General features: G+C 65.6%; 49 protein-coding genes and 1 tRNA gene (2 of these 50 cut by a window edge). 23 read left to right on the top strand and 27 right to left on the bottom strand.

The features are described 5' to 3' along the window. Window positions 1-101: the 3' end of a Gfo/Idh/MocA family protein gene (locus C8J44_RS07215; RefSeq protein WP_121903997.1), read on the top strand. It extends 991 nt beyond the left edge of the window; only the last 101 of its 1,092 coding nucleotides appear in the window; its start codon lies beyond the left edge, outside the window; the stop codon is at window positions 99-101. Between the two features lie 148 nt (window positions 102-249). Further along, window positions 250-2,649 (top strand): TonB-dependent receptor, encoded by a 2,400-nt coding sequence (locus tag C8J44_RS07210; RefSeq protein WP_259466761.1) that lies wholly within the window; start codon window positions 250-252, stop codon window positions 2,647-2,649. Between the two features lie 16 nt (window positions 2,650-2,665). On the opposite strand, the gene C8J44_RS07205 is transcribed toward C8J44_RS07210, so the two are convergent. The 4 genes from C8J44_RS07205 to C8J44_RS07190 form a co-directional block, all read right to left on the bottom strand. Continuing rightward, window positions 2,666-3,898, bottom strand: a complete 1,233-nt coding sequence (locus tag C8J44_RS07205; protein WP_121903995.1) for an MFS transporter — start codon at window positions 3,896-3,898, stop codon at window positions 2,666-2,668. 143 nt (window positions 3,899-4,041) lie between these two features. Then, window positions 4,042-5,031: a LacI family DNA-binding transcriptional regulator gene (locus C8J44_RS07200; RefSeq protein WP_259466760.1), complete on the bottom strand. Its 990-nt coding sequence runs from the start codon at window positions 5,029-5,031 to the stop codon at window positions 4,042-4,044. Between the two features lie 269 nt (window positions 5,032-5,300). After that, window positions 5,301-7,103, bottom strand: a complete 1,803-nt coding sequence (locus C8J44_RS07195; RefSeq protein WP_121903994.1) for an IlvD/Edd family dehydratase — start codon at window positions 7,101-7,103, stop codon at window positions 5,301-5,303. Window positions 7,104-7,127: 24 nt separating this feature from the next. Next, window positions 7,128-8,222 carry an aldose epimerase family protein gene (locus C8J44_RS07190; RefSeq protein WP_404969205.1) on the bottom strand — a complete coding sequence of 365 codons (1,095 nt, stop codon included), beginning with the start codon at window positions 8,220-8,222 and terminating at the stop codon, window positions 7,128-7,130. 194 nt (window positions 8,223-8,416) lie between these two features. On the opposite strand from C8J44_RS07190, the gene C8J44_RS07185 reads away from it, so the two are divergent. The 3 genes from C8J44_RS07185 (at window position 8,417) to C8J44_RS07175 (ending at window position 12,431) form a co-directional block, all read left to right on the top strand. Continuing rightward, entirely contained in the window at window positions 8,417-9,754 is a 1,338-nt protein-coding gene (locus C8J44_RS07185; protein WP_404969204.1) for a sugar MFS transporter, read from the top strand. Between the two features lie 194 nt (window positions 9,755-9,948). Further along, entirely contained in the window at window positions 9,949-10,941 is a 993-nt protein-coding gene (araD1, locus tag C8J44_RS07180; RefSeq protein ID WP_121904627.1) for an AraD1 family protein, read from the top strand. Window positions 10,942-11,522: 581 nt separating this feature from the next. Beyond that, the gene (locus C8J44_RS07175; protein WP_220683099.1) at window positions 11,523-12,431 is read left to right on the top strand and encodes a class I SAM-dependent methyltransferase; all 909 of its coding nucleotides are present in this window, start codon (window positions 11,523-11,525) and stop codon (window positions 12,429-12,431) included. A 542-nt stretch (window positions 12,432-12,973) separates the two neighbouring features. Here the strand turns inward: C8J44_RS07175 and C8J44_RS07170 are convergent. From C8J44_RS07170 to C8J44_RS07160, 3 genes are all read right to left on the bottom strand, one after another. Continuing rightward, window positions 12,974-13,049, bottom strand: a tRNA-Ile gene (locus C8J44_RS07170). 135 nt (window positions 13,050-13,184) lie between these two features. After that, window positions 13,185-13,451 carry a hypothetical protein gene (locus C8J44_RS07165; RefSeq protein WP_056050797.1) on the bottom strand — a complete coding sequence of 89 codons (267 nt, stop codon included), beginning with the start codon at window positions 13,449-13,451 and terminating at the stop codon, window positions 13,185-13,187. 154 nt (window positions 13,452-13,605) lie between these two features. Then, entirely contained in the window at window positions 13,606-15,009 is a 1,404-nt protein-coding gene (locus tag C8J44_RS07160; protein ID WP_121903991.1) for a M20/M25/M40 family metallo-hydrolase, read from the bottom strand. A 121-nt stretch (window positions 15,010-15,130) separates the two neighbouring features. Between C8J44_RS07160 and ettA the strand changes: the two genes are divergently transcribed. Then, on the top strand, window positions 15,131-16,810 hold the full coding sequence (ettA, locus tag C8J44_RS07155) for an energy-dependent translational throttle protein EttA (protein WP_121903990.1): 1,680 nt from the start codon (window positions 15,131-15,133) through the stop codon (window positions 16,808-16,810). A gap of 171 nt (window positions 16,811-16,981) precedes the next feature. Next, window positions 16,982-17,368 carry a hypothetical protein gene (locus C8J44_RS07150; protein ID WP_259466759.1) on the top strand — a complete coding sequence of 129 codons (387 nt, stop codon included), beginning with the start codon at window positions 16,982-16,984 and terminating at the stop codon, window positions 17,366-17,368. Here C8J44_RS07150 and C8J44_RS07145 read toward each other — a convergent pair whose 3' ends face one another. Continuing rightward, complete coding sequence (locus C8J44_RS07145) at window positions 17,369-18,082, bottom strand: Uma2 family endonuclease (RefSeq protein WP_121903988.1); 714 nt, start codon at window positions 18,080-18,082, stop codon at window positions 17,369-17,371. A 115-nt stretch (window positions 18,083-18,197) separates the two neighbouring features. Between C8J44_RS07145 and C8J44_RS07140 the strand changes: the two genes are divergently transcribed. Beyond that, the gene (locus tag C8J44_RS07140) at window positions 18,198-19,397 is read left to right on the top strand and encodes a sensor histidine kinase (RefSeq protein ID WP_259466758.1); all 1,200 of its coding nucleotides are present in this window, start codon (window positions 18,198-18,200) and stop codon (window positions 19,395-19,397) included. A gap of 182 nt (window positions 19,398-19,579) precedes the next feature. Here C8J44_RS07140 and C8J44_RS07135 read toward each other — a convergent pair whose 3' ends face one another. The 4 genes from C8J44_RS07135 to C8J44_RS07120 are packed head-to-tail and all read right to left on the bottom strand — an operon-like array spanning window position 19,580 to window position 24,380. Beyond that, window positions 19,580-20,311: an NTP transferase domain-containing protein gene (locus C8J44_RS07135; protein ID WP_121903987.1), complete on the bottom strand. Its 732-nt coding sequence runs from the start codon at window positions 20,309-20,311 to the stop codon at window positions 19,580-19,582. Window position 20,312: 1 nt separating this feature from the next. Beyond that, window positions 20,313-21,404 (bottom strand): inositol-3-phosphate synthase, encoded by a 1,092-nt coding sequence (locus tag C8J44_RS07130; RefSeq protein ID WP_056050788.1) that lies wholly within the window; start codon window positions 21,402-21,404, stop codon window positions 20,313-20,315. A 15-nt stretch (window positions 21,405-21,419) separates the two neighbouring features. After that, a complete protein-coding gene (locus C8J44_RS07125; protein ID WP_121903986.1) occupies window positions 21,420-22,280 on the bottom strand; it encodes a CDP-alcohol phosphatidyltransferase family protein in 861 nt (286 codons plus the stop codon). Between the two features lie 54 nt (window positions 22,281-22,334). Continuing rightward, entirely contained in the window at window positions 22,335-24,380 is a 2,046-nt protein-coding gene (locus C8J44_RS07120) for an NAD(+) synthase (protein WP_121904625.1), read from the bottom strand. A gap of 74 nt (window positions 24,381-24,454) precedes the next feature. On the opposite strand from C8J44_RS07120, the gene C8J44_RS07115 reads away from it, so the two are divergent. The 5 genes from C8J44_RS07115 (at window position 24,455) to C8J44_RS07095 (ending at window position 29,618) form a co-directional block, all read left to right on the top strand. Continuing rightward, window positions 24,455-25,477 (top strand): alpha/beta hydrolase, encoded by a 1,023-nt coding sequence (locus C8J44_RS07115; RefSeq protein WP_235529846.1) that lies wholly within the window; start codon window positions 24,455-24,457, stop codon window positions 25,475-25,477. A 139-nt stretch (window positions 25,478-25,616) separates the two neighbouring features. Continuing rightward, complete coding sequence (locus C8J44_RS07110; RefSeq protein WP_404969203.1) at window positions 25,617-27,437, top strand: DUF885 domain-containing protein; 1,821 nt, start codon at window positions 25,617-25,619, stop codon at window positions 27,435-27,437. Next, window positions 27,434-28,939 (top strand): S10 family peptidase, encoded by a 1,506-nt coding sequence (locus C8J44_RS07105; RefSeq protein WP_259466757.1) that lies wholly within the window; start codon window positions 27,434-27,436, stop codon window positions 28,937-28,939. The genes C8J44_RS07110 and C8J44_RS07105 overlap by 4 nt, the downstream gene beginning before the upstream one ends. Before the next feature lie 29 nt (window positions 28,940-28,968). Then, a complete protein-coding gene (locus C8J44_RS07100) occupies window positions 28,969-29,325 on the top strand; it encodes an ArsC family reductase (RefSeq protein WP_121904623.1) in 357 nt (118 codons plus the stop codon). 11 nt (window positions 29,326-29,336) lie between these two features. Then, complete coding sequence (locus C8J44_RS07095) at window positions 29,337-29,618, top strand: DUF427 domain-containing protein (RefSeq protein ID WP_121903984.1); 282 nt, start codon at window positions 29,337-29,339, stop codon at window positions 29,616-29,618. Between the two features lie 128 nt (window positions 29,619-29,746). Here the strand turns inward: C8J44_RS07095 and C8J44_RS07090 are convergent, their stop codons facing one another. After that, on the bottom strand, window positions 29,747-30,661 hold the full coding sequence (locus C8J44_RS07090; RefSeq protein WP_121903983.1) for a neutral zinc metallopeptidase: 915 nt from the start codon (window positions 30,659-30,661) through the stop codon (window positions 29,747-29,749). Window positions 30,662-30,763: 102 nt separating this feature from the next. Between C8J44_RS07090 and C8J44_RS07085 the strand changes: the two genes are divergently transcribed. Next, complete coding sequence (locus C8J44_RS07085; RefSeq protein ID WP_121903982.1) at window positions 30,764-31,549, top strand: 3-hydroxybutyrate dehydrogenase; 786 nt, start codon at window positions 30,764-30,766, stop codon at window positions 31,547-31,549. An 86-nt stretch (window positions 31,550-31,635) separates the two neighbouring features. Then, window positions 31,636-32,286: a DUF4893 domain-containing protein gene (locus C8J44_RS07080; protein ID WP_121903981.1), complete on the top strand. Its 651-nt coding sequence runs from the start codon at window positions 31,636-31,638 to the stop codon at window positions 32,284-32,286. A gap of 56 nt (window positions 32,287-32,342) precedes the next feature. Here C8J44_RS07080 and C8J44_RS07075 read toward each other — a convergent pair whose 3' ends face one another. Together C8J44_RS07075 and C8J44_RS18415 are read right to left on the bottom strand one after the other, a co-directional pair. Then, complete coding sequence (locus C8J44_RS07075; RefSeq protein ID WP_121903980.1) at window positions 32,343-33,311, bottom strand: cation diffusion facilitator family transporter; 969 nt, start codon at window positions 33,309-33,311, stop codon at window positions 32,343-32,345. A 295-nt stretch (window positions 33,312-33,606) separates the two neighbouring features. Next, complete coding sequence (locus C8J44_RS18415) at window positions 33,607-33,771, bottom strand: hypothetical protein (protein WP_164913371.1); 165 nt, start codon at window positions 33,769-33,771, stop codon at window positions 33,607-33,609. A gap of 191 nt (window positions 33,772-33,962) precedes the next feature. On the opposite strand from C8J44_RS18415, the gene C8J44_RS07070 reads away from it, so the two are divergent. Beyond that, a complete protein-coding gene (locus tag C8J44_RS07070; RefSeq protein ID WP_121903979.1) occupies window positions 33,963-35,345 on the top strand; it encodes a short-chain fatty acyl-CoA regulator family protein in 1,383 nt (460 codons plus the stop codon). 134 nt (window positions 35,346-35,479) lie between these two features. Here C8J44_RS07070 and C8J44_RS07065 read toward each other — a convergent pair whose 3' ends face one another. From C8J44_RS07065 to C8J44_RS07055, 3 genes are all read right to left on the bottom strand, one after another. Then, a complete protein-coding gene (locus C8J44_RS07065; protein WP_121903978.1) occupies window positions 35,480-36,427 on the bottom strand; it encodes an aldo/keto reductase in 948 nt (315 codons plus the stop codon). Further along, window positions 36,424-36,624, bottom strand: coding sequence for a hypothetical protein (locus C8J44_RS07060; protein WP_259466756.1), 201 nt, complete (start codon window positions 36,622-36,624; stop codon window positions 36,424-36,426). Before C8J44_RS07060 ends, C8J44_RS07065 begins: the two co-directional genes overlap by 4 nt. A gap of 114 nt (window positions 36,625-36,738) precedes the next feature. Continuing rightward, a complete protein-coding gene (locus tag C8J44_RS07055; protein ID WP_121903976.1) occupies window positions 36,739-37,110 on the bottom strand; it encodes a hypothetical protein in 372 nt (123 codons plus the stop codon). A gap of 193 nt (window positions 37,111-37,303) precedes the next feature. Between C8J44_RS07055 and C8J44_RS07050 the strand changes: the two genes are divergently transcribed. From C8J44_RS07050 to metH, 4 genes are all read left to right on the top strand, one after another. Beyond that, window positions 37,304-38,257 carry a metalloregulator ArsR/SmtB family transcription factor gene (locus C8J44_RS07050; protein WP_121903975.1) on the top strand — a complete coding sequence of 318 codons (954 nt, stop codon included), beginning with the start codon at window positions 37,304-37,306 and terminating at the stop codon, window positions 38,255-38,257. After that, on the top strand, window positions 38,254-39,198 hold the full coding sequence (metF, locus tag C8J44_RS07045; protein WP_121903974.1) for a methylenetetrahydrofolate reductase: 945 nt from the start codon (window positions 38,254-38,256) through the stop codon (window positions 39,196-39,198). Before C8J44_RS07050 ends, metF begins: the two co-directional genes overlap by 4 nt. Before the next feature lie 115 nt (window positions 39,199-39,313). Then, entirely contained in the window at window positions 39,314-40,372 is a 1,059-nt protein-coding gene (locus tag C8J44_RS07040; RefSeq protein ID WP_121903973.1) for a homocysteine S-methyltransferase family protein, read from the top strand. Between the two features lie 116 nt (window positions 40,373-40,488). Then, on the top strand, window positions 40,489-43,200 hold the full coding sequence (gene metH, locus C8J44_RS07035; RefSeq protein WP_121903972.1) for a methionine synthase: 2,712 nt from the start codon (window positions 40,489-40,491) through the stop codon (window positions 43,198-43,200). 33 nt (window positions 43,201-43,233) lie between these two features. On the opposite strand, the gene C8J44_RS07030 is transcribed toward metH, so the two are convergent. After that, on the bottom strand, window positions 43,234-44,694 hold the full coding sequence (locus C8J44_RS07030) for an aldehyde dehydrogenase family protein (RefSeq protein WP_121903971.1): 1,461 nt from the start codon (window positions 44,692-44,694) through the stop codon (window positions 43,234-43,236). 106 nt (window positions 44,695-44,800) lie between these two features. Here C8J44_RS07030 and C8J44_RS07025 point away from each other — a divergent pair, with 106 nt between their 5' ends. From C8J44_RS07025 to C8J44_RS07015, 3 genes are all read left to right on the top strand, one after another. Then, the gene (locus tag C8J44_RS07025) at window positions 44,801-45,778 is read left to right on the top strand and encodes a quinone oxidoreductase (protein ID WP_121903970.1); all 978 of its coding nucleotides are present in this window, start codon (window positions 44,801-44,803) and stop codon (window positions 45,776-45,778) included. Window positions 45,779-45,841: 63 nt separating this feature from the next. Further along, window positions 45,842-46,522 (top strand): response regulator transcription factor, encoded by a 681-nt coding sequence (locus C8J44_RS07020; RefSeq protein ID WP_183128734.1) that lies wholly within the window; start codon window positions 45,842-45,844, stop codon window positions 46,520-46,522. After that, on the top strand, window positions 46,519-47,859 hold the full coding sequence (locus C8J44_RS07015; protein WP_310886159.1) for a HAMP domain-containing sensor histidine kinase: 1,341 nt from the start codon (window positions 46,519-46,521) through the stop codon (window positions 47,857-47,859). The genes C8J44_RS07020 and C8J44_RS07015 overlap by 4 nt, the downstream gene beginning before the upstream one ends. A gap of 63 nt (window positions 47,860-47,922) precedes the next feature. Here the strand turns inward: C8J44_RS07015 and C8J44_RS07010 are convergent, their stop codons facing one another. The 8 genes from C8J44_RS07010 to accC all read right to left on the bottom strand — a co-directional run. After that, entirely contained in the window at window positions 47,923-50,463 is a 2,541-nt protein-coding gene (locus tag C8J44_RS07010; RefSeq protein ID WP_121903969.1) for a TonB-dependent receptor, read from the bottom strand. A gap of 144 nt (window positions 50,464-50,607) precedes the next feature. After that, window positions 50,608-52,098: a tryptophan halogenase family protein gene (locus tag C8J44_RS07005; RefSeq protein ID WP_121903968.1), complete on the bottom strand. Its 1,491-nt coding sequence runs from the start codon at window positions 52,096-52,098 to the stop codon at window positions 50,608-50,610. 31 nt (window positions 52,099-52,129) lie between these two features. Continuing rightward, a complete protein-coding gene (locus C8J44_RS07000; protein WP_121903967.1) occupies window positions 52,130-53,467 on the bottom strand; it encodes an AarF/ABC1/UbiB kinase family protein in 1,338 nt (445 codons plus the stop codon). A gap of 515 nt (window positions 53,468-53,982) precedes the next feature. Continuing rightward, window positions 53,983-55,395 carry a type I glutamate--ammonia ligase gene (gene glnA / locus C8J44_RS06990; RefSeq protein WP_121903965.1) on the bottom strand — a complete coding sequence of 471 codons (1,413 nt, stop codon included), beginning with the start codon at window positions 55,393-55,395 and terminating at the stop codon, window positions 53,983-53,985. Window positions 55,396-55,538: 143 nt separating this feature from the next. After that, on the bottom strand, window positions 55,539-55,877 hold the full coding sequence (locus tag C8J44_RS06985) for a P-II family nitrogen regulator (RefSeq protein WP_055875939.1): 339 nt from the start codon (window positions 55,875-55,877) through the stop codon (window positions 55,539-55,541). Between the two features lie 181 nt (window positions 55,878-56,058). Continuing rightward, window positions 56,059-56,394 carry an arsenate reductase family protein gene (locus C8J44_RS06980; protein WP_056052772.1) on the bottom strand — a complete coding sequence of 112 codons (336 nt, stop codon included), beginning with the start codon at window positions 56,392-56,394 and terminating at the stop codon, window positions 56,059-56,061. Continuing rightward, window positions 56,391-56,894, bottom strand: a complete 504-nt coding sequence (locus C8J44_RS06975; protein WP_183128733.1) for a hypothetical protein — start codon at window positions 56,892-56,894, stop codon at window positions 56,391-56,393. Before C8J44_RS06975 ends, C8J44_RS06980 begins: the two co-directional genes overlap by 4 nt. Window positions 56,895-56,911: 17 nt before the next feature. After that, window positions 56,912-57,671, bottom strand: the 3' portion of a protein-coding gene (accC, locus tag C8J44_RS06970; RefSeq protein ID WP_121903963.1) for an acetyl-CoA carboxylase biotin carboxylase subunit. Its footprint extends 593 nt past the window's final position; the window shows 760 of its 1,353 coding nt (coding positions 594-1,353); its start codon lies off the right edge, out of view; its stop codon occupies window positions 56,912-56,914.

Genomic DNA, 57,671 nt, shown 5'->3' with positions numbered 1-57,671 from the left:
TGACTGCGCGCGACGGGCTGATGGCGGTCGCGATCGGCACCGCGGCCGAGATCAGCGCGCGCGAACACCGCGTCGTGGAGATGCGCGAACTGGGCTTCTGACGGCGGGTTCGACGCCTGGTTTAACGCCGGGTTCGACGATAGCAGGCCTTGCCCGGACCAAAGACGAACCGCCGACGACAAGGCGGCGTTAGAAATATAACCTACCGGTTAGGTAGGAAAAGGGAGAGCCGATTTGAACACGGGATTGTTGACGGGCGTCGCCCTGGCCGCGCTGGCGATTGCCGCCCCCGCATTCGCGCAACAGGCGCCGGTGGCCCCGCCGATCAATGCGGCTCAGCCCGCGCCGGTTGCAGCTGCCGAGGCGCCGGCTGCGGGCGCGCAGAATCAGCCGGGCGACATCGTCGTTACCGCGCAGAAGCGGTCGGAGCGTCTCCAGGACGTGCCGGTCGCGGTGTCGGTGATCTCGGGTGATGCGATCAGCGCCAAGGGCGGCACCAACCTCGAAAGCGCGCAATATCTCGTGCCGACGCTTAATTTCCGCAAATCGGGCACCGCGATCAACCAGTCGCTGTTCCTGCGCGGGGTCGGTACCTCGACCTTCTCGATCGCGGGCGAGCCGTCGATCTCCACGGTGGTTGACGGCGTCGTCTACAGCCGCGCCGGCGAAGCGTTCAGCGACCTGATCGACGTCGACCGGATCGAGGTGTTGCGCGGGCCGCAGGGCACGCTGTTCGGCAAGAACACCAGCGCCGGCGTCATCAACATCGTCACCAAGCGGCCCGGCAACGATTTCGGCGGCTATGTCGAGGGCGGGTATTACAGCAACGGCAGCGAGTACCGCGTGCGTGGCGCGGTCGATCTACCGATCTCGGGGATCATCAAGAGCCGGATCACGGGCTTTTACGGGCATTACGACGGCAACATCCGCAACCTCGCGCAGGGCAATGATCGCGTCAACGGCTACAAGCATTACGGCGTGCGCGGGATCGTCGTCGCCGATCCGACGCCCGATCTGACCATCACGCTGATCGCCGACTATCGCCGGAGCAAGGACAATTGCTGCGCCGAGGTGATCGGTACCGTGCCCAACAACCTGTCCGCCACCGTCCTGCCGACGCCGCGCGGCGACAAGTCGCGGGTCATCAACCAGGATCTGGTCACGCGCTCGAACGAGAAGAGTTGGGGGGCTTCGGGGCAGGTCGACTGGACGCTCGGCAACCAGACGCTGACCTATATCGGTTCGTACCGCGAGTACGACAACGAGGAGATCCGCGACGGCGACTGGCTGCCGCGGGCCTATGTCGGGCTGAACCAGCTGCATGATTTCGGGCCGCAGGTGAGCAACACGCTGACGCAGGAACTGCGGCTGACGTCGCCGTCGAACCAGGTCTTCAGCTATGTGCTGGGTGCTTATTATTCGCGCGCCGAGACCGACCGCACCTTCACCCGCAACGATATCGCGTGCACCGGGGCGACCTCGACGACCGTGCTGATCCCGTGTGGGACGACCGGCACGGTCACAACGCGACCGACCGGGACTGCGGAGTTCGGTTCGGTCTTCAAGAACTTCGCGCTGTTCGGGCAGGGGACACTGCGGCTCACCGATCGCCTGCGCCTGATCGGCGGGATCCGCTACACCACCGACCAGCTCGACGTGTCGCATATCCGGCGCACGACGCTGACCGGCCCCGGCATCAACCCCAATTTCGATCAGGGCGTCAACGACGCGTATGTCCGGCTGGTCGGGCAGGGCATCCGTCCGGACCTCGCCGCGACGCAGGCCGTCGCATCCTCTAACGGCGTGCCGTTCACCGCCAAGACGACCAACGACAATTGGTCGGGCAAGGGCGGCGTGCAGTTCGACATCGTCCGGCAGTCGACCGCCTACGCCACCTATTCGCGCGGTTATAAGGGGCCGGCGTTCAACATCTTCTACAACCTGACCGCGACCGGGACCAACGTGATCGCGCCGGAGACCGCCGACAGCTACGAACTCGGCCTGAAGAACACGCTGCTCGGCGGCAAGCTGGTCGTCAACCTCGCGGCGTTCTATGCGAAATATCATAATTTTCAGGCGAACAACCCCGACATCGTCGCGGGCGTGCTGGTGACCCGGTTCACCAACGCGGGCGAGATCTCGACGCGCGGCGGCGAACTGGATCTGGTGTTCCAGCCGGTCCGCGACCTGAGCTTTTCGGGTGGTCTCGCCTACACCGACGCGCATATCGATCAGTTCAAGGTGCCGACCAATGGCGTGACGACGGGCGTGGTGCCGTCGGGCACGCCGCTCGGCTATGCGCCGAAATGGAAGGGGTCGTTGGGCGCGGATTATCGCTATCGCACAGGCGGGGCGATCGACTTCGCGCTGGGGGCGCAGAGCAGCTACCAGTCGAAGCAGATCTCGCAGCTCGACGCGAGCGCCGTCATCCGCGAGGCGACGACGATCAAGGGGTATGGCCTGCTCGACCTGTCGGCCGGGCTCGTCGAGCGCGACGACCGGTTCCGCCTGACCTTCGCGGTGAAGAACGTGTTCGACACGAGCTTCTCCTCGGCGATCACGAGTGGCGGGCCGGGGGGCGCGTATCGCTACATCATCCCGCGCGAGGCGGATCGCTATTACGGCGTCACCGGCCGGATCAACTTCTGACCTCGAGGGTCGGACGTCAGTGCGCCACCGCCACGACGTCCGACCCGTCATCCGGCACCGCGACGATGGTCGGGATGATGAGCTGGACCAGCCCCAGCGCTAACAGATAGGACACCGAGCAGACGCCAAGCAGCGGGCCATAGCCATAGCCCGCTGCGAGCGACACCGCGGCCAGCTGAATCAGCACGATCGACCACATGTTGCCGCAGAACGCCGCGATCCCGATCGTCGAGCCGACCGCGCGCGCGGGGACGATGTCGGTAGCAAGCGCGAAGACGTTGGTCGAAAACCCCTGATGCGCGAACAGCCCGAGGCCGAGCAGCAGCGCCGCCGACCAGGCATCGTCGACCACCAGCACCAATGTCACCGGCAGGACGAGCAGCGCGTAGAGCAGCATCGTGCCCTTGCGCGCGCGATCGACGCTCCAGCCGCGCGCCATCAACCGGGTCGGCAGCCAGCCGCCGGTCAACGCGCCCGCCGCCGCCATCGCATAGGCCAGCGCGACGGGGAGCCCGACGGTCCCCTGCGGCAGACCGAACATCCGGTGGAACAGGTCGGGTAGCCACGCGAGCATGAAGAACCAGACCTGGTCCGACAGCACCTTGGCGATCGCGATCGCGGCGGTTTCGCGGCGCTTGAACAGATCGGACCAGCGGATCGGCGCGGGGCGCACGCTGCTCTCGGCGACCGCGGGGATCCGCACCGAGAACCACACCACGACCCAGACGAGCCCGAGTGCACCGGCCGCGAGGAACGCTGCGCGCCAGCCATAGGCGACGGCCAGCGCTGGGACGACCAGCGGGGTGATGACCGCGCCGATATTGGGCGCGGTGTTGCCGATGCCGAGCGCGATCGAGCGTTCGCGTTGCGTGAAATAGGTTGCGGCCGACTTGACCGCGGCGGGCGTCCCGATCGACTCCGCGCCGCCCAGCACGACGCGCGCGGCGATGAAGCCGCCGACGCTGCTGACCACCGCATGCGCCATCCCCGCAAGGCTCCACACCGCGACGCCGAGCGCGAACCCGAGCTTCAGCCCGACGCGGTCGATGAACCATCCGGTGCCGAGAAACGCGACCGCCGCCGCGACCTGGAACGCCGACAGCATGTTGGCGTAATCCTGGTCCGACCAGTGGAATTCGGCCTCAAGCGTCGGTTTCAACAGCGAGAGGATCTGGCGGTCGACATAGTTCAGCATGATCGCCACGAAGACGAGCGCGACGATGATCCAGCGCCGGCGATCGGTGGACATAGGCTCTCCTGATTTCAACGGTCCGATAGCGGTGTCACAGCGCGTTCGATCGCGCTCGATCCCTGTCGCATGCGCCCTCATGCCGCCCCCGGCGTCAGTCCGCAACGTCGCCCGGCACGCGAAGCGCCCCCGCGGCTGATCGGTCAGGTCGAGGCGCGGACTATCAGCGCGTGCGCGACCTCGCGGAGTTCATCGGGGGTGGCCCGGTTCAGCAGCAGGTCCGCTGCCTGCCAGGCGAGGTCGCGCACCGGTTGGCGGACCGTCGTCAGCGGAGGCCAGACATAGCTCGCCAGGGCATCGTCGCCGAACCCGGCGATCGCGATGTCGGTCGGAATGCGCAGGCCTCGGCGATGCGCGACCATCAGCGCACCCGCCGCCATCTCGTCCGAGCCCGCGAAGATCGCGGTCGGCGGGGCGGGGCGTGCGAGCAATACTTCCGTGGCCTCCGCACCGCTGGCGAAGTCGTAGCGACCCTCGACGACCAGTTCGGTCTCGGGCGCGATGCCGGCCGCCAGCAGCGCGGCTTCGTAGCCGGCACGCCGTTGCGCACTCGTCGCATAGTCGCGTGGGCCAGCGATATGCGCGATCCGGCGGTGACCACGCTCGATCAAATGCGCGGTCAGTTCTTTCGCGGCGGTGACGTTGTCGATGAACGTCGCCGGCGCGAGGCCCGCCCGCGTTCCGGGGGACACGCGGACGAAGGGGATCGCGCGCGCGGCGAGTAGCGCCAGCACCTCGTCGTTATCCGACAGCGGCGGCGTCAGGATGATCCCGTCGGGGCCGCTGGTCGCGATCAACGCGTCGAGATCGGCGAGCAGGCGCGGTGAGCCCCGGTCGTAGGGCTGGGTGAGCACGCGGACGCCGTCGACCTCGCACCGATCGCGGATGCCTTGCTGCATCGCATAGACATAGGCAGGGCTGGGGTTGTCGCAGACCAGCGCGACCTGGAACGAGCGATGCCCGGCGAGCGAGCGCGCCGCGAAACTGGGGCGGAAGTTCAGGTCGGCCACCGCGCGCTCGACCCGCTCGCGGGTGTCGGCGCCGACATAGCGTTCCTTGTTGAGGACGCGGCTGACGGTCTTGATCGATGTTCCGCTGGCGGTGGCGACGTCGCGTATCGTGACCCGTTTCACCAAGAATGCTGTCCGTGCGTCATGGCATTGTTTCGCATCGGCGACCGCGTTGGGCAATCGGTTAGATTGGGCGGGGCGTTGGGATTTGAGCGGGTGGAGATGCCACTGGCCTCGCCACGGTAGAGACGGGCTCCCCTCCCTGGAAGGGAGGGGCTGGGGGTGGGTTGGTTCGTTTTGGCCGCCGACGTTCGATGATGCGGAAGCCGACCTACCCCCGACCCCTCCCTTCCAGGGAGGGGGGAAGAGTCGTGGCGCTACGTCTACCGCGATCAGTGGTTGTCGCGGGGGAGGCCCATGGTCTGCGCGATGCGCTGGTACTTCTCGGCGCCTTCGAGGATCGCGCCGGTCTGTAGCTGGCCGACGGTGGCGCGCTGGATTTCCTGCCACGGGGTCTGCGAGCCGGGATAGGCATAGCCGCCCGCGGCGGTCAGCGTCCGGCGGCGTTCGGCGAGCTCGTCGGCCGAGATCAGCACGTCGGCGGTGCCCTTGCCGAGATCGATGCGGACGCGGTCGCCGGTGCGGATCAGCGCGAGGCCGCCCATCGCCGCAGCTTCAGGGCTGGCGTTGAGGATCGACGGCGACCCCGACGTTCCCGACTGGCGCCCGTCGCCGATGCACGGCAGCGCATGGACGCCTTCGCGGATCAGATACGCGGGCGGTCGCATGTTGACGACTTCGGCGGCACCCGGATAGCCGATCGGCCCCGCGCCACGCATGAACAGCAACGTGTCGGTGGTGATCCCGAGCGAGGGATCGTCGATCCGGTGGTGATAATCCTCCGGGCCGTCGAACACGACCGCGGGGCCTTCGAACGCCTCGGGATCGTCTGGATTGCTGAGGTAGCGCGCGCGGAATTCAGGCGAGATCACGCTCGTCTTCATGATCGCGCTGTCGAACAGGTTGCCGCGCAGCACGATGAAGCCAGCGTCCTGGAGCAGCGGCGTCGCGAACGGGCGGATGACCCGCTCGTCCTCGATCGTCGCGTCGCGGCAATTGTCGCCCATCGTCTTGCCGTTGGCGGTCATCGCGTCTTCGTGGATCAGGCCCTGCTTCATCAGCTCGGCCACCACTGCGGGCACGCCGCCGGCATGATAATAATCCTCGCCGAGATATTCGCCGGCGGGCTGGAGGTTGACCATCAGCGGCACCTTGTGGCCGTGCGTCTGCCAGTCGTCGATCGGCAGGTCGACGCCGATATGGCGCGCGATCGCGGCCAGATGGATCGGTGCGTTGGTCGAGCCGCCGATCGCGGAATTGACGACGATCGCGTTGTGGAACGCCTCCTTGGTCAGGATGTCGGACGGCTTCAGATCCTCCGAAACCATGTCGACGATCCGCTTGCCGGTGCGATACGCGACCTCCTGGCGATCACGGTACGGTGCAGGGATCGCGGCCGAACCGGGCAGCTGCATGCCGAGCGCCTCGGCGAGCGAATTCATCGTCGTCGCGGTGCCCATCGTGTTGCAATAGCCGGTCGATGGCGCCGACGAGGCGACGAGCTTGATGAAGCCCTCATCGTCGATCGCGCCGGTCGCGAGCAGTTCGCGCGCCTTCCACACGATCGTCCCCGAGCCGGTCCGCTCGCCCTTGTGCCAGCCGTTGAGCATCGGCCCCACCGACAGCGCGATCGCCGGGATGTTGACTGTCGCCGCGGCCATCAGGCACGCCGGCGTGGTCTTGTCGCAGCCGATCGTCAGCACGACGCCGTCGAGCGGATAGCCGTAGAGCACTTCGACCAGCGCTAGGTACGCGAGGTTGCGGTCGAGACCGGCGGTCGGGCGCTTGCCGGTTTCCTGGATCGGGTGGACCGGGAATTCGAGCGCGATGCCGCCGGCTTCACGGATGCCCTCGCGCAGGCGTTCGGCGAGCACGAGATGGTGGCGATTGCACGGCGACAGGTCACTGCCGGTCTGCGCGATGCCGATGATCGGCTTGCCCGAACGCAGTTCCTCCAGGCTAAGCCCGAAGTTCAGATAGCGCTCCAGATAGAGCGCGGTCATGTCGATGTTCTCGGGGTTGTCGAACCACGCACGGCTCCGGAGCTTCTGGAGAGGGTTGGGCATGTCGGTCATCGGGGGCTTTCTGGAGATCGGGTGTCAGCGGGCGACGGAAAGGCGGTAGATCATCGCGTGGTGATACGGCTTGCCCGGATCGACGCGCGCGGAGACGAAGTTCGGTTTGTTCGGGGCATCAGGGAATTTCTGCGGTTCGAGCGCGATCCCATCACCCATCCGGTAGAGATGGCCGTGCTTGCCGACGAACGTCCCGTCAAGGAAATTGCCGGTGTAGAACTGCACGCCGGGCTCGGTGGTGAGCACTTCGAGAACGCGACCCGACGCCGGATCCTCGAGCCGCGCGGCCAGTTCCGGCTTGGCGGTCAGGCCCTTGTCGAGCGCGAAATTGTGATCGTAGCCATGCCCGTAGCGGATCTGCTGGTCGCGGCCGTCGCGGATACCGTCGCCGACGATGCGGCCGGCGCGGAAGTCGAACACCGTGCCGTCGACGGGTTGCAGGACGCCGGTCGGGATCAGCTTGTCGTCGACCGGGGTGATTGCCTTGGCGGGGATCGTCAGGCGGTGGCCGTAAGTGCCGATCCGCGAGCCTTCGCCGCCGAGATCGAAGATCCCGTGGTTGGTCATGTTGACGATCGTCGGCTTGTCGGTCTTCGCGTCATAGGCGATGCCGAGGTTGCCGGCTTCGTCGAGCGTGTAGGTGACGGTGACGTCGAGGTTGCCCGGATAGCCGGAGTCGCCATCCGGGCTGCGATAGCCGAGCACCAGGGTCGCGGTCGGGCCGCTCTTCAGCGAGAGTACTTTCCATGCGACCTTGTCGAACCCCTTGCCGCCCCCGTGCAGCGAGTTGACCTTGTCGTTGAGCGGCAATTGATAGGCTTTGCCGTCGAGCGTGAAGCGGCCGCCGGCGATGCGGTTGGCGAAACGGCCGACGGTCACGCCGAAGAAATTGGGATGGTCGACATAGGAGGCGAGGTCGTCATAGCCGAGCATCACGTCGGCGATCTTACCGTTGCGGTCCGGGCCCATCAGCGATTGAAGCGTCGCGCCGTAGGACAGGACGCGCGCCGAGACGCCGTGCGCGTTGCTGAGCGTGATCGCCTCTATCGCGGTGCCGTCCTGCAGCGTGCCCGCGGGCGAACGCTTCGCCTCCGCGGCGAACGCGGCCTGTGTCGGCATAATCGCCAGTAACGTCGCCACGATGATCCCCGTCGTCCCCAATGCGCGCATTTCGGTTCCCATCCTTAATCGTCCGACGCCGTTGACGCGCCTTGTCGGGGTATATAGTCCGACAATATATTTCTGAGCAAGCCATGCGGTAAAAGACTGTCGATCGGTCGCCGACATGGCACGGAGGATGGACGACTATGGCGATGCCGATACAGCCGACACACGCACGACCCGCCGGGCAAGCCGCGGGACAGACCGGGGGAGCGGGGACGCCGGGCGCGGGGCCGAGTTATCGCTCGGCGCTGACGTTGCTCGCCAGCCTGTTCTTCATGTGGGGCTTCATCACGGTCATCAACAACACGCTGCTGCCGCACCTGCGCAGCGTATTCGACCTGAGCTATACGCAGACCACGCTGATCGAGAGCGTCTGGTTCATCGCCTATTTCTTCGCGTCGATCCCGTCGGCCAAGCTGATCGAGCGGATCGGCTATCAAAAGTCGATGGTGTTCGGCCTCGCGTTAATGGCGGGCGGTGCGCTACTGATGGTGCCGGCCGCGCGGATCCCGTCCTACGGCGTTACCCTCGTTGCTTTGTTCATCATTGCCAGCGGGATCACGCTGCTGCAGGTCGCGGCGAACCCCTATGTCGCGGTCGTCGGTCCGCCCGAAACCGCCTCGTCGCGGCTGAACCTTGTGCAGGCGTTCAATTCGGCGGGTGCGACGCTGGCACCGCTGTTCGGCGGCTATCTGATCCTTGGCCGTTCGACCTCGGGCACGGCTGCTGCCGGATCGACCACGACGCTGACCGCCGCCGAGCGACTCGCGGATGCGCAGTCGGTGGTGTTGCCGTATCTGATCGTCGCCGGCGTCCTCGTCGTGCTCGCGATCGTGATCGCGCGATTCCCGTTGCCGGCGATGGGATCATCGACGCAGCGCTCCGCCAAGGAGGCGCGCAAGGGCCTGTCGCTCTGGTCGCACCGCAACCTGGTGTTCGGCATCCCGGCGATCTTCATCTACCTGATCGCCGAGATCGGCGTCGCCAACCTGTTCATCAACTTCGTCAGCCAGCCGCAGATCGGCAACCTGAGCCACGAACAGGCGTCGCATTACCTGTTCATCCTGTGGGGCGGGATGATGGTCGGTCGACTCGTCGGCAGCTATGTCATGCGCACCGTGCCCGCCGAACGCGTGCTCGCGATCGCCAGCATCGGCGCGTGCGTCGTCATGCTGATCGCCACCTTCACCACCGGCCATGTCGCGATGTGGGCGCTGATCTCGGTCGGGCTGTTCCACTCGATCATGTTCCCGACGATCTTCACGCTCGGCATCAAGGGCCTGGGGCCGCTGACCGAGGAGGGCTCGGGGCTGCTGATCATGGCGATCGCCGGTGGCGCGCTGGTGATCGTGCAGGGCTGGCTCGCTGACAATTACGGCTTGCAGTCGTCGTTCCTGCTGACCGCCGCGTGCGAACTCTACGTGCTGTTCTACGCGGTATGGGGGTCGAAGGTGACCGATCCGCTGCCCAACCAGACCGTCGCATAATCGGCCGTATGACGACGCGGGCAGATTGTAACCTTTGCCCGCTGTCATGTCGGACTATTCTGCCGGATGCACTTATACGATATATATACGCCTCGATCGCGCTTATCGCCGGTCGAGGCGCTGGTGTATCTGACGACAAAATTATGCCGTCGGGCGGTGCACTCCGTCACCGCCGGGTCCGTTAGGAGAGAATGATGACGTTACGTTTGCTGCAGCATGTCGGCGCCGCCGGTAAGCGCTCGGTGATCGCCGCGACCGCCGAGGGGGCGGCGTTCGTGAAGGGCGTCGACAGCGTCCGCGCGCTGGCCATCAAGGCGATCGCGGACGGCAGCGACCTCGCCGCGGCCGTGGCATCGTGCGGTACCGGCGCTAGCGTCGACATCTTGGCCGAACTGGCGGCCGGGCGGATCGTGTCGCCGATCGACCATGTCGACCCGGCGCATCTGATCATGACCGGCACCGGCCTGACGCATCTCGGCTCGGCCGAGGGGCGCGACAAGATGCACCGCGCCGCCGCCGACGCGGCGAAGCAGACCGATTCGATGCGGATGTTCCTCGAAGGCGTCGAGGGCGGCAAGCCCGCGCCCGGCCAGCGCGGCCAGCAGCCCGAATGGTTCTACAAGGGCGACGGCTCGGGGCTGGTCGCGCCGGGTGCCGCGCTGACGATGCCGGACTTCGCCGAAGATGGCGGCGAAGAGCCCGAGCTTGCCGGGATCTACCTGATCGGACCGGACGGTACGCCGTTCCGGCTTGGGCTTTGCCTTGCCAACGAGTTCAGCGACCATGTGACCGAGCGGCACAACTACCTGTGGCTGGCGCATTCGAAGCTGCGGCAGGCATCGCTCGGGCCCGAACTGCTGGTCGGCACGCCGCCCGAGCATATCGAGGGCGCGAGCCGTATCCACCGCGACGGCGCGTTGCTGTGGGAAAAGCCGTTCCTGTCGGGCGAGGCGAACATGTCGCACACGATCGCCAACCTCGAGGCGCATCATTTCAAATACGACCTGTTCCGCCGGCCCGGCGACCTCCACGTCCACTTCTTCGGGACCGCGACGCTGTCGTTCGCGGACGGCGTGACGACCCGCGAGGGCGATGTCTTCGAGATCGAGGCCGCACCGTTCACGCTGCCGCTGCGCAACACGCTGACTAAGGCCGCCCCGCGCCCGCTGGCAGTCGTCACGCTTTAAGCTAGCTCCTACCGACCGACGCTACGATGCCGGGGGTCCGCGCATCGTAGCGTCGGTTGCGCATGTGGCTTTGCATGGCCCGTAGATCCGTCTTGTCCGGCGGATCGACAGTCATCGGATAGCGAGTGCGTCGGATGGCCGTCACGCCGCGCCCGCCGCGTCCTGCATGACGCGGTCGAAACGATCGCGCGACACGGGTTGGCTATGAAACGTCATCGGTATTTGCGAATGCGGTGAGGCCGTAGAACGCGATCGCCTCGCGCTCGGCGCAGACATGCTCTCGCCCGATCGATAGCGACGGCTGGAAATTCGTATCACCGGTAATAACGGCACAGCACAACATGTATGTGCTTGTTATGGCTTGCGTTATCAGGTTTGGGCGAATATTGCGCCGACCAGTCAAAAACGAAGAACTACTTGGCATAAAAATTGGAGGCGACGGTTCGGCATGCTTCGCCGGTTCGTCCGGCAGGAGATAATCCGGCGCGTTTCACGTGCGATCGGTGATGATTTCGGCTGTCGGCGGAACGCGTCGTCTGCGGGCGCGAACCTGCCGTCAGGATCGGGTTTCGAACAGGCTCGTGACGATCGAAAGCCCGGGTTGCAGCTGGACACAAAAAGACAGGCCATCGGGCCACGGAAAAGAGGGGCTGGACGTGCAGAACATTGACAAGGCGACTGTCGAGGGATTCGGCGAGGAGTGGGCGGCGTTCGATCAGACGGCCATGTCGAACGACGAATGGCAGCACCATTTCGATGGCTATTTCTCGCTGCTCGACTTTTCGCGTCTGCCTGCGAAGGCCGAGGGATTCGATCTCGGCTGCGGCTCGGGCCGATGGGCGGCCGGAGTCGTGCCGAAGGTCGGGAAGCTGCACTGCATCGACCCCGCCGCCGCCGCGCTCGACGTCGCCCGGCGCCGCCTGAAAGACAGCACGAACGTCCAGTTCCATCTTGCGGATGCTGCAGCCATACCGCTCGCCGATGGCAGCCAGGATTTCGGGTACTCGCTGGGCGTGCTTCACCATATTCCCGATACGGCACAGGCCCTCAGGGACGCGGTCACGAAGCTGAAGCCGGGAGCGCCTTTCCTCACCTATCTATATTATGCGTTCGATCAGCGGCCGGCGTGGTTTCGCGCGACCTGGAAAGCGTCGGATACGGTCCGGCGCGGCATATCGAAGCTCCCGATCGGTCCGCGCAAAGCCATCACCTCGATCATCGCCGCCACCGTGTATTGGCCGGCCGCAAAAGTCGCGACAGTCGTCGACCGTCTGGGCGGCAACGTCGATGCGATTCCGCTGAGTTCCTATCGAAAATACAGCTTCTATACCATGCGGACCGACGCGCTCGATCGCTTCGGAACGCGATTGGAGCAGCGATTCACCAAAGCTCAGATTCAGGCGATGATGGAGGCTGCCGGCCTGGAGGATGTACGGTTCCGTGACGGCGTGCCGTACTGGGTGGCGATCGGTACCAAGAAACGCGCGTAACTCGCGCCGTCGTGAGCATCGACGATCATCCTCGCTGGCTGTGATGGTCGTACCCGCGATCATCACGCATGCCCGTCATCGCACTGTAGGGCAGCGGCAGGAGCGCTCTTGGCAGCCGCCCAGAGGATCAGGGCGCGCCGAGAGACCTCGAACTGCACGTCCCGGCTGGAGGTGCACGGCATCCGCAGGAAAATTGGTAAGCCCGCCGACTACATCATCAATCCAATTGGCCCGAGCGGGGAAGCGCTGACGAAACTGCGCCGATCAGGACGTGCGGGAATTCCGTTTGCCTGCCCCGGTCAGCCGCTTTGGTAAACGCAGATTTTTCGCCGCCGGTTCGGGTGAGTATCGCCGCATGACCGTGCCCTAACCATTACCGTACCCCTTACATGGGGGTATTGCCGCCGCCGTCGATGAGAATACCCCCAAAGGTTACCCCATCTACGGCAAGCTTGCCGGTTCCAGCATGAGACAAAGACAGTAGCCGCAAAGAGGCGAAATGAGCGCCCATGTGACAACGTGTGCAGCGTGGGATTGGGAGTTGGTGGGCCCGGCAGGAATCGAACCCGCAACCTAGCCGTTATGAGCGGCCAGCTCTAACCGTTGAGCTACAGGCCCCACCGGCGCCTGCGATAGCGCAAGCGTCCAGCCCGCAAAAGAGCGCAAAGCAACGGACACAAAGAAAAAGGGCGCTCCCGAAGGAGCGCCCTTTCCGACACCAAACTCTATCGAGCGCGAACGCCCGATAGGGTCTTAGTTCATGTTGTCGGTCTTTGCGTCGGCAGCGTCACGGACGTTGTCGGCAGCAGCGTTCATGTTGTCGGCTGCGTTCTCGAGAACGTCGGTTGCGACGCCGTTCGAGGTGTTGTCCGCCATGGCGTCCATGTTGTCAGCCTGCATTTCCATGTTGTCAGCCAGCATGTCCGCGTTGTTCTCAACGGCGGCGGCTTCTGGCGACTTGCTGCAGGCTGCGACGGACATCAGGCCGGCGGCAGCAGCGATCAGAACGATCTTCTTCATTCGAATGCTCCCAAGCATAGTTTCACTCGCGGCCGACCCGATTGCCGTCGCGAAGTCACGTCAAATAGCGGCCCCCGGCGGGGGGTCAATCCGCTAAATTCATCTCTCCGCAAGGTTTGCGGCAGAACGATGACGTTTCGGTTGCAGCGACTGGTCACTTTCCGGGCACGATCGGGCCGATTTCCTCGGACGCATTGGCCACCGTCGCGATCATCGCGGTCCATGCCGCGACGTTCTGGCGAAGCTGTTCGGGGTCGATCCGTTCCAGCGTGTCCTCGGGCGTGTGGTGGTAATCGAAGTAGCGCTGGCCCGACTGGTTGAGGTCGATCCCTGCCACCCCGGTCGCGATCGTCGGGCCGACATCGGTGCCGCCATGCGGGGCGTCGTTGCCGCGGATGATCCCGAGCGGCGCGAGCGCGACGGCCAGGCGATCCTCGATGGGCTTGGCGGCGGCGGGCAGGCTGCTCTCGAACCGCCAGACGCGATCGGCGCCGAAATCCGATTCGGCGGCGGTCGCATGGCGCTCGCCGGCATGCGCCTTGGCGTAGGCGAGCCCGCCGAAGCCGCCGCTCTCTTCGTCGCCGAACCAGACGACGCGGATCGTCCGACGTGGGCGCTGGCCGCCGTCCATGACGATCTTGGCGGCCGCCGCGGTGATCGCGATGCCCGCGCCGTCGTCGATCGCACCGGTGCCGAGATCCCAGCTGTCGAGATGGCCGCCGACCAGGACGATCCCGGCCTTGGGATCGGTACCGGGGACTTCGGCGACGACGTTGCCGGATTCGCGCATGCCGACCTGATGATCGTCGAGGATCAACCGCATCGTCACCGGCTTGCCGAGCTTGATCATCCGTTCGAGGTTCGCCGCGTCGGACACCGACAGCGCCGCCGCCGGGATCGGGGTGACGCCGGGGTCGAAATTGGTCGTGCCGGCATGCGGCCCGCGGCCCTGGTCGGTGCCGATCGAGCGGATCACGATCGCCGCCGCGCCCTTCTTGGCCGCGACATTGGGACCGACGAACCGCGCTGTGCCCTGGCTGCCGTAGCTCGACCCGTCCTGAGTCGGCTGCATCGAATTCGAGACGAAGGCGATCTTGCCCTTCAGGCTACCCTCTGGCGCCAGCGCAAGATCGTTGTAGCTCGCGAAATACGTCACCGGCAGCGTCAGCCCGGCGGGCGGCGTCGCGCCCGAATTGCCGAGCCCGACCAGCCGCAGCTTCTGCGGGTAGGGCGAGACGATCTCGGCGCTCTCCACGCCGCGCTGCCAGACCGGCAGCTGGTATGTCTCGATCCGCACGTTTTTGAACCCGAGCGCCTTCAGCTTGGCGACCGACCAGACGCGCGCGCGCGCTTCCGCCTCGGTGCCGGTCATCCGCGGGCCGACCTCGGTCGTGATCCCCTCGACGATCTTGTAGGCGGTGTCGTCGGTCAGCGCCTTGTCGCGGAGTGCCGCGACCTTCGCGTCGCCCTCGGTCGCCGGGGCGGCGGTGCGCTGCGCCACGACGGGAACGGCGGTGATGACGGCACAGGCCGCCAGAAATGGTGCGATACGCGTCATCGGCTATTCCCCTTGGTGTCGACCCACCGTTAGGTCCGAGCGCGCGCGTTGCCAACCTTCGCGCCTGCCCTTACATGCGCAGATCAATCCCGCCCTCACGAACACCCGAACGGAGACCCCCGTGGCCGGCCAATACGCCTATGTCATGAAGGACATGACGAAGACCTTCCCCGGCGCGCCCAAGCCGGTGCTGTCGAACATCAACCTGCAATTCTATCACGGCGCCAAGATCGGCATCGTCGGCCCCAACGGCGCCGGCAAGTCGACGCTGATCAAGATCATGGCCGGCATCGACAAGGACTATACCGGCGAGGCATGGCCGGGCGAGAACGTCTCGGTCGGCTATCTGGAGCAGGAGCCGCAGCTCGACGCCTCGAAGACGGTGCTGGAGAACGTCAAGGACGGCGCGCGCGGCGTTGCGGACATGGTCGACCGTTTCAACGCGATTTCGGCCGAGATGGGCGATCCCGAGGACGACACCGACTTCGACGCGCTGCTCGAAGAGATGGGCACGCTCCAGGAAAAGATCGACGCGGTCGACGGGTGGACGCTCGACAACCAGCTCGAGGTCGCGATGGAAGCGCTGCGCTGCCCGCCGGGCGACTGGCCGGTCGACAAGCTGTCGGGTGGTGAGAAGCGCCGCGTCGCGCTGACCCGCTTGCTGATCCAGAAGCCGGGAATCCTGCTGCTCGACGAGCCCACCAACCATCTCGACGCCGAAAGCGTCCAGTGGCTGGAGAACCACCTGAAGGATTATGCGGGCGCGGTGCTGATGATCACCCATGACCGCTATTTCCTCGACAACGTCGTCGGCTGGGTCCTGGAGCTCGATCGTGGCAAGTATTTCCCGTACGAGGGCAATTACTCCACCTATCTCGAGAAGAAGGCCAAGCGCCTCGAGCAGGAGGATCGCGAGGAATCCGGTCGTCAGACCGCGATCAAGAACGAGCTCGAATGGATCCGCCAGGGTGCCAAGGCACGCCAGACCAAGTCCAAGGCGCGTATCGCCAACTTCGAACGACTCGTCGCCCAGCAGGAGAATCGCAGCCCCGGCAAGGCGCAGATCGTCATCCAGGTGCCCGAGCGTCTCGGCGGCAAGGTGATCGAGCTGGAGAACGTTTCGAAAGCTTACGGCGACAAGCTGCTGTTCGAGAACCTTTCGTTCACGCTGCCCGCGGGCGGCATCGTCGGCGTCATCGGTCCCAACGGCGCCGGCAAATCGACTTTGTTCAAGCTGATCACCGGGCAGGAGTCACCGGACAGCGGCACGATCGACAAGGGATCGACCGTGCGGTTGGGCTATGTCGACCAGAGCCGCGATCATCTCGACGACAAGAAGAACGTCTGGGAGGAGATTTCCGACGGTCTCGACTCGATGAAGGTCAACGGGTTCGACCAGTCGACGCGCGCCTATGTCGGCGCGTTCAACTTCAAGGGCCAGGACCAGCAGAAGAACGTCGGCAAGCTTTCGGGCGGCGAGCGCAACCGCGTCAACATCGCCAAGATGTTGAAGCGCGGCGGCAACGTGCTGCTGCTCGACGAGCCCACCAACGATCTCGATGTCGAGACCCTGGGCGCGCTCGAGGAAGCGATCGAGAACTTCGCCGGGTGCGCGGTGGTGATCAGCCACGACCGCTTCTTCCTGGATCGTCTCGCCACGCACATCCTGGCGTTCGAGGGCAACAGCCATGTCGAATGGTTCGAAGGCAATTTCGAATCCTACGAAGAGGACAAGCGCCGCCGTCTGGGCGATGCGGCGGATCGTCCGACCGCGCTGTCCTACAAGAAGCTGACCCGCTGATCATGGCGTGCTGAGAGGCCTCGACGAGGAACTGGCGGCTCACAAATCTCGCATGTCGAGCGTGAGCGGCGGTTCCTCGTCGATCCTTCGAAGCGGCCATCGCTGTACGGTTGCCGGTCGATCCTGATCGAGGATCTCTACATTACGGATACGCGGTGCCGGCTGCGGCGGATGACCGACAGTGTCGGCGGACGTGTGGCGCTCAAGCTGTCGAAGAAATACGACGTCCCCGATCCGCTCGCGCGGCCGCTGGTGACGACGTATCTGACGCCGGAGGAATACGCGCTGTTCGCGGCGTTGCCGGGACACTGGCTCCGCAGGCGCCGGCACGCCGTGCCGAGCGCGTCGGGCGAGGTCGGAATCGATTTGTTCGAAGGGGCGCTCGAAGGGCTCGAGCTAGCGGAAATCGAGCAGCCCAACGCCGCGTCGCTGGCGGCCGTGCAGCAACCCGAATGGGCTTATTCCGAGGTTACGTATTATGCGGACTTTCAGGGCGGCACGTTGGCGTTGCTCGATCGATCGCACGCCGAAACCTTCGTCAGGGAAGCGATGCGATAATCAAAGCGCGGCCGTGTGTATCGTCAGGCCTGGAATTGTCGTCGACTCCATCCCCGCGTCGAACGGAACATCGCGCGACTGGGTAAAGCGATCACCGACAGGAATCCACATCTGGTGGACCAGCTTTGCCCCGACATCGGCCACCCAATATTCCGGAATGCCGGCCTGCGCATAAATGCGTGCTTTCTCGCGGAGGTCGAACGCCAGCGTGTTCGCCGATACCTCGCAGATCAGAGCGATCGACGCGCCCGGTATTGGGCCCTCTCCACGCGGTTCGCGAGTCAGCATGATATCCGGCTGCGGCTCGTCGAACGAAGACAGCGCCGCGGATTGCTCGGTCGCCACGTGGAGCGATGATCCCAGCGCTTCCAAGGCTCGCCGCAATCGATAAGCGATCTCGTCCTTCACGAAGCCGTGCGGACGATATTGCGGACTCATCGCGTATATCGCGCCATCGAGCAGCTCCGTTTTGCCATGACCTTGCAAAGATCGCGCGTCTGCGAGCAGCCGATATGCGTCACCGTCCAGCCTGACCGGTTCCGAACCATCATACTCCGGCTCATTGTCATCCTGGAGTCGGACGCCCGACAATTCACCGTCGAGAAGCTCGACTTTGCCATAGCCGGTAAAACTGCCCGCCCGCTTCAGCAGGACGAAATCGTCGACCGTCAGCGGAACGGGGTTGCGATGCAGGATGGGCGCGTGGACGTTCACGCGCCCGTTGTATCACGGCGGATCGTCGCACCCAACGGCCGTCATGCAAGCGCCATGTTGATCCTTTCGGCAAGGTCGGTAGGAGAGGCGCTTGATATCGACGAACGGAGTATGCGTGGCAGTCATCGAAACTTCCCCGGGCGGTGACGCGCCTGCCGGTGCGGGCGAGCTTGAGTATCGCCTGCGTCAGCAATCGATCCTGGCCGATTTCGGGATCGAGGCTTTGCGGGCGCGGGATCTGCAGCCGATGTTGCAGCGCGCGACCGAATTGTGCGGCGAGGGGATGCGCTCGAAATACTGCAAGTTCCTCGAATATCGCCCCGAGCAGGATACGCTGCTGGTGCGCGCCGGCATCGGCTGGGAGCCGGGCGTGGTCGGGTCGACCGAGATGCGGACCGATCTCGGCTCGCCGGCGGGGTTCGCACTGGAGACCGGCCTGCCGGTGATCTCGAACCACCTCGAGAACGAGCAGCGGTTCCGGACGCCCGAGTTCATGGCGCGGCATAATATCCGGCGCGCGATCAACGTGCTGGTGGAGACGTCGGGCAAGCGCTTTGGCGTGCTCGAAGTCGACAGCCCCGACGAGGGCCAGTTCGAGCCAGCCGATTTCGCCTTCATGCAGGGGTTTGCGAACCTCATCGGCGTGGCGATCGAGCGGCAGCAGGCGGAGCAGCGGCTGAGCGAGGCGATGGAGCATCAGGAGTTGCTCACGCGGGAGGCCAGCCACCGCGTCAAGAACAGCCTCGCGCTCGTGTCGGCGATGCTCAATCTCCAGATGCAGGAGGACGACGATCCGCGGATCCGGCGGCTGCTCGGCGATGCGCAGGCGCGGATCACGGCGATCGCGCAGACGCACGACCAGTTGTGGCGCGGCGATCAGGTCGGGATCGTCGCGCTTAACGACCTGGTTTGCGGGATCGCGACCGGTCTGGGGGAGCAGTCGCCCAACCACCGGATCGAGTGCGATATCGAGGCGATCCTGATCAGTGCGGACGTGGCGATCCCGATGGGGTTGCTGGTCACGGAGTTGGTCACCAACGCGATCAAATATGCCTATGGCGACGACGGCGGCGTGATCCTGGTCACGGTGCGGAGTGCTGACGGGCGGATCGTGCTGACCGTGTCGGACGAGGGCGATGGGTTGCCGGCGGACTTCGACCTGAAGACGGCGTCGCGCAAAAGTCTCGGGATGCGGATGATCGGGAGTCTTGCGCGGCAGTTGCGTGGGGCGGTGACCATCGAGAACGCGCAGGTCGGGACGTGCGCGACGCTCGACGTGCCCGATCCGAGGCTCGAGGAAGTTTCGGCGTCCTGACGATACTCCGTCATCCTGACGAAAGTCAGGACCCAGAGCCCAAAGGACACCACTCGTAACTCTGGATCCTGACTTTCGTCAGGATGACGGGGTTTTATCGTTCTCCTGCGAACGCAGGAGTCCAGGGTCAGAGGCGTTTCGTTTGGTATCCTGGGCTCCTGCGTGCGCAGGAGAACGCTGGCTTACGCCGCTACGGCGTCTGCCTTCGTTGCCATCCACGCTTCGGCCTTCGCCAGCGCGGGGGCGTCGTCGACGTCGATCCAGTCGATGTCGCTGCAATCGACGATCCGGGCGAGGCCGTCTGCGGCTAGCAGGCGGACGCCTTCGGTAAGGGAAGGGCTGGTGAGCGTTGCCAGCGCATCCGATAGCGCAGGGCCGATCGCGAAGACGCCGGTGTCGTAGCAGTCGTGCGGTTCGAGGCCCTTGCCGATCGCGACGATGCGGTCGTCTTCGGTCGCGACGCAGGTCACGTCCTCGGGGTCGACCCAGTCGTGGCCGAGGCGCCGGTCGATGCCGAGGCGAAGGCCACCACCCGCGCCAGCCTTCGCCATGCGTGCGTAGAGTTCGGGGCTGACGAGGTGGTCGCACATTGCGAGGACTGCTTCGTCCCCGGCCAGAGCATCGCGCGCCGCCAGTACCGAGACGCCATTGGGTTCGCGGTGATCCGCAAGAACCGTCTCTACCGCCAACGGCCAGCGCCGGCTCGCAACATACGCTTCGATCGCCTCGCGCCCATAGCTGACCGTCACGATCGCTCGATTGAAGCCGGCTTCCGCCAGTCCTTCGAGCGCGTGGGCGATCAACGGCCGCCCCGCCACCGCGCAGAGTGGCTTATACGGGGCGGAGGTGCGGAGGCGGCTGCCTTCCCCGGCGGCGAGGATGATCGCCGTTTGAATCCGGGGCGTATCGATCATGTCAGGCGGCCTTGATGAACCGCTCGACTTCGATCTGCGCGAGATCGTCGGTCATCTGCGTGCGCGGGTGCTTGCAGAAATACGCCGAGGCAGGGTCGATCACGCCGGCGATGCCGCGATCCTTGGCGATCTTGGCGCAGCGGATCATGTCGATCGCGACACCCGCCGAGTTGGGGCTGTCCTCGACCGAGAGACGCAGCTCGATGTTCATCGGCACGCCGCCGAACAGCTGGCCTTCCATACGCAGGAAGCAGACCTTGTTGTCGTTCTGCCAGGGCACGTAATCCGACGGACCGATATGGACGTTGTCGTCGTCCATGCGCTCGGCCGCAACCGACTGCACCGCTTCGGTCTTCGAGATCTTCTTCGATTCGAGCCGGCGATGGTTCGACATGTTGAGGAAGTCGGTGTTGCCGCCGGTGTTGAGCTGGTAGGTGCGATCCAGCTTCACGCCGCGCTTGGCGAACAGGTCGGTCAGCACGCGGTGGACGATCGTCGCGCCGAGCTGTGCCTTGATGTCGTCGCCGATGATCGCGACGCCGGCGTCCTCGAACTTCTTCGCCCAGACCGGGTTCGACGCGATGAAGACGGGGATGTTGTTGACGAACGCAACGCCAGCCTCGATCGCGCACTCGGCGTAGAATTCGGTCGCTTCCTGCGAACCGACGGGCAGGTAGTTCATGAGAACGTCGGCGCCCGATGCCTTCAGCTCGGCGATGACCTCTTCACGCGTCGGCTCGGCGGCGTCCGAAACCAGGAACGTGCGGTCGTCCTTGAAGTCGGCCATGTGGTCGGCGACGCCGTCCAGCTTCTTGCCCATCTTCACGATCGTGCCGGTGTTGCCGACGTTCGGTGCGAACACCGCGGTGCAGTTGGGCTTGGCGAAGATCGCCTCGGCGACGTCCTTGCCGACCTTGCGACGATCGACGTCCCAGGCCGCGACGACCTTGATGTCGCTCGGCTTGTAGCCGCCCATGTCGAAATGCATCAGGCCAACCTGGTCGTTTGCCCCCTCGCGATAATGCTCGAGGCCCTGGACGAGCGAGCTCGCGCAGTTGCCGATGCCGACCACGGCGATCCGAATGCTATTCATTACTGACCCTGTTCCTTACGAAAGATGCATGCGCGACGCGGTCTTTGGTCGCGTTGCGGAAGTATTACGAACGAAAGCCCGTTCGACACGACGGTGCCAGACGAGCCCGACGATGGCCACGAGCGTCAAAGGGACGATCTCGAACCACCAGAAGATGCGTGGGTTGCCCGCGAAGCAGGCGACGAAGATCGCCCATACCCGGACATTCGCGGTAAGCAAGGCCATGAAGCGCAACGGCGCGACGGCACGGGCACCGTAGAGCGTGCCAAGCGCGACCGGATCGCTCGACTGGCCGAGCGTGCGTTCGAACGGCATGGCGATCCGATCGATGCTGCCGGCGACCCCGTCATAGAAGCGGACGAGCGCGTTGCCGGTCGGCACGGGGGGGGCTTCGAGCGCCACGCCCTTGATGCGACGATGGAAGCGCGAACGCTCGCCTTCGTACATGTTCGACTGCACAGCATGCGCACCACCCGCGGCAAATGCGAGGATCCAGCCCTCGGGCGTGTCGATCGTGATCGCCAGCGCGGTGTAGATCAGTGCGAAGACGCCGTGATCGCACAATCCGTCGAGCATCCGCCCGAGCGGGCTCGCGGTCTTGGTTGCGCGCGCGACCATGCCGTCGAGTCCGTCGGCGATCAGCCAACCGATCGACAGCACCAAACCGACCAGGGCGAGCGCCCAGCTATGCCATTGCGCATAGGCAATAGCCGCGGCACCTCCGAGGCAAAGCCCCGCCACCGACACCGCATTCGCCGAAATACCACGCGCAAGCGCGACCGGCAGCAGCGCACGGCCCGCCGGATGAATCAGCCAAAGGTTAGATGGGATCTCGATCCGGCGATCGCGCGATCCATCCGGTGGAGCCACTGTCATAGGATTTTCATAATGCGCCGCGCGGGCGATTTATGCAAGGTAGTGCAACGAACCTTACGGAACGCTTGAGCGCAATTCTTCGATCCAAGTGGTTGCGATCCCGTCCGAGGGCGCGCGCCAATCGCCGCGCGGCGACAATGCGCCTCCCGCCGAGACCTTCGGCCCGTTCGGCATCGCCGATCGTTTGAACTGGCTGGTCGTGAAGAACCGGACCAGGAATTTCTCCAGCCACGCCTTTATAGTCGGCAGGTCGTAGGCGACGCGCGCATCTGCCGGCAGGTCTTCAGGCCAGGCGCCGACGCTCGCATCGCGCCACGCGTGCCAGGCGAGAAACGCGATCTTCGATGGCGCGAGCCCGTAGCGGATCACGTAATGCGCGAAGAAATCGTTCAGCGCGTACGGCCCGATCATCGACTCGGTGCTCTGCAGTGCGCCGTCCGCCCCCGCCGGCACGAGTTCGGGCGAAATCTCCTGCGCGAGGATCGTCGACAGGATCGCGTCGGTCGCCGCGTCATACTGGTCGGTGCGGATACACCAGCGGATCAGGAACTGGATCAGCGTCTTGGGCACGCCTGCGTTGACCGCGTAATGGCTCATCTGGTCGCCGACGCCGTAGGTGCACCAGCCGAGCGCCATCTCGCTGAGATCGCCGGTGCCCAGCACGATCCCGCGGCGCTGATTGGCGAGGCGAAAGAGGTAATCGGTGCGCAGACCCGCCTGCACGTTCTCGAAGGTGATGTCGTAGACGGGTTCGCCTTCGCTGAAGGGGTGGCCGATGTCCTCCAGCATGCGGCGAGCGGCTGGCCGGATGTCGATCTCTTCCGCGGTGATGCCGAGCGCGCGCATCAGCGCCCAGGCGTTCGCTTTGGTGCCTTCGCCGGTCGCGAATCCGGGCATTGTGAAGCCGAGGATCGCGCTACGGGGGCGGCCGAGGCGGTCCATTGCTTTCGCCGCGACGATCAGCGCGTGAGTCGAGTCGAGGCCGCCAGATACGCCGATCACGATCGTGTCGGCATGCGCGGCGACGAGGCGCTTCGACAGTGCCTCCACCTGGATGTTGAACGCCTCGTAGCAATCGTCGTCACGCCGCGCTGGATCGTTCGGCACGAACGGAAAGCGACGTATGGCGCGTTCGAGGCAACTGTCCTCAAGTACCGGCGCGTGATCGAACCCGATCCTTCGGAAGCGTGTCTCGGGATTGCCGGCGAACACGGCGGCATCGTTGAACGTGCCGGTCCGCAGGCGCTCCTGCGTGATCCGTTCGCAGTCGACGTCGGCAACGACCAGCTCGGGTTCGGTCGAGAACCGCGCCGACTCCGCGATCTGTTCGCCGAGTTCGTGGATCAGCCCTTGGCCGTCCCATGCGACTTCGGTGGTGCTCTCGCCCGGTCCCGCGGCGGAATAGACATAGGCGCAGACCGCGCGCGCCGATTGCGCCGCCGCCAGCATCGCCCGATCGCGCGCCTTGCCGATCACAATGTTGGACGCGGACAGGTTGCAGCAGATCAGTGCGCCCGCGAGCGCGCCCGCGGTCGATGGCGGGGTCGGGGCCCAGTAATCCTCGCAGATCTCGGCATGGAAGACGAAACCGGGCAGGTCGCGCGCCGCGAAGATCAGGTCGGTCCCGAACGGTACGTCTTCGCCATTGAGGTCGATCGTCAGTCCGGTCATCCCGGTGCCGCTTGCGAACCAGCGCTTCTCGTAGAACTCGCGGTAGTTGGGCAGGAACGTCTTCGGGACCACGCCGAGCACACGGCCCCGCGCGATCGCCAGCGCGCAATTGTACAACCGCCCGTTCCGAACCAGCGCCGCGCCGACGAGCAGAACCGGCCGCACCTCGGTGCTGGCCGCCACCACGGTCGCGATCGCTGCCAGCGTCGCGCGCTGCTGCGCGGTCTGGAGATGCAGGTCGTCGATCGCATAGGAGGTGAGGTTCAGTTCGGGGAACACCACGAGGTCGACGCCCCGCGCGTCGGCCTCCTTCGCCAACGCGATCGTCGCGTCTGCGTTGGCGGCGGTATCCCCCACCGACGCGCGCGGCGTGGCGGCGGCAACCCGGATCAGGCCGTGGCGATGGATCGCGAAGAACGGATGCGTCATACCCGTACCGATAAACGCCAAGCCCGCGTCACGCCACCGGCTTGCGTCGTCGGCGCGCAAAAGGAGTTGCAGGGTTGAACAATATCTTGGCTTTGGTCTCCGCATCGGTCTCGGCATCGCTGCTGACGATCGGCGCGGTCGCGATTGCGCCAGCCCAGACTAAACCGAGCGCCGATCCGCCAACCGAGATCGCGAAGGTTGCGACGGTTGGGGTGTGGCAACCGGGACCGGGCGGTACGCAGGTGCCGCTGTGGCCGAAGGATCTTGCGATCCTGAAGCCCGACAGCGGCGATCGCCCTGAGGAAACCGGCAACGGCTCGCCGCTCGTCGGGGGGCGGGCGTGGCATTGGGCAAGCTACGTCTCGCGACCGACGATGTCGGTCTACCGGCCGAAACGGAAGACTGGCGGAGCGACGATCCTTGTCCTGCCGGGCGGCGGGTTCTCGGCGGTGGCGATCGATCTCGAAGGCACCGAAATCTGCGATTGGGTCGTCCGGCAGGGCATGACCTGCGTGATCCTGAAATACCGCGCACCCCAGGAATGGACCGTCGACAAGAAGACGGGCTTCGGTCGACGGCCAGAAATCCTGTTGGCCTTGCAGGATGCCCAGCGCGCCGTCGGTCTGCTGCGGCATGGGGCGGCCGGCTATGGCATCGATCCGCACAAGATCGGCGTCATGGGGTTTTCTGCTGGCGCGTATGTGGCGGCGTCGCTGAGCAATGCCGAGCGACGGACTTATCTGACGGTCGATGCAGCCGACCGCGAGCCGTCGCGCCCTGACTTCGCCGTGCTGGCCTATACCGGGCGCCTTTGGGATCGCAGCAACGCCAAGACCGATCTGGGGTTGGCGCCATGGGTGACGATCAGTGCTAAGGCGCCGCCGACGCTGCTGATCCACGCGATGAACGATCCGACCGACAATGTCCGGCATGCGATGGCGTATGCGCTCGCGTTGAACGAGGCCGGCGTACCGGTCGATCTGCGCCTCTATGCGAAGGGACGCCACGCCTTCGGCATGCGGCCGACGACGGCCCCGGTCACCCGCGAATGGCCGGGGCAGGTACGGCAATGGTTGCAGGATCTCGGCATGCTGTGACGTGCGGGATACGGGAGATTCCGATCCCGAAGGCCCCGGCTGTTCGCAGGCGCTTGCGGCGACACCCGTCGCATCCTACCCCCGTGCCGTCGTATTCGAAGGAACGCCTTTGTCCGTTAAACTGGTGATTGCCGCCTTGTTGTCCACCACGCTGACCGTCGCCGCCGCGACGTCGACGTCGACGGCCACGGCCACGGCGCAGGCGCTGCCGCCGCCGACCGCGCAACTCGGCGAGAGCGCGGACGATGCGCGGCTCAAGCGGCTGTTCTACGACAGCGACGAAGCGAGCCTGAAGCGCAACCCGGTCGATGCGATCTTCCGCGGCGATCTGCGCTATGCGGACCGGCTCGGCGAGTATCTGACCGATGCGTATCTCGCCGGCGAACGTGAGGCGATTGAGCATGATCTCGCCGCGTTGAAGGCGATCGACCGGACCAAGCTGACGCCGACCGACCAGATCGCCTATGATGTGTTCAAGACGCGCAACGAGACCGATCTCGCCGGCTACGCGCCTGCGATTTTGAAGGTCCAGCGCGACCTGCCGATCGACCATTTCGGCGGCTTCCAGACCTTCTATCCGGACTTCGCGTCGGGCAAGGGCGCGGCGCCATTCAAGACGCTCGCGGACTATGAGAACAACCTGAAGCGCAACGCGCAATATGCCGCGGTGCTGGATCGCGCGATCAAGCTGTTCCGCCAGGGCATGAAGGACAGGATCGTCCAGCCCAAGCTGGTCGTGACCAACATGATCCAGGAGTTCGACAACCTTATTGCGGAAGGCGTCGAGGGCTCGACCTTCTACGGCCCGGTAAAGACATTCCCCGCGACGATCTCTGCCGCCGACCAGACCCGTTTGAGGGCGGCCTATGCGAAGCAGATCCGCGACGTCATCACGCCCGCGCACCAGCGGATGCGCGACTTCCTCGCCAAGACCTATCTGCCGGTCGCGCGCGATACGGTCGGGCTGTCCGCACTGCCCGGCGGCGACGCCTATTACGCCTATTTGATCCAGCAGCGCACGACGTTGCCGATGACCGCCGAGCAGGTCCACCAGCTCGGCCTGTCCGAGGTCGCGCGGATCCTGAAGGGCATGGAGGCGCAGAAGCAGGCAGTCGGCTTCAAGGGCGATCTGCCCGCGTTCTTCACCTTTCTGCGTACCGACAAGCAGTTCCAGCCGAGTTCGGTCGCGCAGCTTCGCGACGGCTATCAGGCGATCGAGAAGCGTATCTATCAGCGGATTCCCGAGCAATTCTCGCTGACGCCGAAGACCGCGCTCGAAATCCGACCGGTTCCGGCATTCAAGGAGAAGACCGCGGCGGGCGGCTCGTATGAAGGCGGTACGCCGGACGGATCGCGACCGGGCGTGTTCTACTACAACAGCTACGACCTTCCCTCGCGCTACATGTGGGAGATGGAGACGTTGTTCCTCCACGAGGGCGTGCCGGGCCATCATTTCCAGATTAGCCTCGCGCAGGAGAACACCGCGCTCCCCGCCTTCATGCGGTTCGGCGGCAACACCGCGTATGTCGAGGGCTGGGCGCTCTATGCCGAGAGCCTGTGGAAGGAGCTCGGCATGGAGACCGATCCGTATCAGCGAATGGGCGGGCTGAACGACGAGATGCTGCGCGCGATGCGGCTGGTGGTCGACAGCGGCATCCATGCCAAGGGTTGGACGCGTGACCAGGCGATCGCGTACATGCTCGCCAACTCACCGATGGCGCGGACCGATGCGACTGCCGAGGTCGAGCGCTACATCGCTATTCCGGGCCAGGCGCTAGCCTACAAGATCGGCCAGCTGACGATCGCGCGGACCAAGGCGAAGGCGCAGGCTGCGCTCGGCGTGAAGTTCGATCCGCGCGATTTCCACGCGCAGGTGCTCGATACCGGATCGCTGCCGATGCCGGTGCTCGAACGCAAGATCGACGCCTGGATCGCTGCTGGCGGCGGGGCGGCGAAGTGATCGCGCGCCTCGCCATCGCGCTGGCCGCAACCAGCCTGCTCGCCGCGCCGATTGCGGCGCAGGACAAGAAGGAGACCTCGACCGTCGAGAAGAAGGTCGACGACGAGGTGAAGTTCCCGCCGCTCCCCGCCGACAAGACGGTGCGCCAGTCGGCGTCTATCGGCGGCCGGTCGATTGCGTACGACGCCACCATCGGCACGATCTCGGTGCGCGACGACAAGGGCAAGGAGATCGGCCAGGTCGTCTACACGTCCTATGTCGCGACCGGTGGAGCCGCCAACCGCCCGGTGACGTTCGCCTTCAACGGCGGGCCGGGCGCGTCGTCGGTCTACCTCAACCTCGGCGCGGTCGGACCCAAGCGCGTCCAGTTCGGCGCGCAGGGCAATGCGCCGTCCGACGCACCGATCACGACCGACAATCCGAATAGCTGGCTCGACTTTACCGACCTCGTCTTCATCGATCCGGTCGGCACTGGCTTCAGCCGCAGCCTAGTCGACGAGGAAAAGACCAAGAAGGCGTTCTACGCCAACGATCCCGACATCAAATACCTGTCGAAGGTCGTCTACGATTGGCTCTTGAAAGCCGGGCGTCTGCGCTCGCCGAAATACGTCATGGGCGAAAGTTATGGCGGCTACCGCGCGCCGCGGATCGCCTACGAGCTCCAGTCGCAGATCGGCGTCGGGGTCAACGGGATCGTCATGGTCTCGCCGTACCTCGATCCCGCCTCGGGCGACGGCGCGACCGCGCTCTCGCCGTTGCCGTGGATGATCGACCTGCCGTCCATGGCGGCGGCGCATCTCGAGCAACAGCATCAACTGACCCCCGCAGCGATGGTCGATGTCGAGGCGTACACGCGCGGCGCCTTCGCGACCGATCTGTTGCGCGGACGCACCGATCCGCAGGCGGTCTCGCGGCTCGTCACCAATGTCAGCCGGCTGACGGGGCTCGATCCCGCGCTGGTGCAGAAGATGGGCGGCCGTGTCGATTCCGCGACGTTCCTCCGCGAGATCCACCGTGCCGACGGGACGATCGGCAGCGTCTACGATTCGAACGTCACCGCGTTCGATCCGTTTCCCTGGTCCGCGCAGCGCCAGTCGAACGATCCGATCCTGGACGCGCTGATCGCGCCGACGACCAGCGCGATGGTCGACTTCGTCACCCGCGTCGTCGGCTGGAAGACCGACGCGCGCTATCATGCGCTGTCCTACGAGGTGAATGCGGCGTGGGATCGCGGCAAGCCCGACGACACGCCCGTCACCGACCTGCGGAAAGCGATCGCGAACGATCCCAAGATGGCGGTGATGATCGTCCACGGCTGGGATGACCTGTCCTGCCCGTTCTTCGCCTCGCGGCTGATCGTCGACCAGATGCCGAGCTTCGGCGCCACCGAGCGCCTGAAGCTCAACGTCTATCCGGGCGGGCACATGTTCTACAGCCGCGAGGACAGCGGCGCCGCATTCAAGCGCGACGCGCGGGCGATCTACGCGGGCAAGGCCGAGTAAAATCGGGCGCGATGACACAGGAGACGATTTTGACGATCACGATGTTCGGGATCAAGAACTGCGACACGATCAAGAAGGCGCGGACCTGGCTCGACGAGCACCAAGTTCCTTATGCGTTTCACGACTACAAGACGGCCGGGATCGACGCTGCGCATCTGCACGACTGGATCGACCGGGTCGGTTGGGAGGTTTTGCTCAACCGTGCGGGGACGACGTTTCGCAAGCTAGCCGAAGCTGACCGGGCGGATCTGGACGCGATAAAGGCGACGGCTCTGATGCTGGCGCAGCCGTCGATGATCAGGCGCCCGGTGCTCGACACCGGCGAGACGCTGCTGGTCGGGTTCAAGCCCGAGGCGTATGAGGGGGCGGGGCTGGGGCGCGCATGAAGGAGACGAGAATGCCTGTCGCTACATGGAATGGCCACGAAATCGCACGATCGGACGATACCGTCGTCGTCGAGGGCAATCATTATTTTCCCGCGGACAGCGTCGATCCGGCCTTGCTGGAGGACAGCGCGACGCACTCGAACTGCCCGTGGAAGGGCGTGGCGAGCTACAAGACGCTGGTCGTCGACGGGAAGCGCAACGTCGATGCGGTCTGGTATTATCCCGACCCGAAGTCGGCGGCGGCGGAGATCAAGGACCGGTATGCGTTCTGGAAGGGCGTGATGGTCGGCTGATTCGCGGCTGCCGCCCCGCGCTTTGTTCTCCCGCGAAGGCGGGAGTCCAGGGTCAAGCAGGACGGCGTTGGTGGCTCCTGGACCCCCGCTTTCGCGGGGGAACGGGAGTGGGGCGGACCAATCCTGCGTCAGATCGCGCCCGAGAACGTATCGCACTGCTGCGGATCGCCGCTGTCGAGCCCGCGCTTCAGCCACGACTGGCGCTGTGCCGACGTCCCGTGCGTGAAGCTGTCGGGGACTACGCGACCCTGCGTCTCCTTCTGCAGCGTGTCGTCGCCGATCGCCTGCGCCGCGGTCATGCCCTCCTGGATATCGCCCGCCTCGAGCCGCGACTTGTTCGCCGCCGCCCATACGCCGGCATAGCAGTCCGCCTGAAGCTCGAGCCGGACCGACAGCGCATTGCCTTCGGTTTCGCTCGCCTGGCGCTGCGCCTGCTGGACCTGTGCGTTGGTGCCGAGCAGCTTCTGGATGTGGTGACCGAATTCGTGCGCGATCACGTAATCCTGTGCGAAGTCGCCCTGCGCCTTGAAGCGGTTGGCGAGTTCGGAAAAGAAGCTTGTGTCGAGGTAGATGCCCTGGTCGGTCGGGCAATAGAAGGGCCCCATCGCCGACTGCGCCGCGCCGCAACCCGAGCGACCGTTACCCGAATAGAAGACGAGCTTGGGCGCTTCGAATTTCTGGCCGTTTTTCTGGAAGATCGCCTCCCAGGTGTTGTCGGCCGAACTGAACGCGTTGCACGCCGCCTTGCTCTCGGGAGTCAAATTGCAGCTGGACGCCGTGCTGGTGCCGGCCCGCGGTCCGCTCTGGGTGGTGGGCGCCGACGACTGCCCGCCGCCGAGCAGGCCGCCAAGCCCGCCCATGCCGCCGAACACCGCCATCAGGATCAGCACAACGACGATCCCGCCGCAGCCGAAGCGGCTGCCGATCATCGGCAACAGCCCCATCAACAGGCCGCCGCCACCGCCGCCAAAACCGCCACCGCCGCCGCCCGAGCCGCGCTGGTCCTCGACGTTGATGTTCGGATCGTAATCGTCGAGCCGCATGAATATGCCCCTTTTCGTTTCTGCTTGGGAACGAAATGCGCAAGGTGGCGCTAGGGTTGCACGGCCATCGTATCGGCCGAACGCGAGAAGCGAGGAGTGCGTATGTTCCTGAAGGGCAAGACCGCGGTGATCACCGGATCGACCTCGGGTATCGGGCTCGCCTACGCCAAGGCGTTTGCCGCCGAGGGCGCCGCGATCGTTCTCAACGGCTTCAGCGATGCGGATACGATCGAGCGCGAGCGCGCCGCGTTGGCGCAGACCAGCGGTGCCCAGGCGCTCTACGATGCGGCGGACATGACCAGGCCCGACGAGATCGCCGCGATGGTCGCGCGTGCTGCGGCGGAAACCGGCAGCGTCGACATCGTCGTCAACAATGCCGGCATCCAGCATGTCGCGGGGATCGCCGATTTTCCGATCGACAAGTTCGACGCGATCATCGCGATCAACCTGTCCTCGGCGTGGCACATGATGCGCGCCGCGGTCCCGTTGATGCGCGCGAAGGGCTGGGGGCGGATCATCTCCACCGCGTCCGCGCACTCGCTGGTCGCGAGCCCGAACAAGTCCGCCTACGTCATGGCCAAGCATGCGATCGCCGGGCTCACCAAGACGATCGCGCTGGAGACCGCGACCGACGGCATCACCGTCAACTGCATCTCGCCGGGCTATGTCTGGACGCCGCTGGTCGAGAACCAAATCCCCGACACGATGGCGGCACGGGGCCTGACGCGCGACCAGGTGATGAACGATGTCCTGCTCGCCGCACAGCCGACCAAGGAATTCGTCACCCCCGAACAGGTCGCGGCGTTCGCGCTGTTCCTGTGCCGCGACGAAGCCAAGGCGATCACCGGCGCGAACCTGTCGATGGATGGCGGCTGGACCGCGGCGTGAACTTTAGTCGCGGGGGCGTTCGAAAAATCATTGCCGTTCAAGGGGATGCGCGGGTAGCCTCGGTCAAGCCGTGGGGACACCAGACGATGCGGACTTGGTTCGGAACTGCCTCGTGCGTGATGATCGCGGTTTGCGGATCGACTGGTATCGGCGTCGGAACGGCGGGGGCCTATCCGTCCCGCACGAGCCTCGACTGGCGCCGAGTCGCCACCATTGCGGACCGCGCGCGGCTGCGGAGCTGGCGCGAAGCATGGGTCAACGCGCTCGCGCAGGTCGATCCCCGCGAAGTGACGAGCGATCCCGTCCTGTTCGATCCCGATCGTTCGCTGGTCGACCCGTTGCCACCCTCGGGCGCGTATCGGTGCCGGACCTACAAGCTCGGCGCGCGCGCGGGGATCGGTCCGACCTTTACGCGATCAGGCTGGTTCGCCTGCCGGTTCGGCGCCGGCGCCGGCGATGACGATGGCGACGATGGCGAGAGCGTGGTCAGCCTCGTCAAGCTCGACGGATCGCAACGCCCGGTCGGCACGGTATTCGCCGACACCGATTTTCGCGCCGTCTTTCTCGGGACGATGGAGCTCGGCGATGAAAAACGACCGATGCGCTATGGTCGCGACGCCAATCGCGACATGGCCGGGTTGATCGAACGGATCGGGACGCAGCGCTGGCGCGTGGTGCTGCCCTATCCCCGGTTTGAATCGGTGCTCGACGTCGTCGAACTGGTGCCCGCCGGCTAGCGCGCGGCCGCCGGCCCCGTGGTTCGGTCTGACCTCCGTTAGCGACGCGTCGCAGTTCAGGCAGGATTTTGGGTGGCGGCCGATACCGGCGCGAGTGTCGCGTTCTCGCGCTTTTCAGGCCGGATATAGATCGAGGAGAGCGTCGGGACGGCAGCGCGCAGCTCGGTTTCGATTACCTCGATCAGCGTCTCGCCGTCGCCCATCGTCACCGAATCGTCGAAGTCCGCGCTGATCGCGGCGAAGATGCTCTCGGGCGCGGTGTGGATCGTGCGGACGTGATTGACCGAGACGATCGCGGGATGGGCGGCGACGATCTTGCGGATCGTCGCGATCACCGCCGGGTCGGCGCGCTCGCCGATCAGCAGACCCTTCGATTCGCGCGCGAGCAACACCGCGACCAGCGCGAGGATCAGGCCGATCGCGATCGAGGCGGCGCCGTCGATCCGCGGATCGTTGAACGCTTGGCTCGCCCAGATACCGATCCCGGCGATGACGAGACCGGCGAGCGCCGCGGAATCCTCGAACAGCACGATGAAACCCGCGGGGTCCTTCGACCGGTGGATCGCCTGCCACCAGCCCATGTCGCCCTTCGACTTCGAGAACTCCCGCACCGCGATCGTCCAGCTGCTGCCCTCGAGCGCGAACGAGATTGCGAGGACGACGTAGTTTATGGTCGGGCTGGTAAGCGGTTCGGGCTGCCGGATATGCCGCCAGCCTTCGAAGATCGACACCCCCGCGCCGATCGCAAAGATCAGGATCGCGACCACGAACGCCCAAAAATACAGCTCGCGGCCATAGCCGAACGGGTGCGCTTCGTCCGCCGGGCGCTTGGCCTTTTTCTGACCGTAGAGCAGCAGCACCTGGTTGCCGCTGTCGACCACCGAGTGGAAGCCCTCGGTCAGCATCGACGACGATCCGGTCATTCCGGCCGCGACGAATTTCGCCACGCCGATCCCGAGATTGGCGGCGAGGGCGCCGTAGAGGACGATGTCGTCCTTGATGCGAGCGGTCAGTGTCTTGGCCATGCCGCCGTCCTACACGAGGGCGCGGGGTTGGAAAGAGCGGCGTTCGCAACGGGTTGCGTAGTCACGCGTGAGATTGACAGTGCCCTGGTAGGCGGACGTACCCGGCATCCCCACTCCGTCATCCTGACGAAAGTCAGGATCCAGAGCCACAAGCTCCAGCGCCCGTTACCCTGGATCCTGACTTTCGTCAGGATGACGGGCTTCGGGAGCGCACCGTCCTTCTAAACAGGAATACCCACCGATGGACGAGCCACCGGCGGGATCCTTTCCTCCCCAGGAAACTGTGTGAAGCGGTTTAGCCGAGCCGGCCGAGGCGGTGGTACAGCGCGCTCATCCGCGTCAGCCGCTCGTCGTCGATCGACGTCTTGCTGATCATCTCGCCGAGGACTTCCTTCATCAGCGCGAAATCGTTGGTCGAGAAGACGGCGCGGGCGCGGGGTTGTTCGGTAGTCGTCTGCATGGCTTGCCTCCTTCGATGATCGTCTTGTCTCTCTCTTTACACGCATCATGTGCCGAGAGAGGCGATGCACAGGCAATAGCATTCGAGGTCGGCAAGTTGGAAGACGGTCCCGCGCCGCCGCAACGTCGTGGTGTCCGTTCAGCTTGTAGAACACGTGTCGTTCTGTAAACATCGTGACAGGAGGGTTTGCGATGGCGGAACGGAAATTGCTGGCGGGGCATGCGATCCGTCGCCTGCGGCGCGGGGCGGGGCTGACTCAGGCGGCGATGGCCGAAATGCTCGCGATCAGCCCGAGCTATCTCAACCTCGTCGAGCGCAACCAGAGGCCGATCTCCGCGACGCTGCTGATCAAGCTCGCCGAGAGCTTCGACTTCGATCCGCGGTCGCTCGCGGCGGGTGAACCGGGCGGCGGTGCGGATGCGATCCGGCGGCGGCTGGCCGACCCGATGTTCGCCGACCTCGAGATCGACCGCAACGAAGTCGAGGAATGGCTTGCCAGCGCCCCCGGCGGTGCGGCGGCGTTCGCACGCGTGTTCGATCGAATCGGCGGCGGCGCAGTGGTAGAGGCGGGCGACGATCCGGTCACGCTCGTCCGTCGCGAGATCGAGCGTTGGCGTAATCATTTCGCCGATCTCGACGCCGCGGCCGAAGCGTTGGCCGACGAATTGCGGCTCGGTGCGGGTGATCTTTACGGCGCGATCGCCGAGCGGCTGCGTGCCAAGCACGGCCTGACGATCCGGGTGCTGCCCGCCGACGTGCTCCCCGACACGCTCCGCCGCCTCGATCTGCACGCGCGCCAGTTGCAGTTGAGCGAGATGCTCGACCCGGCCTCGCGCACGTTCGCGGTCGCGTTCCAGCTCGGCCAGATCGAGGCGAAGGCGGAGATCGATGCGCTGGCGAAGGGCGCCGGGTTCACCGATCGCGCGGCGGAACGGCTCTATCGCCGCCACCTCCTCGGCTATTTCGCCGCCGCGCTGATGATGCCCTACGCCCGGTTCCTCCGTGGATGCGAGACGACGGGGTACGACATCGAACTGCTGCAACGCCGGTTCGGCGCGGGCTTCGAACAGGTCGCGCACCGGCTGACGACGTTGCAGCGCGTCGGCGCGCGCGGCTTGCCCTTCTTCATGATCCGTATCGATAGGGCGGGGCAGGCGTCGAAGCGCTATCCCGGCGCCAGCGGTGCGGCGCTGGTCGAGGCGGACGGGCGCTGTCCGCTGTGGCGACTACATCATGCGTTCGACCGACCGGGCAGCCTGATGGTCCAGCTCGTCGAACTGGAGGATGGCGCGCGCTGGCTGACGATGGCACGCACCGTGACGCCGCAGGGTAGCCGCTTCGGCGCGGTACATGCCGAGTTCGCGATCGGGCTCGGCGTCGCGGCGGCGCAGGCGGGTGTGCTGGCGGTGGCGAGCGGCTTCGATCTGGCGGGGAGGGCGATGCCGATCGGGCTCGGCTGTCGCGCCTGTTTCCGCAACGATTGCCCGCAACGGTCTGCCGCACCGGCCGGGCGGGCGCTGCTGATCAACGAGCGGGAACGAAAGACGTCCGCGCTGACGTTTGCGGGCGACTAAACGATCCTCACCCGCAAGGGGGAGGTGGCAGGCGCTTGCCTGACGGAGGGGGAGGAAGGCGAAACCGCTGTTCCCTTTTCCTCCCCCTCCGTCACCTTCGGCGACACCTCCCCCTGGCGGGGGAGGATTAAGGGTCAGGCGCCAGCGACCATCAGCGCGTCCAACTGGTCCTTCGACAGTTCCAGCGTCATCGCAGGCAGCAGGTCTTCGATCTGCTTCACGCTGGTGGCGCTCGCAATCGGCGCGGTGACGCCCGGCTGCGCGATCAGCCACGCCAGCGCGACCTGTGCGTGGGTCGCGCCGGTAGCTTCGACCACCGAGTCCATCGCCTCGAGGACAGCCTTGCCGGTACCTTCGAGCAATTCGCCCATCCGACCGCCGCGAACGCTCTGGCTCAGGTCGTCCTTCGTCCGGTACTTGCCGGTGAGGAAGCCCGAGGCGAGCCCGTAATAGGGCAGCACGCCGATGTTCTCGGTGACGCAGTAATCCTGCAATTCGCCCTCAAACTTCGTGCGGCTGACCAGGTTATATTCGGGCTGGAGCACGTGATAGCGCGGCAAGTCCGACGTCTTGGCCGCCTCGACCGCAGACTTCAGGCGGGCGGCGTGGAAGTTCGATGCGCCGATCACGCGGACTTTCCCCGCATCGACCAACTTGCCGAACGCTTCGAGGACAGCCTCCTGCGTCTGCGAATCGTCGTCCTGGTGCGCGTAATACAGGTCGATGCGATCGGTACCGAGGCGCTTGAGCGAGGTTTCGGCAGCGGCGGCGATGCGCGCGGGGGCAAGCTTCTCGCCGCCTTCACCGGGGAGCATACCGACCTTGGTCGCGATCAGCACGTCGTCGCGCTTGCCGCTGGCCTTCAGCCATTCGCCGATCATGCTTTCGGATTCGCCGCCCTGATGGCCGTCGACCCAAGCCGAATAGATGTCGGCGGTGTCGATCATCGTGCCGCCGCCCGCGACGAACGCGTCGAGCACGGCGAAGCTGGCGGCGCGGTCGGCGGTCCAGCCGAACACGTTGCCGCCGAGGACGAGCGGGGCGATCTTCAGATCGGTCGAGCCGAGGCGGCGGAGGGTCATCGGGGCTGATCGCTTTGATTCGAGGGGAGTTCAGTATCTTCAGGAGCGGCGGCGACCGCGTTCAGGTCGACGCTGTTCGCATCGAGCATCGCGGCGGCTTCGTTCAACTGGTGTGCTTCGTCGGCGGTGACCGCGCCGGGTTCGCTCGCGGGCGAACACGCCGCGAGCGCCGAGATAGCGAAAAGCGCCCCCACCATCATACCGCCATGCCAGCGAACGCTGGTTTCCTTCCACGAAGGTCGTCGTGACCCTGACCGGAAGCCCCCAGCGTTAGCCGGGGTGACGGAGAAGTGGGGGCGCCTTGGCAAGGCTTAGTCCTTGATCGCTTTGCCCGCGCGGGTCAGCGCGTTGCCGGTGGCGTCGGCGGCGCGGTCCGCACCGTTGCTGATCGCAGCACCCGCACGGTCTGCGCCAGCTTCGATCCGGTCACCGGCGCGGTCGGCCTTGGCGTCGAGGTGATCGGTCGAGTCGTCGATCTTGGCACCGGCGTTGTCGAGCGAACGCTCGGCCGAGCCCAGCGCGCGATCGCTGGCAGCGCTGACGTCGTCGACGGCATTGGCGGTGGTCGCGCTGGCATCGGCGGCGATCGCGTTGGCGGCCTGTGCGGTCTGGTCCTGCGCGTTGTTGCTGCAAGCTGCGAGGCCGGCGGTCATGGCGAGGGCGGGGATCAGGAACTTCTTCATAGGTATCTACTCCCGTGGATGTCGTCTTGTGGACCGGGTAATGCCCAGCCCATAGCGCCATCGAACGCGGATAAAGCGTTTCCGATCCGTCACGATCGGTCGCGATGCGATAAGTCGCGGGCCTATATGGCCAATGTCGAAGACGCGCACGCCTGCGTTGACCTCATATAAAGAATTCTTTATATGTCTTGGCATGACGATGGCGCTCGAAATCTTCCGTGCTTTGGCGGACGCGACCCGGTTGCGGATCCTCGCGCTGTTGCGGCGGATGGAGCTGTCGGTCGGCGAGCTCGCGCAGGTCCTCGGGCAGAGCCAGCCGCGCGTCTCGCGGCACGTGAAGATCCTGTGCGATGCCGGGCTTGCCGAGCGTCGTAAAGAAGGCAGTTGGGTGTTCGTCGCGCTCGGGTCTCCGGACGTGGTCGAGCCGGTTGCGGGCGCACTCGATGTCTGGGCGAAGGCCGAGCCGGATCACTGGGCGGTGGCTGACGCAGCGCGGCTCGCGGCAGTGCGCGCGGACCGGGCGGCGAGCGCGGCGGCGTGGTTCGAGGGGCATGCCGACGAGTGGGACGCGATCCGCTCGCTGCACGTCGCCGACAGCGAGGTCGAGGCGGCGATGGCAACCGTGCTCGGCGATGCGCCGGTCGGCACGCTGATCGACATCGGTACGGGCACGGGGCGGATGCTCGAACTGTTCGGCGGACGCGCGACGGTCGCGCTCGGGATCGATCGCAGTTCGGAGATGCTGCGTCTGGCGCGTGCGAAACTGCACGATATGACGCACGCCGAACTTCGCCAGGCGGATCTGTACGCGCTGCCGATGGCGGATGCCGCGGCGGACGTCGCGATTCTGCATCATGTGTTGCACTTCGCGCAGCAGCCAGGGGCTGCGGTGAGCGAGGCCGCGCGGGTACTCGTGCCGGGCGGGCGATTGCTGATCGCCGACTTCGCCAGCCACGACCGTGAAGAGTTGCGGGTGCGCGATGCGCATACGCGGCTCGGGTTCGCGGACGAGCAGATGGCGGCGTGGTTCGAGGCGGCGGGCTTACAGACCGCGCGCGTGGAGACGCTCGAGGGCGGCGAGTTGACGGTGAAATTATGGCTCGGTCGGAAGATTGGCGCGAGCTTGCGTGAGGTGAAGGCGGCATGACGAACATTTCGATCCCCCAACTGGCCGAAGCGCGCCGCGCGCTCGAAGAACCGCTGTTCGCGGATCTTGCGGGTGATGTCGGTCTGAGCTTCGAATTCTTCCCGCCGAAGAGCGAGAAGATGGAGACGCAGCTCTGGGAGGCGATCCGCACCCTGGAGCCGCTCGGCCCGGATTTTGTGTCTGTGACGTATGGCGCGGGCGGGTCCACGCGCGAGCGGACGCATGCGACGGTAGCGCGGATCCAGCGCGAGACATCGATGAACGCCGCTGCGCATCTGACTTGCGTCGAGGCGACCAAGGCCGAGATCGACCAGGTCGCCGAGGAATATTGGGCGGCGGGCGTGCGCCACATCGTCGCGCTGCGTGGCGACATGCCGACGCTCGGCCAGCCTTATCAGCCGCATCCGGGCGGGTATGAGAACGCTACGGCGCTGGTTGCCGGTCTGCGGAAGCTGCATCCGTTCGAGATCTCGGTCGCGGCGTATCCCGAATGCCATCCGGAATCGGGCGGGCATGACGCCGACATCGACAATCTGAAGCGCAAGATCGATGCCGGTGCGACCCGTGCGATCACGCAGTTCTTCTTCTCGCCCGAAGCGTATTTCCGGTTTCGCGACCGGGTAGCTGCCGCCGGGATCACCGCGCAGATCCTGCCGGGGATATTGCCGGTGTCGAACGTCGCGCAGACGCGGAAATTCGCAGGGCTGTGTGGTGCGGAGATCCCGGCGTGGATGGATCGGCTGTTCGAAGGGCTCGACGATCACCCCTCGGCACGGCAACTCGTGGCGGCGACGATCGCGGCCGAGATGTGCCGGCGGCTGTACGCGGGCGGGGTGAAGGATTTCCACTTCTACACGCTCAACCGCGCGGAACTGGCCTACGCGATCTGCCACATGCTCGGTGTGCGCGCGAAGCCGGTCGACAAGGTCGCCGCGGCGTAATTCCCCTCCCGTCTGCGGGAGGGGTTAGGGGAGGGGCTGGCCCAACCCGACCGTCTCGTTTGCGGCACTTCCCTCCCCCGACCCCTCCCGCCAGCGGGAGGGGAGGAGATCGACGATGACACCACGTGAACGTTTCAACGCGGAAGCCGCCAAGCGCATCCTGATCACCGACGGCGCCTTCGGTACCGAGATCCAGAACTGGAAGCTCGACGAGGCGGCTTACGCAGGGTCGCTCGGCTTGTCGCACGACCAGAAGGGCAACAACGACATCCTGGCGATCACAAAGCCGGACGTCCCCGAGACGATCACGCGCGAATATCTCGAGGCGGGGTCGGACATCGTCTCGACCAACACGTTCAGCGCGAACGTGATCTCGCAGGCGGACTACGGCGCCGAGCATCTGGTGCGCGAGATCAACGTCGAGTCCGCGCGGATCGCACGCGCGCTCGCCACCGAATACGAGGCGAAGGACGGCCGTCCGCGCTTCGTGGCGGGTGCGATCGGGCCGACCAACAAGACGCTGTCGCTTTCGCCCGACGTCAACGATCCCGGCTATCGCGAGATCGACTTCGATTATCTCAAGGGCGTGTACCGCGAGCAGATCGACGCGCTGCTCGAAGGCGGCGAGGGGGTCGGCGTCGACTTCATCCTGATCGAGACGGTGTTCGACACGCTCAATGCCAAGGCCGGGATCATGGCGGCGATCGAGGCGGGCGACGCGCTCGGGCGCGACGTGCCGATCATGATGTCGATGACGTTGACCGATCTCTCGGGGCGCAACCTGTCGGGGCATACGGTCGAGGCGTTCTGGCATGCGGTGCGGCATGCCAAGCCGATCACGATCGGGCTGAACTGCTCGTTCGGCGCGGAGCAGCTGCGGCCGCACGTGAAGACGCTGTCGGCGATCGCCGATACGCTGATTATGGTGTATCCGAACGCCGGGCTCCCGAACGAACTCGGCGAGTATGACGAGCAGCCCGAGACGACGGCGGGGCTGGTTGGCGAGTGGGCGGTGGCCAAGCAGGTCAACGTGCTCGGCGGCTGCTGCGGGTCGACCCCGGCGCATATCAAGGCGATGGCCGACGGCGTGCGCGGGCTCGAACCGCGCGCGGTTGCTCGGCCGGAGGTGCGGACCAAGCTCGCCGGCCTCGAACCGTTCACGATGGCGGCTTAGTTCCCCTCCCGCTTGCGGGAGGGGTTAGGGGAGGGGCTGGCCCAACCCGACCACCTCGCTTGCGGCACGTCCCTCCCCCGACCCCTCCCGCAAGCGGGAGGGGAGGAAAGCAGAACATGACCACCACCTCCTCCTCCACCTCATTCGTCAACATCGGCGAGCGCACCAACGTCACCGGCTCGGCGCGCTTCAAGAAGCTGATCATGGCCGGCGACTATCCCGCCGCGGTCGAGGTCGCGCGGCAACAGGTCGAGAGCGGCGCGCAGGTGCTCGACGTCAATATGGACGAGGGGCTGCTCGACGCGCATCACGCGATGACGACGTTCCTCAAACTGATCGCCGCCGAGCCGGACATCGCGCGCATCCCGTTCATGGTCGACAGCTCGAAATGGAGCGTGATCGAAGCGGGGCTGAAGTGCGTCAGCGGCAAGCCGATCGTCAATTCGATCAGCATGAAGGAGGGCGAGGAACAGTTCCTGGCGCAGGCGCGCAAATGCATGGCGTACGGTGCGGCCGTCGTCGTGATGGCGTTCGACGAGGTCGGGCAGGCGGATACCAAGGAGCGCAAGGTCGAGATCTGCGAGCGCGCGTACAAGCTGCTCGTCGGGATCGGCTTTCCTCCTGAAGACATCATCTTCGATCCCAACGTGTTCGCGGTTGCGACGGGGATCGAGGAGCACAACAACTACGGCGTCGACTTCATCGAGGCGTGCAAGGAGATCAAGGCACGCTGCCCGCATTGCCACATCTCGGGCGGGCTCTCGAACTTCAGCTTTTCGTTTCGCGGCAACGAACCCGTGCGCCGCGCGATGCACAGCGTGTTCCTGTATTACGCGATCCCCGCGGGCATGGACATGGCGATCGTCAACGCCGGCCAGCTCGACATCTACGACGACATCGATCCCGAACTGCGTCAGGCGGTCGAGGACGTCGTGCTCAACACCGATCCCGAGGCGGGCGACCGGCTGGTCGCGCTCGCCGAACGCTATCGCGGCACCGATGTGGTGGCCGAGAAGGCGGCGGCGGAATGGCGCTCGCTCGGCGTCAACAAGCGGCTCGAATATGCGCTGGTCAAGGGCATCGACCTCCACGTCGTCGAGGATACCGAAGAGGCGCGGCTGATCATCGCGGGCAATGGTGGCCGCCCGATCGAGGTCATCGAAGGCCCGCTGATGGACGGCATGAACGTCGTCGGCGACCTGTTCGGCAGCGGCAAGATGTTCCTGCCGCAGGTCGTGAAATCGGCACGCGTGATGAAGAAGGCGGTCGCGCATCTGCTGCCATATATCGAGGCGGCCAAGGAGCCCGGCGCGCGCGGCAAGGGCAAGATCATCATGGCGACCGTCAAGGGCGACGTGCACGATATCGGCAAGAACATCGTCGGCGTGGTGCTCCAGTGCAACGGCTTCGACGTGGTCGATCTCGGCGTGATGGTGCCGTGGTCGAAGATCCTCGAGTCTGCGAACGAGAACGATGCGGACATGATCGGGCTCAGCGGGCTGATCACGCCGTCGCTCGACGAGATGGTGACGGTCGCCGAGGAGATGAAGCGCGCGGGGATGACGATGCCGCTGCTGATCGGCGGCGCGACGACGTCGAAGGTGCATACCGCGCTCAGGATCGCGCCGGCGTATGACGGCCCGGTGGTGCATGTGCTCGATGCCAGCCGGGCGGTGGGCGTTGCGTCAACCTTGGTGTCGGACACGATCCGCGACGAGTTCGTGACCAAGACCGCGGACGAATACGAGGCGGTACGGATCTCGCGGGCGAACAAGGGGCAGAGCGAGCTTTTGCCGCTGGAGACTGCGCGCGCGCGCGGGTTCGTGGCGGACTTCGCGATGAAGCCGCCTGCACCGGCGAAGCCTGGCGTGCACGTGTTCGCGGACTGGGACCTGTCCGACCTGCGCGACTATATCGACTGGACGCCGTTCTTCCGCGCGTGGGAACTGGCGGGGAATTTCCCGGCGATCCTGACGGATGAAGTGGTCGGTGAGAGCGCGAGTTCGCTGTATGCGGATGCGCAGGCGATGCTCGACACGATCGTCGCGGAGAAATGGCTGACCCCGCGCGGTGTTGCGGGGCTGTGGCCAGCGCGGCGCGAGGGGGATGACGTTGTCGTCCTCGCTCCCTCTCCCCTCCGGGGAGAGGGCTGGGGTGAGGGGCAGCCAAGCAGTGTGGCGCCCGGAGCAGCCCCTCACCCCGACCCTCTCCCCGGAGGGGAGAGGGAGCAGAAGGACGTACGTCTCCCCATGCTGCGCCAGCAGATCGCCAAGCGCGAGGGCCGCGCCAACATGTGTCTCGCCGATTTCGTCGACACGCAGGACGACTGGTTCGGCGGTTTCGCGGTCGGCATCCACGGGATCGACGAGCACATCGCGCGCTTCAAGGCGGACAATGACGACTACAACGATATCCTGCTGAAGGCGCTCGCCGACCGCTTCGCCGAAGCCTTCGCCGAGCGGCTGCACAAGCATGTTCGCACCGATCTCTGGGGCTATGCGCCCGACGAGCAACTCACCAACGAAGCGATGATCAAGGAGCAGTATCGCGGCATCCGCCCGGCGCCGGGGTATCCCGCGTGCCCGGACCACAGCCTCAAGCCGATCCTGTTCGACCTGCTCGACGCGCCGACCGCGACCGGGCTGGAACTGACCGAGAGCTTCGCGATGTTCCCGACCGCGGCCGTCTCGGGCTTCTATTTCGGCCACCCACAGGCCGAGTATTTCGGCGTCGCCCGCGTGGGGCGCGACCAACTCGAGGACTACGCTGCACGCCGCGGCGCGGACTTGAAGACTGCCGAACGCTGGCTTCGCCCCAACCTCGACTAACTCCCTCTCCCATTGGGAGAGGGAGTTAGAGGTTCAGGCCCCCGCCTCGGCCGGCTTCCCTTCGCGCACGTCACCCGGCAGTCCAGTGATCGTCTTCACCTCCATGAAGTCGGTCAGCCCATAGCGCCCGTTCTCGCGACCATTCCCCGACTGCTTGTAGCCGCCGAACGGTGCGCCGATGTCGGGGCTCCACGAGTTGATCGTGACCAGCCCCGCGCGCAACTTCGGTGCGACCTTCGCCGCCGCCGCCGGATCGCCCGAGATCGTCGCAGACAGCCCGTATTCGGTCGCGTTGGCGATGCGGATGCCCTCGTCCTGATCGCTGTACGACGTGATCGTAGCGACCGGGCCGAACGTCTCCTCCTGCGCGATCCGCATGTCCGGGCGCACGTCGGTGAACAGCGTCGGCTGGATGTAATACCCCGCGTTGCGCCCGTCCGGCCGCCCGATGCCGCCGGTCACCAGCGTCGCACCTTCGTCGATCGCCGACTGGATCAGCCCCTGTATCTTGTCGAACTGCGCCTTGTTCACGACCGGTCCGATGTGCTGGCCCATCTCGGCAGGATCGCCGACCTTGGTCTGCTCCATCATCGACTTCACGATCGCGGTCGCCTCCGCGACTTGGCTCGCATGCACCAGCAGGCGGGTCGGCGCGATGCAGCTCTGCCCCGAATTGGCGAGCACCCCCGCCACCGTCGGCGGCAGCACTGCGGCGAGATCGGCCCCCTCCAGCACGAGGTTGGCCGCCTTGCCGCCAAGTTCCTGATGCACGCGCTTCACGGTCGGTGCTGCGGCCAAGGCGACCGCGATGCCTGCCCGCGTCGAGCCGGTAAAGCTCACCATGTCGACGTCGCGATGTGCGCACAAAGCTGCGCCAACCCCCGGACCGTCGCCGTTGACGAGGTTGAACACCCCCGCCGGTACGCCCGCTGCATCCATGATCTCCGCCAGGATCACCGCGCACGACGGGGCTTCCTCGGACGGCTTCAGGATCATCGTGTCGCCCGCAGCGAGAGCAGGGGCGACCTTCGCGCAGATCTGGTTCAGCGGCCAGTTCCACGGCGTGATCATCGCGACGACGCCGAGTGGTTCGTGCACGACGGTCGCCTTGCCGATCGTCTCGGAGAATTCGAACGCCGCCAGCGCCTTCGCGGTCGCCGAGAAATGCGCGAGGCCGGTGGGCGCCTGTGCCATCGACGCGAGCGCCATCGGGGCGCCCATCTCCTGCGACATCGCCTTGGCGAGATCGGGCATCCGCGCCTTGTATTCGGTCATGATCCGGCCGAGCACATCGAGGCGCTCCTGCACGCTCGTCTGGCTCCAGCTCTCGAACGCGGCGCGCGCTGCGGCAACCGCCTTGTCGACATCGGCGGCGGTGCCGAGCGTGATCTCGGTGCAGGGCTGCTCGGTCGACGGGTCGATCACCTGATAGACGGTGCCGCCCTCGCTCTCGACCCACGCGCCGTCGATATACTGCTGCAAATAGCGTTTCATCGTGCCTCTCCGCATCTTGTCTCGCGCAGGAATGGGCTCGCCGGAGATCGGTTGCAACCCGAAACGCTTCGGGTAGGGTGACCGCCAGACGCATCAGGAGGCCGGCATGGCGAGAGTGGCATTCATCGAGAAGACCGGCGGCCCCGAGGTCATTCAGTGGCACGATGTCCAACTGCCGCCACCGGCCAAGGGTGAGGTCTGGATGCGCAACACCGCGGTCGGGCTGAACTACATCGACACGTACCACCGCAGCGGCGTGTACCCGGTCGACCTGCCCTCGGGTCTTGGCAGCGAAGCGGCGGGCGTGGTTATGGCGGTCGGAGAGGGCGTCACCGACTTCGCGCCCGGTGACCGGGTCGGCACCTTCGGTCCGGCGCGCGGCGCCTATGCGACCGAGCGCAACGTGCCCGCGAACCAGCTGTTCAAATTGCCCGACACGCTCGACGATCAGACGGCTGCGGCGATCCTGCTCAAGGGTACCACGGCCGAGTTCCTTGTCGAGCGTTGCGCGAAGGTACAGGCGGGCCAGACCGTGCTCGTCCACGCGGCGGCGGGCGGAGTCGGCCATATCCTGGTCGGCTGGCTGAAGGCGATCGGCGCGACCGTCATCGCGAGCGTCGGCAGCGAGGACAAGGCGGCGCGGACGCGGAAGGCCGGCGCCGATCACGTCATCCTCCACAAGTCCGAGGACATCGCCGCACGCGTTCGCGAGATCACCGACGGCGAGGGCGTGCCCGTCGTGCTCGACGGCGTCGGCGGTGCGACGTGGAACGCCTCGCTCGACAGCGCGGCCAGGCGCGGATTGATCGTGAGCTACGGCAACGCAGGCGGGGTGGTCGACGGCGTCAACATCGGCGTCCTCGCGCGGAAAGGCTCGCTGTTCGTCACCCGCCCGACGCTGTTCGATTACTACGCCACGCCGGAGGAGAAGCAGGCCGGCATCGCGCGCCTGTTCGCGATGCTCGACAGCGGCGCGGTCACACCCGAGATCGGCCAGACCTTCGCGCTCGAAGATGCCGCCGACGCGCACCGCGCGGTCGAGAGCGGCGACACCTGGGGGAGCACGCTCCTGCTCCCCGAATAAGCCGGTGGTTTGCCTCAAGGGAGAATCGCGGTACGGCGAACGCCACCTTTCGGCGAGATGACGATGAGCTTGAATCTGTTGCTGGTCGAGGACGATGCGGTGTTCGCGCAGACGCTGGCGGAGGAATTGCGCGGGCTCGATCATTGCGTCACGGTCGTGGTCGATGGCCGCGAGGCGCTGGCGGCGGTCGACAGCGCGCCGTTCGACGCGGTAGTGCTCGATCGGATGCTGCCCAAGGTCGACGGCATGGCGGTGCTTGAGCGCTTGCGTGGCGGCAACATGACGCTGCCGGTGATCATGCTCACCGCACTCGGGCGCTCGGTCGAGAAGGTCGAGGGTCTCGAGGCGGGCGCCGACGATTACGTGGTAAAGCCGGTCGCCGCTGCCGAACTCAACGCCCGTCTTGCCGCAGTCGTCCGCGGGCGCGGCTGGACCGGGGGTAGCGCCGACACGATCCGAGCGGGCGATATCGTCGTCAGTCCGACCAAGTTCCGTGCGTGGCGCGACGGGATCGCGCTCGATCTCGGCAAGCTCGAGTTCAAGCTGCTCAGCGAGTTCGTCGCCAATGCCGATGCGGTGCTGACCCGGGCGATGCTGGTCGAGCGGGTCTGGGGATACGACTTCGCGCCGACCACCAACATCGTCGACGTCTATGTCCGCCATCTGCGCGTCAAGCTGACCGCGGCAGGGGGCAGCGACCCGATCCTCACGGTACGCGGCGTCGGGTATATGCTGCGCGGATGATGCGGTTCCGGTCGCTGCGCGCGTTGACGCTGGCGTTCGTGCTGGCGTTCCTCGTCGCGACGATCGGTACCGGGTTCGCGATCCATACGGTAACGCAGCAAACGATCGAACGGCTGGTCGATCGTCGGATCGAAGCCGTGAGTGACGAGGTCGCCGGAACGTTCGGTGATCGCAGCCCCGAGGAACTCGTCCGCCGGATCAACGCGGCCACGCAGGAACGCGATACCGGCGATATCGGCTTCCTGCTGCTCGACACGGATGGCCACCGGCTGGGCGGCAACATCGCCAAGCTGCGCCGCCTGCCGCTCGGTTTCTCGACGGTTGCCGTGAAGGATAAGATCGCGGGTCTGTCGGCGGGGCGTGCGTTGGTGCGTGATGTCGGCCGTGGCATGACGCTTACGACGATCGCCGAAACGGAGCCGTTCGACGACTATAACGCGGCGCGCGTGCGGATCTATCTCCTCGGGTTCGGCTCGATCGTGCTGATCGTGATCGCCGGCATGCTGGTCTTCGTCGTCACGATCCGGCGACGGATCGGCGAGATGCGGCGGACGGTCGAGGCGATCATCGACGGCGACATGGCACGCCGCGTGCCGATCCACCCGTCGGGCGGCGAGTTCGCGCAGCAGGCGATGGCGTTCAACCGGATGCTCGACCGGATATCGGAGCTGATGGCGAGCATCAGCAACGTCTCCAACGACATCGCGCATGACCTGCGCACGCCGCTCGCCCGGCTGAAGAGCCAGCTGGCGCTGTCGTTGCGTCGCGCCGAGACGGACGCGCAGCGCGACGATCTCGAAGCGGCGGTCGCGATGAGCGACGAGCTGCTCGAGATGTTCGCGGCGATGCTGCGGATCGCGGAGGTCGAGGGTGGCGATCGCCGTGCGGCGTTCGCAGCGCTCGATCTGGCGGCGCTGGCCGACGAAGTCGCGACGATGATGCAGCCGGTGGTCGCCGATGGCGATCGGACGTTGATCCTGGATACTGCCGGGCCGGCCGAAATCCTCGGCGATCGGCACCTGCTCGGCCAGATGCTCGTGAACCTCATCGAGAATGCGATTCGCCATACGCCGCCCGGCACACGCATCGAGATCGGCATCGCGACCACCGGCAGGACCGCCATGCTCATGGTGACCGATACCGGCCCCGGTATCCCGGCGGATCAGCGCAAGCTGGCGCTACGCCGGTTCGGGCGGCTCGACGCCAGCCGCCACGACGAAGGTCATGGCCTCGGCCTGCCGCTGATCCAGGCGATCGTCCGGCTTCATCGCGGCACGATCGCACTCGAAGACGCGGTCCCCGGACTGCGCGTCGTCATTGTTCTGCCCAAGGGCTGAAACGACGAAACCCGGACAGGCTGAGCGCCTGCCCGGGTTTCCATTTCTACGCGGTAAGCCCGATCAGAACTTGACCGAAGCTTCCATGCCGTAGGTACGCGGTGCGTTGAAGTTGCCGTAATCGCCGAGGACGTTGCTGATGCTGCCTGAGGCAGTGCTCGTCGTCGGGGCACCCGGCAGGCTGTTCGAGGGATCGCGGCGGAACACATACTGCTTGTCGAACAGGTTGCGGACCCAGGCCGAGATCGTCACCGCGTTGCTGCCGCCGACCTGGATGTTCGCCAGGGCGAGGCGGGCGTTGGCGATGAACGCCGGATCGTTCTTGGTCGCGAACTGATCGAAGGTCTGCGTCGCCTGCGAGTAGTTGCCATCGAGGTGGAACTTCAGGTCCATGTCGCCGACCGGCATCGTATAGTCGATCGAGCCGTTGGCGGCGTTGCGCGGCGTGAACACGATGTAGAAGTTCTGGTACACGCCGGTCGACGCGATCAGGACGGGCGGGATCTTGGTGTAGGTGTACGCATAGCCCGCGGTCAGCGTCAGGCCGGTGACCGGCTGCACGGTCAGGTCCGCCTCGATCCCGCGGATCTTGGTGATGCCGGGCGCATTGATCGTCACGAGGTTGTTGAAGCTGCCCGACGCAGTCGTCTGGATCGAACTGATGTCGACCTGGCTGTTCTTGCGGTCCATGATGTAGCCGGCAAGGTTCAGGCGCGCGCGATGGTTCCAGAAATCGGTCTTCGCGCCGATCTCGTACGACTTCACGTCCTCGGGATTGAACGTCTGGTAGTTCGACGTGCGCGAGCTGGCACCGCCGGCACGGTAGCCGGTCGCGTATTTCGCATAGAGGTGCACCGAGTCGCTGGCGTCATAGGCGAGCGTCGCCATCGGATTGAAGCGGTTCCAGGTGGCGTCGAGCGGCTTGTAGCCCGCCGCGGTCAGCTGGGCCGCGGACGCCGTGTCATAGTTCAGGTTGCGCGAATAATGCAGCACGCCCTGCTTTTCGTCGCGCGTATAGCGACCGCCGGCGGTCAGGTGGATCGCGTCGGTCGCGTTCCACGTCACCTGGCCGTAGCCTGCATAGCTCTTGGAGAAGACTTCCGACGCGCGATCGATCGAGCGGCAACCCGGCTGCGATCCGAAACCGCCCGAGCCGGTGCACGGATCGAGTACAGAAATCGTCGACAGCGTCGAATTGAACGCCAGCGAGTTCGGCGTGGCTGCATCGTCGCTGATGTGTTCGTTAAAATAGTACAGCCCGGCGACGTAGTCGAACTGACCGACCGTGCCGACAGCCTGGAATTCCTGGCTGAACTGGTTCTGGTGGAGATCGGCAAGGCTGTAGCGGCTGAAGTTGCACGCGGTGCCGGTGCAGCCCGCGGCGACGACGGGGACGCGGTGATAGCCGCCGCTGTTATCGTACTGCGTCGCGTTCACGCCGCGCCATGCGGTGATCGAGCGGAGTTCGATTTCGGGCGCGACATCCCAGCGGATGTTCGACGTGAAGCCGTGCGTCTTGTCGATGCTCGGCTGCTGCGGGACGCCGATGTCGGCGACCTTCGCGCGGCTGTTACCGTTGATGACCACCTGGCTCGGCAGCGGCTTCACGCTGCCGGTGAGCGTCGCGTAGTTGGTGCCGGGCAGGGCACAGGCGGAGGACGCCGCCTGCGCGCCGGCTTTGCACGCGTTCGGGTTGAAGTTCAGCAGCTGGCTGTAGAACGGGCTGTTCGAGTCGTAGCCGTTGTCATAGCTGAAATCGGCGGTCATGCCCGAGATCGGATGGACCCGCGCGGTAGCCTTGAAGCCGCGGCGATCGTAATAATTGAAGCCGGTCTGGCCGACGAGCGGGTTCTTGGTGGTCGCACCCTGATACTGGACGACGCCGTCGAGCTTCAGCGACACGCCATAGACTTCGGGAAGGTCGAGCCGCAATGCGCCGTTATAGCCGCCGTAATTGGCGATGCCTGCGGTCGCGCTGCCGCCCCATTTGCCGCTCGGGCCCTTGGTGACGATGCTCAGCGCGCCGCCTTCGGTGTTGCGACCGAACAGCGTGCCCTGCGGGCCCTTGAGGACCTCGATCCGGTCGACGTCGAACAGCGCGGCGTTCAGGCCGTGCTGGCGACCGAGATACACGCCGTCGATATAGATGCCGACGCCCTGCTCGCGCGCGGGCTGGTTGGCGTCGAGCGGCACGATGCCGCGGATGCCGATCGTCAGCGCGGACTGGCGCGCCTCGAACGTCGCGACGCGCAACGACGGCACGGCGCCGTCGGCGAGGTCGTACAGGCTCTGGACGTGACGATCGGTCAGCGCTTGGCTGTTCAATACGTTGATCGCGATCGGCGTCTTCTGAAGGTTGGTCTCGCGCTTGGTCGCGGTGACGACAATCTCGCCCAGACCGGTCTGGTCGGCGGGATCGGCGGCGGGCGCAGCTGCCGGATCGGCTGGATCGGTCGGCGTCGCGGCAGGCGCGGTCGCGGCGGCGTCCTTGGCGATTGCCGGGTCGGCATGCGCGAGAGCTGGCGAGGCGATCGCCATCGTCAGCGCGGCGGTCAGCGCGGCGCCGGCCAGCAACCGCACGCGCAGGCTTGCTGCATTCAACATCGAGATTTCCCTTTTCAGACACCTTTGCCTTGATGGGCGCGATAAGGGGCAGTCGTGGCGCGCCGGTTACGGATTTAAGAATCGCGTGTAGGGCACTTTTAATGCTGGCTTAATGTTGCGATGCGGCGAGCAGAAAGTCGCGTGCTAGCGTTTCGCCATGCAGTGACGCGCGACGGTGTCGGCATGTGCTGGAAGCGCGCGGGCCGTAGCGGCATGTCGGTCCCGGATGTCGGCGAGGAACCCGGCCAGCTGGTCTGGGGACAGCGCCTCGGCGAGTGGCGACCACGTGACGGGATTTATGCCCTGACCGATCATGACCTGGAGCCAGGCCGGTTCGGTGAACAAATCCGCGACGTCCGGCGTCAGGATCGCGGCGGCGCGGAACTGCGCGATCTTCTCGGCCAGCCGGTCGGGCAGCGCCATGTCGCGGCACCGCTGCCAGAACGGCTCCGGGCGGCGATTGGCGTGGTAGTGGAGGATCAGGAAGTCGCGGACGGTGTCATATTCGATATGCGTCTGGCGGTTGTACGCAGCGCGCGCGGCGGCGTTGTCGCCGGCCGACGGGAACAGCGACAACAGCCGCGCCACCGCGGACTGCACCATGTGGATGCTGGTCGATTCGAGCGGCTCCATGAACCCCGAGGCGAGGCCCAGCGCGACGACGTTGCGCTCCCAGAAGGTCGCGCGCTTGCCGGTGGCGAAGCGCAACGGGCGGGGATCGCCGATCGCCGGGCCGTCGAGGTTGGCCAGCAGCCGTGCCGCCGCCTCGTCGTCGGACAGATGCGCGGCAGCGTAGACCAGGCCATTGCCGGTGCGGTGCTGGAGCGGAATCCGCCACTGCCAGCCGACCGGCCGTGCGGTCGCACGCGTGTAGGGGAGCAGCGGCGTGGTCACTTCGCAGGCCACCGCCATCGCGCGGTCGCAGGGCAGCCAGTGCGACCAGTCCTCGAACGCGACGCCAAGCGCCTCGCCAAGCAGGAGCGATCGGAACCCTGAGCAATCGAGGAAGAAGTCGCCCTCGACTGCGCGGCCGTCGTCCAGCGTGACGCCGGTCAGGTCCCCGGTCTCGCCATCGCGCTGTGCGGTGACGATCCGCCCTTCGATCCGGTCGACGCCGCTAGCTTCGGCCAGGCCGCGCAGCCAGCGCGCCAGCAATGTTGCGTCGAAGTGATAGGCGTAGGCTAGGTCCGGATGGCGATCGAACCGCGCGTCCGCCGCCGCCCGCGCGCTGGCGATATAGTCGCCGAGCGGTGCTGCGGTCCCGGACGCTTGCGCGCGCAACCAGTGATGATGGAACGGGACGACGCCCAGGCCGCGCCCGACCGCGCCGAACGCGTGCATGTAGCGGCTGCCGCGGCCGGTCCAGTCGACGAACTCGATGCCGAGCTTGAACGTGCCGTGCGTGGCGGCGAGCATCGCATTCTCGTCGATGCCTAGCGCGGCGGTGAGCAGGCGGATTTGCGGGATCGTCGCCTCGCCGACGCCGACGGTGCCGATCGCGTCGGATTCGACCAGACTGATCTTCGTCGTGCGGGGCACGAACCGCGCGAGCATTGCGGCGGCGATCCAGCCCGCGGTGCCGCCGCCGACGATGACGATGGTCTTGAGTGGCACGGGGGCAGTCGGACTGGTCATCCCCACCTTATACGGGAGGATCGGTGGCGGCCTAGAGCGTTGCTTCGCCAAAGGAATGCCGGATCAACGCGCGGACGTCGACTCGGGCCTTGAGGCGGGCGGCGAGCAGCGCGGTGCCGCTGATCTTGCGCTGGACGAACAGCGTGTCGATCGGCGGCAGGTGCCAGGTATCGCGGTCGCGCGCGATCTCGGTGCCCTGTTCGCGGAGCACGCCGACGAACGCACGGTCGCCGAAGTCGAACGGGCCGGGCTTGGCGAGTTCGACGAGGATGACGTCGATCATGCGGTCGACCAACGCGCGGTGCTGGAGCACCGCCGCCTCGCCGAGGAAACCCGCGGCGATCGCGGCTTCGCGGACTGCGTCGCGGTCGCCGGCCAGAGCTGCCGTAAGCAAGCGGCGATAGCCTTCGCCGGTTTCGGCAGGAAGGGGGCGGGCGGCGCCGAAATCGAGCAGGGCGAGCTTTTCCGTCTCGGGCTGCCAGCGATAGTTGGCAAAGTTCGGATCGGTCTGCATCAGCCGCCAGTCGAACAGTTCGCGCAGCACGAGCGAAATCAGGTCGTGCATCACGCGGTCGCGGACATCCTGCGGCGCGGTCTCCAGCGTCTCGACGGGCACGCCGGTGACGAAGCTCATCGCGAGAACGCGGGGCGTGGTGAGCTCGGAATAGAGCGCGGGCACGACGAACTGCGACTGGTCGGCAAGCAACTCGCCGTAGCGCGCCAGCATCTGCGCCTCGCGGAGGTAATCGGCCTCCTCGTGGAGCTGCTTCTTCGCCTCGTCGAGCAACGGCGCGATGTCGAGCGATTTGGGGAGCATGCCCGATACGCGGAGCAGCGTCGCGACGTTGTCGACGTCGGCGTCGATGCTCTCCTTGACGCCGGGATACTGGACCTTGATCGCCAGTTCCGTGCCGTCGGGCAGGCGCGCGCGGTGGACTTGGCCGATCGAGGCGGCGGCGACGGGGTGCGCCTGGAAATGCGCGAAGCGGCGGCGCCAGTCCTTGCCCCATTCGGCGGCCAGCACGCGATCGAGCTGCTGCGGCGGCATGTGGTTCGCATTGTTGCGCAGGCGCGCAAGGATGGTCGCGAGTTCGGGCGGGAGCATGTCGCCCGCGTCCATCGAGATCATCTGGCCCAGCTTCATCGCGGCGCCGCGGAGGTGGGAGAGCTGGTCGGCGACGCGCGTGGCGTTGGCGGGGGTCAGGAGAAGGTCGCCGATCTTGGGCCGTTCGCCGTTGGCGAGGCGGCGGGCGCCTTCGGCCACGACTCCGCCGGCGACACCGCCCGCGAGTTTGCCGAAGACGCCGAGACGGGCGAGGCGGCCGCTCGGGATCGCGCGTCCGGCGCTGTTGCCGCTGTCTTCGGTCACGGGTGTTCCTTGGGTTTTGGGGGCGGTGCGTTGCGATTGGGATATGGGTTGCGGAAGCAGTCGATCAATTGAACCCAGCGAGCGAAGTTAACCGAAGCTACTCCTTCTTGTTCTCCCGCGAAGGCGGGAGCCCAGACTGGATCCCCGCCTTCGCGGGGAAACAATCTTGGCGCGGACGCATTCGACCCCATCCCCCATCGTCATCCCCGCGCAGGCGGGGATCCATAAACTCGACCGCCCGCAAGTCGATCGCACGGCCAGCCTGTATGGGTTCCCGCCTCCGCGGGAATGACGGAAGGGGACGCTGTTCCGATCTCCCTCCCATCTGAACTTGCCAGGACGAAGAGAAGGGATCTCGTTTGGCCTGACAGAAAAAGGGCGCCCGGATTGCTCCGCGCGCCCTCTTCCCATTCAGCGACGTGGCAAAGCCACGCCGTCGGTCGTCGCGGTTCGCGACGCCGGCCGGGCTTCGGCGTCTCGCGGTCAGCTTGCGCTGCCCGCGTGCGCCGTGCGCCTCACCCGCTGTAGTACATATCATACTCAACAGGGCTGGGCGTCATCTCCCAACGCGCAACCTCGGCGTACTTGATCTCGACATAGCTCTCGATCTGGTCCTTCGAGAACACGTCGCCCTTCAGCAGGAAGTCGTGATCCGCCAGCAGGCATTCGAGCGCCTCGCGGAGCGAACCTGCGACGGTCGGGACCTGGGCGAGCTCTGCCGGCGGCAGGTCGTACAGGTTCTTGTCCATCGCTTCGCCCGGATGGACCTTGTTGAGGATGCCGTCCATGCCGGCCATCATCAGCGCCGCATAAGCGAGATACGGATTGGCCAGCGCGTCGGGGAAGCGCACTTCGACGCGCTTCGCCTTGGGGCCGGTGCCGTACGGAATGCGGCACGATGCCGAGCGGTTACGTGCCGAATAAGCGAGCAGCACCGGGGCTTCGTAACCGGGGACGAGGCGCTTGTAGCTGTTGGTCGACGGGTTGGTGAACGCGTTGACCGCCTTGGCGTGCTTGATGATGCCGCCGATGAAATACAGGCACATGTCGCTGAGGCCCGCATAGCCATTGCCGGCGAACAGCGGGGTCTTGCCTTCCCAGATCGAGAAATGCGTGTGCATCCCCGAGCCGTTGTCCTCCTTGATCGGCTTCGGCATGAACGTCGCGGTCTTGCCGTACGCATGCGCGACCTGATGGACGACGTACTTGTAGATCTGCATGCGATCCGCGGTCTGCGTCAGCGTGCCGAAGGTCAGGCCCAGCTCATGCTGTGCGGCCGCGACTTCGTGGTGATGCTTGTCGCAGGGCAGGCCCATCTCGATCATCGTCGAGACCATCTCGCCGCGGATGTCGACGGCGCTGTCGACCGGCGCGACCGGGAAATAGCCGCCCTTGGCGCGCGGACGGTGGCCAAGGTTGCCGCCCTCATATTCGCGCCCCGAATTGCCCGGCAACTCGATGTCGTCGATCTTATAGTAGCTCGTCGAATAGCTGTTCTCGAAGCGGACGTCGTCGAACATGAAGAATTCGGCTTCGGGGCCGACATACACGGTGTCGCCGACGCCGGTGGTCAGCAGATACGCCTCGGCGCGCTTGGCGGTCGAGCGCGGATCGCGTGCGTACAGTTCACCCGTCGACGGATCGCTGATGTCGCAGATCAGGATCATCATCGGCGTCGCCGAGAACGGATCGACATAGACCGCATCAAGATCGGGCTTGAGCGTCATGTCGCTCTCGTTGATCGCCTTCCAGCCCTCGATCGACGAGCCGTCGAACATCAGGCCGTCGGTCAGCTCGTCTTCGCCGATCAGGCTCGCGACCATCGTCAGATGCTGCCACTTGCCCTTGGGATCGGTGAACCGCAGATCGACCCACTCGATCTCCTGGTCCTTGATCATATTGAGAACGTCGGAGGCCGAATTCGCCATGATGCTTGCCCTTCGTTTTGAGATTTCCGCCGCATCATGCGGGGAATCTAATTGCGGTATGGAACGGGATTTCCACACAATGTTGCGTCGCGTCAAATGACGATGTCGTCACTCGTCGTCAACGCAATATGCGTGGCTAAGAACTAGATTGCGTCGTCGTCGCGCTCGCCGGTGCGGATGCGAAGCGCGCTCTCGACCGGGATGACGAAGATCTTGCCATCGCCGATCCGGCCGGTCTGTGCAGCCGCAGCGATCGCCTCGACGACGCGTTGCGCGAGCCCGTCCTCGACGACGACCTCAAGCTTCACCTTGGGCAGGAAGTCGACGACATATTCCGCGCCGCGGTACAGCTCGGTGTGGCCCTTCTGCCGGCCGAAACCCTTGGCCTCGGTCACGGTGATGCCGCTCACGCCGATCTCGTGCAGCGCTTCCTTCACCTCATCCAGCTTGAACGGCTTGATGATGGCTTCGATCTTTTTCACAGGTACGCCCCCGATTGTTGAAACCCCCGCCCTTTCGGACGAGCTGTACGCCCTGAAGGGCGCCTTGCACCAAGCGTGCCAGCCGCGGCGCCCTCGGGCAACCGCGGAATATCGTTGATTTCACTGCCCGAAATTGCGGCACTCAGGGAGTGCGTGCGCAATGTAAGGGCAGGGGAGCCGATCACAGGATTTCGTGCAGCCGCGCGATCGGGCGGCCGAGCCGGACGCCCTTGTCGGTCTCGACCAGCGGGCGTTCGATCAGCAGCGGATCGATCATCATCGCATCGAGGATCGCCTCGGCGTCGCCATGCTTGACCGCCTTCGCGCCGTCCTCGGCCATACGAAGGCCCTGCCGCGGCGTCATGCCGGCTCGGTCGTAAAGGCGGACGAGTTCCGCGCGGGAGGGCGGGGTCTTGAGGTATTCGACGATCGTGACGTCCGCTCCTGCCTCTTGCAGCAGCGCAAGCGCCTCGCGGGACTTCGAGCAGCGCGGGTTGTGGTAGATCGTCGCCTTCACGATGTCGGCTTCCGCGTCCGCCATTCCGTCATAGCACGCCGATATTGCTCGGATGCCTTGAGACGCGGCATGTACCGGATCGGGCGGCGGCTCGCGAACGGCACGCTCATGTTCGTCAAGCTTCCCCGCGCGCCGCAATAGGTGCTGCACCCCCGATTGCCGTCATCGAGCTTGAGCGAAGACCCGGCATGCGAGACGGTAAGCACGCACGCCGGTTCTCCGGGTAACGGCGTTTCGAGGTCGCGATAGACGAGTGTCGCCCCGCGGGACGTCGCGATGCCAGCGATGTCGCACTGATGACCGTTGAAGAAATCGAGATGCGCGCGGACATAGGCTGCGTTCGCAGCTACGGGCACGATCTCGACGACATTCTCGCCCGTGTATTTTTCGCCGGTCACCGTGCCGTCGGCAAACTGGGCGTAATAGCGCCCGGCCAATCCTTTGACCGGATCGGGGGATGCCGGTCCCGCAGCCAGCAGGACCGGAACGGCAAGCAACATCCACCGCGACATCGTTCCTACGCCCCCTGTTTGGCCAACCACTCTTCCAGCCACTTGATCGTGTACGCGCCTTCCTGGAACTCGGGATCGTCGAGCAGCGCACGGTGCAGCGGGATCGTTGTCGTGACGCCCTCGATCACCATCTCCTCGAGCGCGCGTCGCAACCGGCGCAGCGCACCCTGCCGAGTCGTCCCGTAGACGATCAGCTTGGCGATCATCGAGTCGTAGTAAGGCGGCACGCGATAGCCCGCATACAGCCCGCTATCGACGCGGACGTGCATCCCGCCCGGTGCGTGATACACCTTCACCAGCCCCGGCGACGGCGCGAACGTGCGCGGGTCCTCGGCGTTGATGCGGCATTCGATCGCATGGCCGCGGAACTGAACGTCTTCCTGGCGGAGCGTCAGCGGATGCCCCTCGGCCACGCGGATCTGCTCGCGCACCAGGTCCAGCCCGGTGATCATCTCGGTCACCGGATGCTCGACCTGGAGCCGGGTGTTCATCTCGATGAAGTAGAACTCGCCCGCTTCCCACAGGAACTCGATCGTCCCCGCGCCGCGATAGCCCATGTCGGCCATCGCCTTGGCGACGATCCCGCCCATCCGCTCGCGCTCTTCAGCGGTGATGATCGGCGAGGGCGCTTCCTCGAGCACCTTCTGGTGGCGGCGCTGGAGCGAGCAGTCGCGCTCGCCCAAGTGGATCGCGTTACCCTCACCGTCGCCGAAGATCTGGAATTCGATATGCCGCGGGTTGCCGAGGTATTTTTCCATGTAGACG

It is taken from the genome of Sphingomonas sp. PP-CE-3A-406 (genome assembly GCF_003688625.1).
Classification (GTDB): Bacteria; Pseudomonadota; Alphaproteobacteria; order Sphingomonadales; family Sphingomonadaceae; genus Sphingomonas.
Note: the sequence above shows the minus strand (reverse complement) of the source record. Positions and strands in the feature narration are given on the sequence as shown.

Coding starts and splice junctions, on each gene's coding strand:
- C8J44_RS07095 (WP_121903984.1), top strand. CDS start 29,337: ATGCCTGTCGCTACATGGAATGGCCACGAAATCGCACGATCGGACGAT.
- C8J44_RS07010 (WP_121903969.1), bottom strand. CDS start 50,463: ATGTTGAATGCAGCAAGCCTGCGCGTGCGGTTGCTGGCCGGCGCCGCG.
- C8J44_RS07130 (WP_056050788.1), bottom strand. CDS start 21,404: ATGAATAGCATTCGGATCGCCGTGGTCGGCATCGGCAACTGCGCGAGC.
- C8J44_RS07080 (WP_121903981.1), top strand. CDS start 31,636: ATGCGGACTTGGTTCGGAACTGCCTCGTGCGTGATGATCGCGGTTTGC.
- C8J44_RS07205 (WP_121903995.1), bottom strand. CDS start 3,898: ATGTCCACCGATCGCCGGCGCTGGATCATCGTCGCGCTCGTCTTCGTG.
- C8J44_RS07070 (WP_121903979.1), top strand. CDS start 33,963: ATGGCGGAACGGAAATTGCTGGCGGGGCATGCGATCCGTCGCCTGCGG.
- C8J44_RS07050 (WP_121903975.1), top strand. CDS start 37,304: ATGACGATGGCGCTCGAAATCTTCCGTGCTTTGGCGGACGCGACCCGG.
- C8J44_RS07030 (WP_121903971.1), bottom strand. CDS start 44,694: ATGAAACGCTATTTGCAGCAGTATATCGACGGCGCGTGGGTCGAGAGC.
- C8J44_RS06975 (WP_183128733.1), bottom strand. CDS start 56,894: ATGTTGCTTGCCGTTCCGGTCCTGCTGGCTGCGGGACCGGCATCCCCC.
- C8J44_RS07055 (WP_121903976.1), bottom strand. CDS start 37,110: ATGAAGAAGTTCCTGATCCCCGCCCTCGCCATGACCGCCGGCCTCGCA.
- C8J44_RS07120 (WP_121904625.1), bottom strand. CDS start 24,380: ATGACGCATCCGTTCTTCGCGATCCATCGCCACGGCCTGATCCGGGTT.
- C8J44_RS07160 (WP_121903991.1), bottom strand. CDS start 15,009: ATGACGCGTATCGCACCATTTCTGGCGGCCTGTGCCGTCATCACCGCC.
- C8J44_RS07005 (WP_121903968.1), bottom strand. CDS start 52,098: ATGACCAGTCCGACTGCCCCCGTGCCACTCAAGACCATCGTCATCGTC.
- C8J44_RS07165 (WP_056050797.1), bottom strand. CDS start 13,451: ATGAAGAAGATCGTTCTGATCGCTGCTGCCGCCGGCCTGATGTCCGTC.
- C8J44_RS07060 (WP_259466756.1), bottom strand. CDS start 36,624: ATGGTGGGGGCGCTTTTCGCTATCTCGGCGCTCGCGGCGTGTTCGCCC.
- C8J44_RS07020 (WP_183128734.1), top strand. CDS start 45,842: ATGAGCTTGAATCTGTTGCTGGTCGAGGACGATGCGGTGTTCGCGCAG.
- C8J44_RS07090 (WP_121903983.1), bottom strand. CDS start 30,661: ATGCGGCTCGACGATTACGATCCGAACATCAACGTCGAGGACCAGCGC.
- C8J44_RS07025 (WP_121903970.1), top strand. CDS start 44,801: ATGGCGAGAGTGGCATTCATCGAGAAGACCGGCGGCCCCGAGGTCATT.
- metF (WP_121903974.1), top strand. CDS start 38,254: ATGACGAACATTTCGATCCCCCAACTGGCCGAAGCGCGCCGCGCGCTC.
- C8J44_RS07190 (WP_404969205.1), bottom strand. CDS start 8,222: ATGCCGACACAGGCCGCGTTCGCCGCGGAGGCGAAGCGTTCGCCCGCG.
- C8J44_RS07015 (WP_310886159.1), top strand. CDS start 46,519: ATGATGCGGTTCCGGTCGCTGCGCGCGTTGACGCTGGCGTTCGTGCTG.
- C8J44_RS07195 (WP_121903994.1), bottom strand. CDS start 7,103: ATGACCGACATGCCCAACCCTCTCCAGAAGCTCCGGAGCCGTGCGTGG.
- glnA (WP_121903965.1), bottom strand. CDS start 55,395: ATGGCGAATTCGGCCTCCGACGTTCTCAATATGATCAAGGACCAGGAG.
- C8J44_RS07125 (WP_121903986.1), bottom strand. CDS start 22,280: ATGACAGTGGCTCCACCGGATGGATCGCGCGATCGCCGGATCGAGATC.
- metH (WP_121903972.1), top strand. CDS start 40,489: ATGACCACCACCTCCTCCTCCACCTCATTCGTCAACATCGGCGAGCGC.
- araD1 (WP_121904627.1), top strand. CDS start 9,949: ATGACGTTACGTTTGCTGCAGCATGTCGGCGCCGCCGGTAAGCGCTCG.
- C8J44_RS07150 (WP_259466759.1), top strand. CDS start 16,982: ATGACCGACAGTGTCGGCGGACGTGTGGCGCTCAAGCTGTCGAAGAAA.
- C8J44_RS07065 (WP_121903978.1), bottom strand. CDS start 36,427: ATGACCCTCCGCCGCCTCGGCTCGACCGATCTGAAGATCGCCCCGCTC.
- C8J44_RS07185 (WP_404969204.1), top strand. CDS start 8,417: ATGCCGATACAGCCGACACACGCACGACCCGCCGGGCAAGCCGCGGGA.
- C8J44_RS07040 (WP_121903973.1), top strand. CDS start 39,314: ATGACACCACGTGAACGTTTCAACGCGGAAGCCGCCAAGCGCATCCTG.
- C8J44_RS18415 (WP_164913371.1), bottom strand. CDS start 33,771: ATGCAGACGACTACCGAACAACCCCGCGCCCGCGCCGTCTTCTCGACC.
- C8J44_RS07135 (WP_121903987.1), bottom strand. CDS start 20,311: ATGATCGATACGCCCCGGATTCAAACGGCGATCATCCTCGCCGCCGGG.
- C8J44_RS07075 (WP_121903980.1), bottom strand. CDS start 33,311: ATGGCCAAGACACTGACCGCTCGCATCAAGGACGACATCGTCCTCTAC.
- C8J44_RS07085 (WP_121903982.1), top strand. CDS start 30,764: ATGTTCCTGAAGGGCAAGACCGCGGTGATCACCGGATCGACCTCGGGT.